42 protein-coding genes, 4 pseudogenes and 1 riboswitch (1 of these 47 only partly in view) are annotated in these 57,671 nt (G+C 60.6%); of the genes and pseudogenes, 22 read left to right on the forward strand and 24 right to left on the reverse strand.

The features are described from left to right. Positions 1-471, forward strand: the end of a protein-coding gene (locus NQ519_RS02685) for a glycoside hydrolase family 88/105 protein (RefSeq protein ID WP_026076303.1). 615 nt of this gene lie to the left of the window's left edge; only the last 471 of its 1,086 coding nucleotides appear in the window; its start codon lies beyond the left edge, outside the window; its stop codon occupies positions 469-471. A gap of 62 nt (positions 472-533) precedes the next feature. Here NQ519_RS02685 and NQ519_RS02690 read toward each other — a convergent pair. Both NQ519_RS02690 and NQ519_RS16220 read right to left on the reverse strand, forming a co-directional pair. Continuing rightward, positions 534-815: pseudogene (locus tag NQ519_RS02690) on the reverse strand (tyrosine-type recombinase/integrase); the annotation flags it as partial. A 14-nt stretch (positions 816-829) separates the two neighbouring features. Continuing rightward, positions 830-1,261 (reverse strand): annotated as a pseudogene (locus NQ519_RS16220) (relaxase/mobilization nuclease domain-containing protein); the annotation flags it as partial. Positions 1,262-1,714: 453 nt separating this feature from the next. Between NQ519_RS16220 and NQ519_RS02700 the strand changes: the two are divergent. Then, positions 1,715-2,212, forward strand: a complete 498-nt coding sequence (locus NQ519_RS02700; RefSeq protein ID WP_014774946.1) for a DUF3408 domain-containing protein — start codon at positions 1,715-1,717, stop codon at positions 2,210-2,212. A gap of 296 nt (positions 2,213-2,508) precedes the next feature. Here the strand turns inward: NQ519_RS02700 and NQ519_RS02705 are convergent. Then, positions 2,509-3,737 (reverse strand): annotated as a pseudogene (locus NQ519_RS02705) (tyrosine-type recombinase/integrase). 490 nt (positions 3,738-4,227) lie between these two features. Between NQ519_RS02705 and zupT the strand changes: the two are divergent. Continuing rightward, the gene (zupT, locus tag NQ519_RS02710) at positions 4,228-5,031 is read left to right on the forward strand and encodes a zinc transporter ZupT (protein WP_019149602.1); all 804 of its coding nucleotides are present in this window, start codon (positions 4,228-4,230) and stop codon (positions 5,029-5,031) included. A gap of 45 nt (positions 5,032-5,076) precedes the next feature. Then, positions 5,077-6,030 (forward strand): calcium/sodium antiporter, encoded by a 954-nt coding sequence (locus NQ519_RS02715; protein ID WP_019149601.1) that lies wholly within the window; start codon positions 5,077-5,079, stop codon positions 6,028-6,030. Here NQ519_RS02715 and mutY read toward each other — a convergent pair. Beyond that, the gene (mutY, locus tag NQ519_RS02720) at positions 6,006-7,055 is read right to left on the reverse strand and encodes an A/G-specific adenine glycosylase (RefSeq protein WP_019149600.1); all 1,050 of its coding nucleotides are present in this window, start codon (positions 7,053-7,055) and stop codon (positions 6,006-6,008) included. The two genes, NQ519_RS02715 and mutY, sit on opposite strands and share 25 nt — an antisense overlap. 56 nt (positions 7,056-7,111) lie before the next feature. Here mutY and NQ519_RS02725 point away from each other — a divergent pair, with 56 nt between their 5' ends. Then, the gene (locus NQ519_RS02725) at positions 7,112-7,417 is read left to right on the forward strand and encodes a GNAT family N-acetyltransferase (RefSeq protein WP_019149599.1); all 306 of its coding nucleotides are present in this window, start codon (positions 7,112-7,114) and stop codon (positions 7,415-7,417) included. A 56-nt stretch (positions 7,418-7,473) separates the two neighbouring features. Here NQ519_RS02725 and NQ519_RS02730 read toward each other — a convergent pair whose 3' ends face one another. Further along, complete coding sequence (locus tag NQ519_RS02730) at positions 7,474-8,895, reverse strand: sialate O-acetylesterase (RefSeq protein ID WP_019149598.1); 1,422 nt, start codon at positions 8,893-8,895, stop codon at positions 7,474-7,476. 24 nt (positions 8,896-8,919) lie between these two features. Then, positions 8,920-10,326 (reverse strand): sialate O-acetylesterase, encoded by a 1,407-nt coding sequence (locus NQ519_RS02735; RefSeq protein ID WP_019149597.1) that lies wholly within the window; start codon positions 10,324-10,326, stop codon positions 8,920-8,922. Between the two features lie 269 nt (positions 10,327-10,595). On the opposite strand from NQ519_RS02735, the gene NQ519_RS02740 reads away from it, so the two are divergent. The 3 genes from NQ519_RS02740 to NQ519_RS02750 are packed head-to-tail and all read left to right on the forward strand — an operon-like array spanning position 10,596 to position 11,721. Further along, entirely contained in the window at positions 10,596-10,829 is a 234-nt protein-coding gene (locus NQ519_RS02740) for a 2TM domain-containing protein (protein ID WP_019149596.1), read from the forward strand. Between the two features lie 12 nt (positions 10,830-10,841). Next, positions 10,842-11,432 carry a hypothetical protein gene (locus NQ519_RS02745; RefSeq protein WP_019149595.1) on the forward strand — a complete coding sequence of 197 codons (591 nt, stop codon included), beginning with the start codon at positions 10,842-10,844 and terminating at the stop codon, positions 11,430-11,432. 4 nt (positions 11,433-11,436) lie between these two features. Continuing rightward, positions 11,437-11,721, forward strand: a complete 285-nt coding sequence (locus NQ519_RS02750; RefSeq protein ID WP_019149594.1) for a winged helix-turn-helix domain-containing protein — start codon at positions 11,437-11,439, stop codon at positions 11,719-11,721. A 24-nt stretch (positions 11,722-11,745) separates the two neighbouring features. Here NQ519_RS02750 and NQ519_RS02755 read toward each other — a convergent pair whose 3' ends face one another. Genes NQ519_RS02755 through NQ519_RS02765 form a run of 3 tightly spaced genes read right to left on the reverse strand, consistent with a single transcriptional unit; the run spans position 11,746 to position 15,769 of the window. Beyond that, positions 11,746-12,663, reverse strand: a complete 918-nt coding sequence (locus tag NQ519_RS02755; protein WP_019149593.1) for a LysO family transporter — start codon at positions 12,661-12,663, stop codon at positions 11,746-11,748. A gap of 5 nt (positions 12,664-12,668) precedes the next feature. After that, positions 12,669-15,332 (reverse strand): AsmA family protein, encoded by a 2,664-nt coding sequence (locus tag NQ519_RS02760; protein ID WP_019149592.1) that lies wholly within the window; start codon positions 15,330-15,332, stop codon positions 12,669-12,671. After that, positions 15,329-15,769 carry a GNAT family N-acetyltransferase gene (locus tag NQ519_RS02765; RefSeq protein ID WP_019149591.1) on the reverse strand — a complete coding sequence of 147 codons (441 nt, stop codon included), beginning with the start codon at positions 15,767-15,769 and terminating at the stop codon, positions 15,329-15,331. The genes NQ519_RS02760 and NQ519_RS02765 overlap by 4 nt, the downstream gene beginning before the upstream one ends. 188 nt (positions 15,770-15,957) lie before the next feature. Here NQ519_RS02765 and NQ519_RS02770 point away from each other — a divergent pair, with 188 nt between their 5' ends. Both NQ519_RS02770 and NQ519_RS02775 read left to right on the forward strand, forming a co-directional pair. After that, entirely contained in the window at positions 15,958-16,677 is a 720-nt protein-coding gene (locus tag NQ519_RS02770; RefSeq protein WP_019149590.1) for a polyprenol monophosphomannose synthase, read from the forward strand. Between the two features lie 18 nt (positions 16,678-16,695). After that, entirely contained in the window at positions 16,696-17,940 is a 1,245-nt protein-coding gene (locus NQ519_RS02775) for a glycosyltransferase family 87 protein (protein WP_227901040.1), read from the forward strand. Here NQ519_RS02775 and NQ519_RS02780 read toward each other — a convergent pair. Genes NQ519_RS02780 through NQ519_RS02790 form a run of 3 tightly spaced genes read right to left on the reverse strand, consistent with a single transcriptional unit; the run spans position 17,861 to position 20,979 of the window. After that, on the reverse strand, positions 17,861-18,850 hold the full coding sequence (locus NQ519_RS02780) for an acyltransferase family protein (protein ID WP_147513133.1): 990 nt from the start codon (positions 18,848-18,850) through the stop codon (positions 17,861-17,863). The two genes, NQ519_RS02775 and NQ519_RS02780, sit on opposite strands and share 80 nt — an antisense overlap. Before the next feature lie 48 nt (positions 18,851-18,898). After that, complete coding sequence (locus tag NQ519_RS02785; protein WP_026076300.1) at positions 18,899-19,267, reverse strand: GtrA family protein; 369 nt, start codon at positions 19,265-19,267, stop codon at positions 18,899-18,901. Further along, entirely contained in the window at positions 19,264-20,979 is a 1,716-nt protein-coding gene (locus NQ519_RS02790; RefSeq protein ID WP_019149587.1) for an ArnT family glycosyltransferase, read from the reverse strand. The genes NQ519_RS02785 and NQ519_RS02790 overlap by 4 nt, the downstream gene beginning before the upstream one ends. 157 nt (positions 20,980-21,136) lie before the next feature. Between NQ519_RS02790 and NQ519_RS02795 the strand changes: the two genes are divergently transcribed. The 7 genes and pseudogenes from NQ519_RS02795 to NQ519_RS02830 all read left to right on the forward strand — a co-directional run bounded on the left by NQ519_RS02795 (position 21,137) and on the right by NQ519_RS02830 (position 28,620). Next, on the forward strand, positions 21,137-21,781 hold the full coding sequence (locus NQ519_RS02795; RefSeq protein WP_227901038.1) for a TetR/AcrR family transcriptional regulator: 645 nt from the start codon (positions 21,137-21,139) through the stop codon (positions 21,779-21,781). Positions 21,782-21,784: 3 nt separating this feature from the next. Further along, positions 21,785-23,065, forward strand: a complete 1,281-nt coding sequence (locus tag NQ519_RS02800) for a TolC family protein (protein WP_019149585.1) — start codon at positions 21,785-21,787, stop codon at positions 23,063-23,065. Between the two features lie 13 nt (positions 23,066-23,078). After that, entirely contained in the window at positions 23,079-23,972 is an 894-nt protein-coding gene (locus NQ519_RS02805) for an HlyD family secretion protein (RefSeq protein ID WP_019149584.1), read from the forward strand. Between the two features lie 14 nt (positions 23,973-23,986). Beyond that, a pseudogene (locus NQ519_RS16225) lies at positions 23,987-25,643 on the forward strand (ATP-binding cassette domain-containing protein). A 1-nt stretch (position 25,644) separates the two neighbouring features. Further along, positions 25,645-26,736, forward strand: coding sequence for an ABC transporter permease (locus NQ519_RS02820; RefSeq protein ID WP_019149581.1), 1,092 nt, complete (start codon positions 25,645-25,647; stop codon positions 26,734-26,736). A 180-nt stretch (positions 26,737-26,916) separates the two neighbouring features. Further along, on the forward strand, positions 26,917-28,020 hold the full coding sequence (locus NQ519_RS02825; RefSeq protein WP_026076298.1) for an ABC transporter permease: 1,104 nt from the start codon (positions 26,917-26,919) through the stop codon (positions 28,018-28,020). Positions 28,021-28,041: 21 nt separating this feature from the next. Further along, positions 28,042-28,620, forward strand: a complete 579-nt coding sequence (locus NQ519_RS02830) for a TetR/AcrR family transcriptional regulator (protein WP_019149579.1) — start codon at positions 28,042-28,044, stop codon at positions 28,618-28,620. 94 nt (positions 28,621-28,714) lie between these two features. On the opposite strand, the gene NQ519_RS02835 is transcribed toward NQ519_RS02830, so the two are convergent. The 12 genes from NQ519_RS02835 to NQ519_RS02890 form a co-directional block, all read right to left on the reverse strand. Further along, positions 28,715-30,736 carry a beta-L-arabinofuranosidase domain-containing protein gene (locus NQ519_RS02835; protein ID WP_026076297.1) on the reverse strand — a complete coding sequence of 674 codons (2,022 nt, stop codon included), beginning with the start codon at positions 30,734-30,736 and terminating at the stop codon, positions 28,715-28,717. Between the two features lie 19 nt (positions 30,737-30,755). Further along, on the reverse strand, positions 30,756-32,129 hold the full coding sequence (locus NQ519_RS02840) for an MFS transporter (protein ID WP_019149577.1): 1,374 nt from the start codon (positions 32,127-32,129) through the stop codon (positions 30,756-30,758). A 37-nt stretch (positions 32,130-32,166) separates the two neighbouring features. Continuing rightward, entirely contained in the window at positions 32,167-33,051 is an 885-nt protein-coding gene (locus NQ519_RS02845) for an endonuclease/exonuclease/phosphatase family protein (RefSeq protein WP_019149576.1), read from the reverse strand. 28 nt (positions 33,052-33,079) lie between these two features. Then, the gene (locus NQ519_RS02850) at positions 33,080-33,598 is read right to left on the reverse strand and encodes a sigma-70 family RNA polymerase sigma factor (protein WP_242493103.1); all 519 of its coding nucleotides are present in this window, start codon (positions 33,596-33,598) and stop codon (positions 33,080-33,082) included. Between the two features lie 100 nt (positions 33,599-33,698). Further along, on the reverse strand, positions 33,699-35,156 hold the full coding sequence (locus NQ519_RS02855; RefSeq protein WP_019149574.1) for a calcineurin-like phosphoesterase C-terminal domain-containing protein: 1,458 nt from the start codon (positions 35,154-35,156) through the stop codon (positions 33,699-33,701). Positions 35,157-35,168: 12 nt separating this feature from the next. Further along, positions 35,169-36,986 (reverse strand): hypothetical protein, encoded by a 1,818-nt coding sequence (locus tag NQ519_RS02860; protein ID WP_044118577.1) that lies wholly within the window; start codon positions 36,984-36,986, stop codon positions 35,169-35,171. A gap of 24 nt (positions 36,987-37,010) precedes the next feature. Beyond that, complete coding sequence (locus NQ519_RS02865) at positions 37,011-38,537, reverse strand: calcineurin-like phosphoesterase C-terminal domain-containing protein (RefSeq protein ID WP_083870904.1); 1,527 nt, start codon at positions 38,535-38,537, stop codon at positions 37,011-37,013. 71 nt (positions 38,538-38,608) lie between these two features. After that, the gene (locus tag NQ519_RS02870) at positions 38,609-41,698 is read right to left on the reverse strand and encodes a BACON domain-containing protein (RefSeq protein WP_019149571.1); all 3,090 of its coding nucleotides are present in this window, start codon (positions 41,696-41,698) and stop codon (positions 38,609-38,611) included. 15 nt (positions 41,699-41,713) lie between these two features. After that, positions 41,714-43,216 (reverse strand): SusD/RagB family nutrient-binding outer membrane lipoprotein, encoded by a 1,503-nt coding sequence (locus NQ519_RS02875; protein ID WP_019149570.1) that lies wholly within the window; start codon positions 43,214-43,216, stop codon positions 41,714-41,716. An 18-nt stretch (positions 43,217-43,234) separates the two neighbouring features. Beyond that, a complete protein-coding gene (locus NQ519_RS02880) occupies positions 43,235-46,858 on the reverse strand; it encodes a SusC/RagA family TonB-linked outer membrane protein (protein WP_019149569.1) in 3,624 nt (1,207 codons plus the stop codon). 35 nt (positions 46,859-46,893) lie between these two features. Next, complete coding sequence (locus NQ519_RS02885) at positions 46,894-47,904, reverse strand: FecR family protein (RefSeq protein WP_019149568.1); 1,011 nt, start codon at positions 47,902-47,904, stop codon at positions 46,894-46,896. Between the two features lie 196 nt (positions 47,905-48,100). Continuing rightward, the gene (locus NQ519_RS02890) at positions 48,101-49,660 is read right to left on the reverse strand and encodes a sulfatase family protein (RefSeq protein ID WP_019149567.1); all 1,560 of its coding nucleotides are present in this window, start codon (positions 49,658-49,660) and stop codon (positions 48,101-48,103) included. Between the two features lie 104 nt (positions 49,661-49,764). After that, positions 49,765-49,978: riboswitch (cobalamin riboswitch) on the forward strand. 126 nt (positions 49,979-50,104) lie between these two features. Between NQ519_RS02890 and NQ519_RS02895 the strand changes: the two genes are divergently transcribed. Genes NQ519_RS02895 through NQ519_RS02915 form a run of 5 tightly spaced genes read left to right on the forward strand, consistent with a single transcriptional unit; the run spans position 50,105 to position 57,491 of the window. Beyond that, entirely contained in the window at positions 50,105-52,174 is a 2,070-nt protein-coding gene (locus NQ519_RS02895) for a TonB-dependent receptor (RefSeq protein ID WP_019149566.1), read from the forward strand. A gap of 12 nt (positions 52,175-52,186) precedes the next feature. Then, complete coding sequence (locus NQ519_RS02900) at positions 52,187-53,344, forward strand: YncE family protein (protein ID WP_019149565.1); 1,158 nt, start codon at positions 52,187-52,189, stop codon at positions 53,342-53,344. Positions 53,345-53,346: 2 nt separating this feature from the next. Beyond that, positions 53,347-54,588 carry a hypothetical protein gene (locus NQ519_RS02905; RefSeq protein ID WP_026076296.1) on the forward strand — a complete coding sequence of 414 codons (1,242 nt, stop codon included), beginning with the start codon at positions 53,347-53,349 and terminating at the stop codon, positions 54,586-54,588. Positions 54,589-54,605: 17 nt separating this feature from the next. Next, the gene (locus NQ519_RS02910; protein ID WP_026076295.1) at positions 54,606-55,922 is read left to right on the forward strand and encodes a fibrobacter succinogenes major paralogous domain-containing protein; all 1,317 of its coding nucleotides are present in this window, start codon (positions 54,606-54,608) and stop codon (positions 55,920-55,922) included. Between the two features lie 12 nt (positions 55,923-55,934). Further along, positions 55,935-57,491, forward strand: a complete 1,557-nt coding sequence (locus tag NQ519_RS02915) for a PKD domain-containing protein (protein WP_019149562.1) — start codon at positions 55,935-55,937, stop codon at positions 57,489-57,491. The last annotated feature ends 180 nt before the right edge of the window (positions 57,492-57,671 follow it).

Genomic DNA, 57,671 nt, shown 5'->3' on the forward strand with positions numbered 1-57,671 from the left:
CGTGAGAAAAACGGTGAGAAGGTATTCTGGGGGCGCGGCAACGGCTGGGTTTATGCCGGACTTGCACTTCTATTGCAGTATGTGCCGGAGAACCATCCCAGTTATGCCTATTACCTCGACTTGTTCCGCCGCATGTCGCCCGCGATCCTGCGCTGTCAGGATGCGAAAGGTTCGTGGCATGCAGGTATGTATGATCCGCAGAGCTGGCCCCAACCGGAGAACAGCGCTTCGGGATTCTTCGTCTACGGATTTGCGTGGGGTGTGAATAATGGCGTCCTGACCGATCCGGCTTACCGCAAAGCGGCGGTGAAGGGATGGAAGGCGCTGAAAAGTCATGTTCAGAAAGACGGAAAACTGGGTTACGTGCAGCCTATCGGCCATGATCCGGCCCATGTGACGGCGGAGATGACCGCTCCTTACGGTGTCGGGGCTTTCCTGCTTGCAGCGGCGGAAATGATGCGTATGAAATAGCCCCCCCAATAAATAGAACCGAATCCGGATTTTGTAAATTTCGGATTCGGTTTTTATTAACCTCATGCCATTCTGGATTTCCCGTCGGGCCTCACCGTGAGGGCATCCATATCGCGTTCAATCTTGTCGTTGGTGATTTTGGCGTAAATTTGAATCGTAGTGATCCGTTTGTGCCCCAGCATCTTGCTGACTGTCTCCAGAGGTACGCCCTAAGCAAGCGAAGCCGTCGTCGCGAAGGTGTGCCTTGCCACATGCATGGTAGGATAGAACCTGAAGCCCGCATATCTTGCCACATGCTGCATCGTCATATTCATTGAATTACGATCTTTGGTCGGAAAATACCTAATCTGCTGCTTGGCATTCCATATTTTCGGTCTGATTCTCGCAATACGAACATGGAGAGATCGTATTCGTGCGAATCGCTGATTTTCCGCCCCTGCTCATCGACGCGCAACGATACGATGTGGAGATGCTCTCGCGAGATATCCCTATGTTTGAAGACAATGTAGGGCTGGTTGCCGTAACCCATACGCTCCATGTATTCCTATGCGATTTCCCGGAGTTGTTCGTCGTTCAGCCGGGCGACGAACTGCGTCTTCGACGGGTCGCGTTTGATGACTACGAACTCCTCGCCGAAGAGTCGTTTGACGATAAACCGGCTGCGGTTATGCTCAAGTCCGGCTTTGCAGAGCAGCTCGTTGAAGCGGATGTTTTGCGCCTCGTTAAGCCGGAAGGAGTATTTATAACTCGGAGTTCGAAATTGTTGTGTGTGTTTTCGGTCGGTATTCATAATATCGGTTAAAAAGGCGTTCGACTCGGGAGAACGCCCGGCCTCGCAGAGCGAGCACCTTTGTCGGACAAATGCCAATTTGTCGGACAAAGGTACAGCTCGCTACCCTCTGGCGAGGGTAAAAATCCGCAGCAGAGAATTTCTACCGATGGTTTCGGAAGTCCTCCGTTGCGGGGCTTTCGGCCGGGTCGTTTCACGATGCAATGTTATAACCGTTTCGGGGCAAAAAAAGCCATCGGTGCGGACTGGAGCGGACTGGAGCGGACATCGGAACCGAAGCATTCCAAGCTGCTGTATCTTGCAGCATGAAAGGTCGGTTTTCTTATTCCGTTCATTATCCCGATATAAACTGCATTAAACGGAAAACGGTATTTTGAATGGTTTAAGACATAAAACCAAACACACGAGCTTTATGACCTTATAGCGAATATTCAATCTCAAAAACATTGTACCATGGATTCATTAAAAGAAACTGACAAACCTGCAACAAACCTTCCGAAGCATCCCCGTATCGAAGTCGATGAGGAGTTGATGCGTCAGATGATCGCCGGACAAGCTCCTTTGGACTCGAAAGTCGTCCGTAGGATTCCCGAGCCGGAAGAGGAAAATACGGACGCTCCCGAGGGAAACACATCGGCACCAACTGCTGAAAAAACAAATGTCGACACCCAAACGACTACTGTAAAGGAGCCTGCTGGATTCCGACGGAAAAAGATCATACTGCCGGATTTCGAACGCACCTTCTTCGCTCCGGTAGATTGCCGTAACCGCTCGGCGATTTATGTCAGTGCGCAAACCAAGCGCAAAGTGTCGGAAATCCTCCACCTGTTGGGGAATGAAAGCACAAGGCTTACGGCTTTGGTCGACAATATGCTGCGCTTTGTCATGGACATTTATAGCGACGAGCTGAATTATCTCCATGAAAAGAAAAATAAAAGACGGCCGTTTTGAAAAAGCAGAGGAATTTCGACGGCAGATCACAGGACGGGATGAAATCCGCCGATCGCGGCTGAACATCAGAACCGGATCGTCAGGAGCCGCAGAATGTCGCCTTTTCCGACGGTAGCGACCAGCAAAACGCCGGGGATGGAAATATGCAAGGCTCGCCCCTCGGGCGATTCGCATGGCCTTGCATATTTCCATCTCTGACGATAAATTCCCTGCCGGCGGGAAAACTTACATCGAAAATTACCCTGCTATTGACGAAGTAAGATCGGGAATCGAATTAGCTGTAAGATAGGAGGCCATTACCGTGCGACCTTGAAGACGCTGCTGAGTTTCTCGCTTAATGCCGCCATATCCCGGCCGATCTTGTCGTTAGTGATGCGCGCATAGATTTGAGTCGTGGTGATCCGTTTGTGCCCCAGCATCTTGCTGACCGTTTCCAGAGGTACGCCTTGCGAGAGCGTGACCGTCGTGGCGAAGGTATGACGCGCCATATGGATCGTGGGGTTGAACGACAGACCGGCATGTCTGGCAACATGCCTCAGCGACATGTTCAGCGTCTTATGGGTACCTTTGAGCGGGAAGACCCGGTCGCCCGAGAGGTGCATATCCTTATAACGCTCGTAGAGCATTCCGGCAACGGGAAGAAGTTTGACACGGAACTGCGTACCTGTTTTCTGACGCCTGTCGATAATCCAGCGCTCCCCGTTATCGTCCGTATGGATGTCCGCGTGGGTGAGTTTCACCACGTCCGCATGGCTCAGGCCCGTGAAAGCACAGAAGACGAAGGCATCCCGGTTGATGCCCGTTCGGTAGTTGGGAAGTTCGACGTCCATGACGGCCTGCAGTTCCGAAGCGGACAAATAGCGCCGTTCGGCGTATTTAGGCCTGACATGGAACCCGGCGAAAGGATCGGCGGCAATCCAGCCGTTCTTATACGCCGTATAGGTCATCAACTTCAGCTTCTTGATGGTCGAATGGATCGTACCGGAACGCATCCCTTGTACCGAGGAGAGATAGACGACGAACTTTTCGATAAAATCCCGCTTCAACTCTTTGAAAGGAATGTCCTTGACGTGGTATTCGTATTTGAGGAAAGAGGCAAGGCGGTTACGGCGTGCGGTAATTGTCATAGCTCGAATAGGTGCGGTCTTTGCACACACGTTTGAGAAACCCTGCGAGGTATTCGTCGAAGGTCTGCAACAGCAGGCGGCAGTCGTCGCCCCATACCGAGGAAGGCGTTGCGGACTTTTTCGGCCGTAACGTATGAATCCCGGTCGCAGAGACGTTGGTATTGCTTGCCGATATTGGTCTTGATATTTTCCAGCTTCTCGTTGATACGCTGCGATTCGAGGCTTTTGTCGGAGGCCTTGTTGGCTTTGGCATCCCAAAGGGTGGAGCGAACGGTGAGTTTGCAGCTGAACTGCGACATCGTACCGTTGATCGTAATACGGCCCATAACGGGAACCTGACCCGATTTCTCGGACTGCCTTTTTACGAAGAAAAGGACTTTGAACGTGCTGCGTTGCATAATAACTTGAACTTTGAGGATTTGTTAAACGTTTAGTCAAGTTATTTGTTATGCGGAAATTCGATGCAACGAACTGAAAACGAATGTTTTGATGCAAATAAAAGCATTTCGGGCAGGTAACGGATAGTAACAAAACTCACCGTTAATCCTGCCCGAATGTGCAATTTTATTGCTCGGAGCATATGCAGAAAAGAGAATTAAATATCTGAAAACAAAATATTTACTCTTTTCTGCATATTCGTTTACCTACAAATACCGAACCTTTCGCAGGTTCGGTATTTCGTTTTATACACTATCTTTGCGGAAGACGAACCTCCGCTTAGAAAGCTGCGCCTCGGCATAGTCGAATAAATTCGCCTCTGCTCTCGGCTTGCACCGTCTTTGGTGTCGTAACGACACTTTTAGAGGTCGGAAGGTTTACCGGACTGCACGCAATCCGGTTTTGGCCCCATCCGGCTTTTTCGTACCTTTGTTAATAATATATGATCGTATGGAAGAACCCAATATCCTGATCCCCCTGCTGCTGACGCTCGGCGCAGGTCTTGCGACGGGCATCGGAAGCGCCATCGCATTCTTCGCCAAACGAACCAACAAACGGCTGCTGTCGTTCTCGCTGGGACTGTCGGGCGGCGTGATGATCTACGTCTCGTTCGTCGAACTGTTCCAGCAGGCCGACGCCACCCTCTCGGCGGAGTGGGGAGCGCATCTCGGCACGGTCGTCACCGTGGCGAGCTTCTTCGCCGGCATCCTGCTGATCGGCGTCATCGACCGGCTGGTGCCCTCGGTCGAAAACCCCCACGAAGCCCACAGCGTCGAAGAGATGGACCATCAGCCCCGCAATCCCAAGCTGATGCGCATGGGCGTGATGACGGCGCTGGCCATCGGCATCCACAACTTCCCCGAAGGAATCGCCACCTTCACCTCGGCCGTGGACAACATGGCTCTCGGTGTAGCCATCGCCGCGGCCATTGCCATCCACAACATTCCCGAGGGAATCGCCGTGTCGATTCCGGTCTACTACGCCACGGGCGACCGCAGGAAGGCTTTCCGGCTTTCGCTGCTGTCGGGCCTCGCCGAGCCGGTGGGCGCCCTGCTGGCCTATCTGGTGCTGATGCCCTTCATGTCGCCGACGCTGATGGGGTGCATCCTCGCGGGCGTGGCGGGCATCATGGTCTTCATTTCGATCGACGAACTGCTTCCCGCGGCCCGCGAATACGGCGAGGCGCATATCTCCATCTACGGCGTGGTGGCCGGCATGGCCCTGATGGCCGTAAGTCTGATCATGCTGGCATAATCAGACAATTAAAAATGAAAAATTAAGAATTAAAAATTTACGTTTTTGGATATTCTTCTGTTGATTGTCGGGCTGGGGCTGATCCTCGCCGGCGCGAATTTTCTCACGGACGGCTCCGCGGCGCTGGCGCAGCGCTTCCGGGTGCCGGAATTCATCATCGGACTGACGGTGGTGGCCGTCGGCACCTCGACGCCCGAACTGGTCGTATCGGTGCTCTCGGCCATCGGAGGCCAGAGCGACGTGGCGATCGGCAACGTCGTGGGATCGAACATCTTCAACGTCTTCGTCATCCTCGGCGTCTGCGCCCTGATACGCCCCGTGCCGCTGACGGCGGGAAACATCCGCCGCGACATTCCGTTCGGGGTGCTCGTGTCGCTGCTCCTGCTGGCGCTGGCCCAGGATTCGCTGCTCTGCAAAGGGGCGGCGGACCGCATCGGGCGTCTCGACGGCGCGGCGATGCTCGCGCTCTACATCCTGCTGATGTGGTACACGATCCGGAAGACGAAGCGTCCCGAAGCGACGGCCCCGACGGAAGGGTCCAAAGCGCCGATGGCCGCGTGGCTGACGGCGGTGATGATCGTCGGGGGCCTCGCGGGGCTGGTGTTCGGCGGCGAGATGTTCCTCCGCAGCGCCACGTCGATAGCCCGCAGTCTGGGGGTCAGCGAATCGGTGATCGCCATCACGCTCGTGGCCGGCGGCACGTCGCTGCCCGAACTGGCCTCGTCACTCGTGTCGCTGTTCAAAGGCAAGGCGGAGATGGCGTTGGGCAACGTGATCGGATCGAACATCGCCAACATCCTGCTGATCCTGGGCGTGAGCGCCACGATCCATCCGCTCTCGATGGGCGGCATCACGGTTTGGGACCTGCTGATGGTCCTGCTGAGTTCGGTCGTGGTGTTCCTCGCGGCCTTCACGTTCAAACGCAAGGCCATCGACCGCTGGGAGGGAGCGTTGTTCGTGGCGATCTACGCCGTCTATATCTGGTATTTGATCAGGTAGCGGTCGATCAGCCGCGGCACGGCATAGTCGCCCAGCGCAGCGGTCGGAACGGCCATCGCAGCAGCGGCAGGCGTCAGCGAGAGGGTTTCGATGCGGTGGACGACCGCATGCAAAGTCTGATGGGAGAGCTGGTGCTTCGGCAGCGGGATGCTGCGCACGAGATGCCACGGAGCGTCGCCCAACAGTTCGCGGAACTGCGGCAGGCGCACGAGCTCCGGCAGTTCGGCGGGCTCTTCAGTTTCGATGAGCGGAAATTCGTAGAGCCCCTGCCAGATGTCGCGCCCCTCGCGGCGGTGCAGCAGGGTCCGGTCGCCTGACGAAACGTGCAAGTAGTTGAACCAGCGGTCGCGGACGCGGGTCTTTCCCTGCTTCACGGGACGCGCGGCGACGGTTCCGGCGGCAAGGGCGAGGCATTGTCCGGCCAGCGGGCACGCCTCGCAGCGGGGCGACGAAGGGGTGCATCGAAGCGCCCCGAAATCCATGATCGCCTGATTGTAGCGTCCCGGATGCGCGGTGTCCAGCTGCGACTGCGCCAGTTCGGCGAAAGCGCGCTTTCCGGCCGTGGAGTCGATCGGCGCATCGAGGTCGAAGAGCCGCGCGAGAACCCGGTAGACATTGCCATCGACCACGGCGCACGGAGCGTCGTAGGCCGCCGAACAGATGGCCGCGGCGGTATAGTCGCCCACGCCGCGCAGGGAGCGAACCTCCTCCAACGCGACGGGGAACCGTCCGCCGAAGCGTTCGACGACCTGCCGGGCGGCGGCATGGAGATTGCGGGCACGGCTGTAATAGCCGAGTCCCTGCCAGAGTTTCAGCACCTCGTCCTCGGGAGCGGCGGCGAGCGACGCGACGTCGGGAAACCGCTCCGTAAAGCGGAGATAGTACTCCGTTCCCTGCGCCACGCGGGTCTGCTGGAGGATCACCTCCGAGAGCCAGATGCGGTAGGGATCGCGCGTGCGGCGCCACGGCAGGTCGCGCCCTTCGCGGGCGTACCAGTCGAGGAGTATGTCGGCGACGGAGTTCATAACCGGGGACAAAAGTACGATAAATCGCAATACGTTCAACCAAAAACACCGACGTTATGGAAAAGAAACACGCAGTGATCGACAACGCCGCCGAGAAACGCTACGAACTCGACCTCGGAAAGGGCGACATGGCGCTGATCGAATACGCGACGGGCGACGGATTCGTCGTCCTGACCCACACCGAGGTCCCGCCTGCATACGAGGGTCAGGGCATCGGCAAGGAATTGGTGCTGGCCGCCTTGGAGGACATCCGCAGCAAGGGGTTGCGGGTCGTGCCGCAGTGTTCGTTCGTCGAGGTCTACATCCGGCGCCATCCCGAATGGGCGGACCTGGTGCGGACCGCGGAATCGGCAAAGCGCTGACAAACGCACGAAGGGGCCCTGCACAGGGCCCCTTCAACTTTTCAGTATGCCGGGCCTCAGGGCCGGGGCTGGAAGTCGTCCGTACGGAACGGAATGACGGGCAGCCCCCAGCTGTTGGCGAGGTTACCGATCTGAAAATTGCGGAAGCAGTAGCGCACAGCCGAGGGTTCCGGAACCTCCTTCGACGAAACGACCAGCCTCAACTGTGCATCGACAGCTACATCGGCCGGACGGAACACCCCGTCGGAGCCGCAGATCTCGAAGCCCTCGATGCCCACCAGACGGTTGAACCCGTATTCGGCATTGTCCAGCGAAACGAGCGCCTTGCCGTCAGCGATCTCCATAGAACGGAAACGGGGACTGTCGCAATGGACGGCCTTCTTTCCGTAGGTCCGGTTCAGAGCCATGCAGGCCAGCCGATAACCGATGTCGTGCTTGTTCGCCGGATGGATGTTGCACCACTCGTAAGGCTCGACCAGATCGTTCGTCGAAACCATGCCGCTGTTCGGGATCACATCCTGAGCCCGGCACTGCGCTTCGCGCAGAAAGGCCGAAAGGTCGCTGCCCCAGTAGTTGAACGGAGCGATCTCGACGAAATAGAAAGGCAGTTCGCCCTGCCCCCACAGGCCGCGCCACAATTTCACCATGTTGGCCAGCCGTTCGGCATAGACCGCGTGGGCTCCGACATTGGATTCGCCCTGATACCAGAGGTATCCGCGAACGGTGTAGCCCGCCACGGGGTGCAGCATGCCGTTATACATCACCAACGGCCGCAGCCACTCGTCAACCGCCGCAATACCCTTTTCGGAAACATCGATGTCGGGATAGGTCTCCAAAATCTCCTGCGAGGTCCAGCTCTCGACGCGGCTGCCGCCCCACGAACAATCGATGACACCCACGGGAACACCGAGTACGTCGTTGAGCATCTCGGCGAAGAAATAGCCGACAGCCGTGCACAACGGCGCCGTCTCGGTCGAAAACTCGTTCCAGCGGCCGGCGACACGTTCTTCGGGGGTATAGGAAGCCGTTTTCGGAATCTTCACATAGCGGATTTTGCCGCGCCGGGCATCGGCCCGGGCAATAACCTCGTTGGAGCGGGCTACGGGACAGTTGTGGAATCCCTGCACACCCATCTCCATATTGCTCTGCCCGGCGGCGAACCACACTTCGCCGATCAGAATGTCGTTCAGTTCGACCCGGCCGTCCCCGGCAATCGTGATACGCTGCGGATCGTAGCCTCCCGCAGGAGTTTTCAGCATCACCTCCCAGCGGCCGTCGGCGCCGCTCCGGGCGGCAGCCTTAGCACCCCACGAAGCAGTGACTTTCACCGCTGTATGCGGCTCGGCCCAGCCCCAGAGTTTGGCCTCGGCATTTTGTTGCAGCACCATATTGTCGCCGATGATCTCCGGAAGGGTGATTTTCGCGGCGGCGGTCCATGCCGCGGCAAGCGCAACGGCTAACAGCAATATTCGTTTCATAGAATTCGGGTTGATGGTTTCAGGTTAAAAGTCGTCGGTGCGGAACGGTACGAGGGGAAGTTCGCGGGTGTTGACGACATTGCCCGGCTGGAAATCGCGGAATCCATAACGCACGGCCACCGGTTCGGGAATGTCGGGCAGAAAAACGATCAGCCGTTCGTTGCCTTCGAAATGCACCTGCGCGGGGCGGAACACCCGGTCGGCGCCGCAGATCTCAAAACCCCTCAGATCGAACGCCCGGCCGAAACCGCCGAAAGTGTTGTCGAACGAAAGGCAGGCTTTGCCGTCTTTGATTTCCATCGATCGGAACTGCATGTTTTCGCAGGCCACGTCCTTCCTGCCGTAAGTACGGTTCAGAGCCCAGAATGCCAGCCGACGGCCCACGCTGCGCTTGTCGCGGGGATGAATGTTACCCTCTTCGCAGGGAAGGACCAGATCGTTGGTCGAAACCATACCGCTGCCGGGGATCAGCTTCTGCGCCCGGCACTGCGCCTCGCGCAAATAGGGCGACAGCCCGTTGCCGTAACCGAAAGGCGCGATCTCGACGAAATAGAACGGCAGTTCGCCCTGCCCCCACTGCGCACGCCACCCGGCCACCATATCAGCCATCCGTGCAGCATACTCCGTGTGACGGCCAATGTTCGACTCGCCCTGATACCAAAGGAATCCGCGGACGGTATAGCGGGTCAGAGGGTACACCATGGCGTTGTACATCGCCATCGGACGCATGTAGTCGGGCAGTTCGGCAATGGCTTTCTCCGAAAGGTCGATGTCGGGATAGGTCTCCAGCTCCTCGCGCGGGGTCCAGCACTCGATGCGGCTGCCGCCCCACGAACTGTCGATGACCCCGACCGGGACATCCAGCGCCCGCGAGAGCATTTCGGCGAAGAAATAGGCCGTGGCGCTGCACCGCGCGGCGGTAGCCGTCGTGAATTCGTTCCAGGCGCCCGGAACACGCTCCTGCGGCGTATAGCCCTGCGAATAGGCCACCTTCAGGAAGCGGATGCGGCCGCGCTGCGCATCGGCGCAGGCGATGGCCTCGTTGCCACCCTCGACCAGACCGTTCCAATAGCCGCCGAGAGGCATGTCCATATTGCTCTGACCGCTGCAAAACCACACCTCGCCGATCAGCACGTTGTCCAACACCCGCTTGTCGCCACTCGCAACGGTGATCCGCTGCGGCTCGTAACTACCGGCGGGAGTTTTCAGCGTCACCTCCCAGCGGCCTTCCCCGTCGCTTTTCGCAGAGGCTTTCGCGCCCCACGAGGCCACGACTTTCACCGCCGCATGCGGATCGGCCCAGCCCCAGAGTTTCACATTCGTATTCTGCTGCAACACCATGTTGCTGCCGATGGCATCGGGAAGGGAAACCTTCGCCGCAACGCTCCACGCCGCCGCAAGGCCGAAGAGGAGCAAAAGCATTTTTTTCATAGTCGGTTTTCGTTCGGGTTTCTGCAAATTTAGCATTTTCTCACCGAAGTAGCACCTTACTTAAACGATAAAATAAGCCATCGAAAGCCAAGTCGATCAAAAAACGCAATCGCAGATCAAAATACGGCATTCAACCCGACCCACTCCTTCATAAATAAAATGTATCCAATTTTTCTGAAAAATTTCCGGCTCGGAATTTGGTTTATATTATAAACCACTTTATATTTGCAACGTATTTAAGAACCGGCCCGGCCGTAAAACCGAAAACGATGGAAATCACCTCTGCCAACACCAACAAACGCCGCCTTTTCGCGCGCCGGTTCAGCCGCCGCGTCACGACCTGTTTCGCGGTTTGCGGCTTCTTAGCTTTCGTCAACTGGTACACATCGCCCCACTACTGGTGGGTGGTCTGGGTTATCGCCGGGTGGGGACTGAGCATCCTGCTCTCGCTCATCCGCTACCTGTTCGACCAGGACGACGAGGACGATTGCCGAAACCGTTAAAAAATTACACCTATGGAAGACCGTAAACTGGAGGCCGCCGAAAGCCTGGAGCTCATCGGCCGCATGATCGAAAACACCCGTAGCCGCATCGTCCGCAACTCGGGACGCCCGCTACTGGCGTGGGGCTATGCCACCATCGTCACGACAATCATCGTATGGGCCGCCGTAGTCGGATTCCGGGACCCGCGCTGGAATTACCTGTGGCTGCTGCTGCCCGTGCTGGGATGGCTGTTGATGTGGCTCACACGCAGAAAACCCACCGAGGGCGAGGTCCGCACGTTCGTTGACCGCGTGATCGGAAATGTCTGGTTCGTCATGGGGTCCACAGCCCTCTTCGTCAGCCTGCTGACGCTCTTCACGCCCATGCGTCTGCCGATACTCTTCATCATCCTGCTCATCATGGGCATGGGGACCGCCGTCACGGGACTCATCATCCGCTTCACACCCACCATCGTCGGAGGTATCGCGGCCATCATCCTCGCCCCGTGCACGCTGCTTGCCGGCAATATGTGGCAGCCGTTGCTCTTCATCGCGGGATTCGTGGTTATGATGATCATCCCGGGCCACATCCTCAACCATACGTCGAACCGCCCGCAACGATAATGCGATGTTCAAAGAACTGAATCCTCTGTTGCACTCCGAACTGAGGCTGGCTGTCGTCTCGATCCTGATCGGAGTCGAGAGCGCCGATTTCGTCTTCATCCGGCAACAGACCGGAGCCACGGCGGGAAACCTCTCGGTGCAACTGGACAAACTCGCCAAAGCCGGTTATATCGAGGTCGAAAAGACCTTTCGGGGAAAGAAGCCCTGCACGGTATGCCGCATCACCGCGGCCGGGCGCGACGCCTTTGCCGAATACGTCGAAGCCCTGCAATCCTACATAAAAAAATAAGCGTCCCTCGGGGCGCTTATTCTTTCAGACGGTACAGAAGAACGTCACCAGGAACGGGACGCTGAAATCGAGCACGCAGCCGTGAAAGACCGACACCACGGCATAGGGACGGCCTGCGGCCTGCGTGATGATCGGAAGCGTCGTGTCGAAAGTCGTCGCACCGCCGATCGACACGGCGGCCAGCGGCCCGCACCAGCGTGCGACGAGCGGCGCGGCCAACAAGGTGAAAATCTCGCGCATGACGTTGCACAACAAAGCGATAGTGGCCAACTCGGGCCCCCGGAAATCGGCGATGAAGATGCTCGACAACGAATAATAACCGAAACCCGCGCCCACGGCCAGCGAATCGGTCAGCGACCATTCGGCGAGCAGCGGAGCCGCCAAAGCGGCCCCGGCCAACGTCCCGACGGCTGTGGCGACGGGCAGCAACGTCAGCCGCGGATCGAGCCTCCGGACCCGTCCGGCCAGCGTGCGGTCGTTGCCCAACGTGATCCCCACGCAGAACATCAGCGCATAGAGCACGTAGGCGCTGACCCGCGATCCGGCGGTATCGAACGGCGCGAAAAGTCCCACGACACATCCCGCCACGAAGAAGGCGACGATCACGAGACTGCCGCAAAGGGCCGACCATGCGGAGACCGGGACATCTGCGGCGGCCTCCCCGTCGTCGGCAGGCACGGCGCGTCCGCGAATCCGCCGCCACAACAGCCACGCGGCGAAGATGCTCCCCGCGACGGAGAGGGCGAAGATCGCCAGCGCCGCCCCTCCGAGCGTCGCCAGCGAGCCCACGACCGCAGGGTCGGAGCCCACCTCGACCCCCAGCAGGAACAACAGGGCCCAGATGATGACGGTGATGAGGCGCGGTACGAAAGCGAGGCGCCGGCCGATAAGCCGGCGCCCCGTTGCAATGCCTCCGATGATGACGGCAAAGATTACGAGCATTCCGGTCACTCCTTTTTCGCCGTGAGTTTTTCGATCTGCCGCTCGGCCTCGGCTTCGAGGTTCGCGGCCTGCTTCTCGGCCTCGGAGACCAGTTTGTCCCCGGCCTTTTCGGCGGCGAGCTTGGCCAGAGCGCCCTTCTTCGAAGCCTCCTCGACGAGTTTCGCCCGCTGGCTCTCGGCCGCCTCGACGAGCTTCTCCCCGGTCCGCTTCGCCTCCGCACGCAGGTTCTCGGCCTGTTTCTGAATCTCCTCGGAAAGCGACTCGCTGCCGGTGAGCTTCTGAATCTGCTCATCGACGATATTCTTCACAGCCTCTTCGGCAGCCTCTTTCACACCGAGCGTGATCTTGGGCGACGAGAAGGTGCCGCCGATGCCCACGCCGATAGATTGCAGCGTCTTGCCGCCCGGAATGGCCACCTTGGCCGTATAGTCGATGGTCTGATCGAGCCCCGTGGAGCCCGAAAGGTTGATGCCGACGCTGCCCAGTTTCAGGTCGAAAGGCTGCGTGGTGATGCGGCCGTCCCGGATGGCGAAACGGATCGTGACATCCTTGGCTTCGATCTTCCGCAGGTCGTCGTTGTTCAGCGCCTTGGCCAGCGCGTCGAACGCCTCGATATTCTGCACATGGATATTGGCCGACCTGATCTCGCCCGTGGCGGTGAGGGTTTGCAGGTCGGGCGACATCTGAGAGTCGAGCGACGTGCGCATGTCGAGCGCCAGCGAATAATCGCCGCCGGTCTTGGCGAAGATCGGCACGAGTTTCTGCACCATCTCCAGCTCCTCGAAAGTCTTCTGGAACGAGGCGCCCGCAATGTCGGCATTGAGTTTCAGCGCGGGTTTCGCCGGATCGGCCGCCGTCGAGTAGCTGCCCGAAGCGGTGGCCTTGCCGCCGAAGACGCCCAGCCCCAGCCGGTCGAGCGACAGCACGCCGCCGGCAACGCTCATCTCGCCCGAAATGTCGCTGACCGTCATTTTCCCGAAGAGCACTTTGCGCAGATCGGTGTTGAGCGAGAGATTCAGGTTGCGCGGCACCTCGACGGCCTGCATCGGCTCGGCGGCAACCGCCTCACCTTCAGCCGGCTCGGACGACGCGGGCATGGCTTCCATGATCTCGTTCAGGTCGAGCAGTTCGGACTTCACGTACAGACGGCCCGAAAGCATGTCGCCCCGCAGCAGATAGCCGATGTAACCCGTCAGCTGGCCGTTGGCCGCGAGGTCGCTCTTGCCGACCGTCACCCCGAATTCGCCGAGGGTCATCGCGGCGGGCGTGATGGTAGCCGCGGCGCGGCGGATGTACACCGCCGGCAGGCTCGGAAGCGTCAGCCCCAGCTCCTCGACGGTGAAGGTGCCCTGCGCACCGAGTTTTTCGTAGCGGTTTTTCTCAATGTCGGACATGCGGCCCGAGACTTTGAGATCCGCGGTGATCTGGCCGCCCAGCTCGACGCCCTTCTCCAACGGGTAGACCTCCTTCACGGCCCCCAGATCGACACGCCCGGCAGCCGTGGCGCGGAATACGGGATCGCTGACGAGATTCGTGGCGTAGAAGGTCGCCGAAACGGAGTTCCCGGCCATCTTAAGGCCGAATTTCGAAAGATCGACGACCGTTTTGTCCATCACGCCCCCGGGATTCGCCACCTTGGCGGCGATGTTGATGCCGGTCACGGCCTTCGGAAGCGAGGAGTACTGGAAGCTGCCGTCGCGGACCTCGGTTTTCAGTTCGAAGGCCGGAAGCGCCGAACCGCGCATCTCGCCCTTGGCCCAAAGCGCCATCGAGAGCTCGCCGCCCGCCGTGAGGTTTTTGAACTCCCGGGTGTAGAACGCCGGAATGAGCGACAGCACGTCTTTGAACTGCACCTTGTCGCAGCCGGCCGTGAGGTCCATGACCACGGCATCGTCGTCCAGCTCGACCCAGCCGTCGAGCCCCACCGAAATGGCGTTCAGCCGCAGCGTGTTGCGCGAGAAGGTGAAGCGGTTGTTCGCCAGATCGGCGTCGATCACCGCGACGAGTTCCGCCTCGGCGCCGCTCAGCAGCGGAATGCCGCCCGAGACGAAGCGCATCTCCTGCGCCGTGAGCCGCAGATCGAGGTCGGTGCGGTCGGCCGACATGTTGCCCCGGAGCCGCAGCGAAAGGGGCGCGGTCGAGAAACGCATGTTCGTCGAATCGTCCTCGTAGCGGATCGCAGCGTCCGAAATCCGGAAATCGCGCACCGACATCCGGAACGACGAGGGTTCGGACGACTCTTCGGCGGGAGTCTCCTCCGCGGCTTCGTCCGAAGGCTTCATCACGTCCCAGTTGACGGCCCCGTCGGCCAGCTTGTGCGCATGCACGGCCGGCGACGAGAGGATCACCTTGGTCACCTCGAACCCGCTGTCGCCGAACAGCGACATCAGGTTGACGACCACCGAAATCCGCTGCGCGGCGACGATCGTGTCGCCCTCGAAGCGGTCCACGCCCACCAGCGTGAGCCCTTTCAAATCCAGCGAAGCGTTCGGGAAATGGCGCAGCAGGCTGATGTCGAGCTTCTCGAAATCGAGCTTCGCCGCGAGCATTTCATTGGCTTCGCGCTTCACGATGTCGGCGATCTTGCCCCGCAGCGCAAACGGCACGATCAGGGCGACCGCCAGAATAACGGCCACCACGATGGCCGCGATCTTCACGAACTTTTTCATTCCGCATCTGTTTTAATAGCAAAGACCGTCGTTGCGGCCTCTTCGAATCCCATTTTACGATAGAGCGCCCGCGCGGCCTCCCGCGCAGGGTTCGAGGTCAGCAGGACTTCGCCCGCCCCGACACCCGCCGCATGTTCCAGTGCGGCGGCCACGAGGGCCCGCCCCGCCCCCGTTCCGCGGACTTCGGCATCGACCACGACATCCTCGATCCACGCCTTGCGGCCCGACGGCACGTCGTACCACACGAGGGTGAGCAATCCCCGGACGCATCCTCCGGCCTCCGCGGCGAAGAGCGCCGCCGAAGGGGACGCCGCGATCTCCCGCAGCCGTGCGGCCGAGGGGGCGGCGAGCCGCGGCGAAAGCTGCGGCATGAGCCGCGCAAACGCATCGAGCAGCGGACCGGTGACTTCCCGCACCTGTTTCACACGAAGTTCCATATCCGCAAAGATAACCTTTTTTATGCGAAACGTTAGGGCGATCCGTGAAAAAAGCGTACTTTTGCCCGTCGCCGCCGCCGGGAACCGGCGTTCCGCGCCCGAACGGACGATGAGCCGCCGCGCAAAACAACGGTTTTGCATCCGGCCGTTTTTTTGTTACCTTTGTTTTTTGTAAAAACATTCACACCATGCGCAAACTCGTAATCATTCCGACCTACAACGAAAAGGAAAACATATCGGCGATGATCGACAAGGTCTTCTCGCTGCCCGAACCGTTCGAAATGCTCGTCATCGACGACGGATCGCCCGACGGCACCGCCGCGATCGTCCGGGAACGCCAGAAGGAATTCCCCGCGACGCTTCACCTGCTGGAACGCTCGGGCAAGCAGGGGCTCGGAACGGCCTACCTCACGGGATTCCGCTGGGGGCTGGAGCAGGGGTTCGACTACATCTGCGAGATGGACTGCGACTTTTCGCACAACCCCGACGATCTGGTGCGGCTGTACGAAGCGGCCGCCGAGGGCAACGACGTGGTGGTGGGTTCGCGCTACGTGCAGGGCGTCAACGTCGTCAACTGGCCGATGTCGCGTCTGCTGATGTCCTATTTCGCCTCGATGTACGTGCGCATCGTCACGCGCCTGCCGCTGCGCGACGCCACAGCGGGATTCGTCTGCTACTCGCGGCGGGCGCTGGAGACCATCGACCTCGACGCCATCCGGATGAAGGGCTACGGCTTCCAGATCGAGATGAAATACACGGCCTGGCGGCTCGGAATGAAGCTCAAAGAGGTGTCGATCATCTTCGTCGAACGCCGCGAGGGAGTGTCGAAAATGAGCGGCGGCATCTTCCGCGAAGCCTTCTTCGGCGTGCTGGGCCTCCCGTTCCGCAAAATCCGCAAACGCCGGTAAACGAACATGGAGCAGGGAATGCTGAACACACGGCCGGGGACGGAGGGTTCCGTCTGGCGGCGCATCGGGGCGTTTTTCCTCAACCCCCGCAACCTCTACGTCATCGGACTGCTGCTGGTGCTGGCGCTCTCGGTTTCGGAGGTCACGCGCGGCAGGCACAAAAACTTCATGATCTTCGCCGAATCGACGAAGCTCTTCTGGCAGCAGATCGCCCCCTACGGCGCCAACTGGCCGCCCGCGGGATTCCCCGTCCGGCTCGACTATTTCCTCTACGGGCCGCTTTTCAACATACTCTTCGCACCGTTCGCCTACCTGCCCGCATGGCTGGGGCCGATCGTGTGGAATGTCTTCAACTTCACGCTGTGGTTCGCGGCGATCTTCACCCTGCCCGGAAAGTTCACCCGCGAGGAGAAGTGCAAATCGTTCCTTTTCACCTTCCTGATCCTGGCCTGCACGCAGCTGTCGTTCCAGTACAACGTCGCCGTGGGTTACATGTTCCTGTTCGCCTATTCGCTGCTGGAACGCGACAAGGGTTTCTGGGCCGTGCTGCTGATCATGATTTCGGGATTCACGAAGATATACGGCATCTTCCAGCTGGCGATGCTGCTGTTCTATCCGCATTTCTGGCGCAACGTCGGTTATGCCGTGCTGATCGGCGCCGCTTTCCTGCTGGCTCCGGCGGTCAACATGCCGCTTGCGGAACTGCCCGACTATTACGGCCAATGGATCGGCGCCCTGACGGAACACCCCGACACTCGGACGTGGATGAACGTCTTCTACCTGCGCCCGCTCGGACTGCTGCCCTACCGGACGTACGTGCAGATCGGCGTACTGGCACTACTGGCCGTCGGCGTGCTGGCGAACTGGCGCAGTTGGCGGCTGCCCTTCTTCCGGATCGCCTGCCTGGCCATCCTGATGGGCTACGTCATTCTGTTCAGCAATTCGAGCGAAGGACACACCTACGTGATCATGCTGATCGGCTACCAGATGTGGTACTGGACGATGCGCCGGGGGGGGGAAATCCGTCTTGCCGACAAGATCGCCTACTGGGCGACCTTCGTGATCGTGGTCGTGATGCCGGTGGACGTGCTGTGCCCGCCGAAAGTCATGCAGCTTTTCTACGGATGGCAGCTTAACCTGTGGCTGCTGCTGGCCTTGTGGCTGCGGATGTGCTGGACGGCATTCATCCGCATTCCGGAGCCGATGAAGAAGTCTTATTCTGAATTCGCTCCAATCCGATCAGTTCAGGTACAAAACGATTGATGAAATAGATTACAGGAACACATAATATAACGACTGCAACAGGGAGCAACAGTAACATTGCAAAGGTCATATATGTTCCAGCCAAATACAATATTAGTTGTATGATCGGCATGTGGAATATCAATATTACAAGACTGTTCCGACCTATAAAATTCACAAATCCGATTTTGTCGATCATCCGACAGATTATGACACAAAAGATAATCGCAGCAAATGCCGCCGGATAAAACAAGGCAAAATTACCGACTACATTGCTTGCTGTATCGACCCTCGTATTAAATAGCGTACAAGGGACATAGATACACAAACATATTATCATTGCGGCCCATCTGCCCCAAGTGTGCAGCTGAACAGACTGAATAATCCGAAAATACTTGGTTCCAGCCCACAGAAACGGATAAAGCGTAAATGCAGTATTGAGCTTGTAAGGAAGCCGCAGTTCCCAAAAGCCGCATATCAAACCCAATGCGGCAATGAACACAACACCTGCATATTCGACCCATTTGCGTTCCGATAATTTAGCCACAATGAAATAAATCATCGACGCCGAAAACAAAAAAGGCAAAAACCACAACGCGACATTGGCATAACCTTTTACGGCGTTCTGGCCACTTCCTATCGCAATATAAACTATTTGTTTCAACTGGGCTCCCAGCAACCGGGGCTCACAAAAATATATGACCAAATCATACAACACCCAAAAAAACAGCGACCAAGCAAAAAAAGGAACCAGCAGGCGAGTCATTTTTTTAACCGCAAATTGTCGGAACGGCTGAGGTCTCAAAAAAAGTCCTCCGATAAATGCGAACAACGGCATATGAAAAGCATAAATCCAACGATGCAGATTCAATTCATCCGGACAATGCCCCATTACAACCAGGAAAATACCGATTCCTTTCAGTAAATCCACACTACTTAGCCTTTTAGCCGAAAGAAGGGGGGGGGAAGCGCGCATATATCAGAACGTGAAGAAATAGTTCATAAAGAAGTTCCAGAACGTCACCATGCCCGTGGCGAAGAGTTTCGCCAGGTAGAAATTCAGCCGGAACCGGTTGTGCAGAAGGTAGATCGTGGCGTTGTTGATGACCAGCCCGATCGCCGCGATGCCCAGGAAACGCAAGTACTGGCCCGCGATGTCGGGATTTTCGTTGTGGAACGTCCAGACACGGTTCAGTATATAATTCGTGGTCGATGCGCAGAGGAATCCCAGCGAGTTGGCCACGTATTTGTTCAGCCGCAGGAACTCCTTGCAGAGATAGGTGACACCGAAATCGACGAAGACGCCCGAACCGCCGACCACGCAGAATTTTATAAATTGTTCTATCATAAGTTTCCGACCACTCTCGTCGGGACAGCTTTTCCGTTAAACCAATTCGTATATCCTTCGCGGCGCAGGGCGAACCCCACGTCGAATCGCTCCCCGGCCAGCTGCGGCGGCACGGTGAAGGTCACCTCCCGGGTCAGCTCGTCGTCCGCCGGGATCTTGAAATGCGCTTCGATCGGGAACTCCTCGACCCGGAAACGCCCGTGTTTCCACAGCATCGTCAGCTGCAAGCCCTTTTCACCGACCGCAATGACGTAGGGATAGGGATTCGTGATCATCAGTTCCAGATGCAGTTCCTCGCCCGCGGCCACCTCCTCAGGCAACCCCGCGACGGCGATGTCCACCAGCCGCACCGGATGGAAACTCCGGTCTACGAACCACGTGAACCGCCGGCCGTTGGCCATCGTGAGACTCCGGACCTCCCGGGTCGTGTCGGCCATATCGGCCGGACACTCGACGAGCACCTCGCGCCCCGTGAAGCGGGAGTCGTCGTCCCGGAACTGCCACTGATGCGTGCGGTAGCGGATATTGGGCTGGCAATAAGCCTCGCCGCCGGTATAGAAAGCATATTTGGCCGCCACGGCATAGCCCTGCCGGAAGATCACCGGACGGCCGTCGGCCGCTTCGGCGATGGCGCCGTAGCTCGCGCGGTTGTCGAACACCTCGAAGCGGACGCCCAGCGGATTGAAGATCATCTCGATACGCACCAGCGCGACCAGCGCAATGGTCACGCCGCCCGCCCGCATCACGTAACGCCGCGTGCGGGGATGGCGCCGCGCATAGTCGAACAGCACGTAAACGAGTCCGAAACAGGAGACGATCACCCATTGGGGCTGCACGTATCCCCGCAGGGACGAGAGCAGGAAGAAGCCGATGAAGGCCACGGGCAGCAGTTTCAGAGCCCGTCCGACCGTCGTCTGCGGCTTCACCTTCCGCCACGCCTGCACGTACAGCGGCACGAAGAAGGGGTTGAAGACGACCAGCATGTTGCCCAGAAACTCGACGACGTAGCCGGGTTTGAAGACCGAGTTGCGGCCTGAGAGGTGGTAGGCGAACGACGCCCAGTCGTGGTCGTACTGCCACACGAGGTGCGGCACGAGCAGCAGCAGGGCCACGGCCCCGCTCAGGTATAGCGACGGACGCAGTAATTGGCGGGGGGGGGCTGCCGCCAGCGCGAAAAGGACCACCAGCGCCCCGTGGTACTTGCTGTAAGCCATCAGCGCCATAGCGACGCCCATCCACAGCCACGCCATGCGGCGGCCTTCGGTGAATCGCTTGAACGTCAGCAGGAACAGCGCCGCGGTGAGCATCAGCGGACCGTCGGGCACGGCGATGAAGCCGTAGAGCTGGAGCATCAGCGTCGAAGCCGAAACGACCGTGAACAGCGCGGCGTCCCTGCGGTCGGCGTCCGCGGGACGGACGAGGCGCCACAGTATCCAAAGGTAGAGGGGCTGGAGCACGGTGAAAAAGAACCGCACGCCCAGTTCGCCGCCGAAGAGGCGTTCCCCGGCCCAGACCAGCAGGGCCGTCACGGGCGGATGGTCGAAATAGCCCCATGCGAGCCGTTCGGCGAACATGTGGTAATAGGCTTCGTCGTTGGCGAGTTCCGTCAGGCCGGCCTGCAAGAGGTTGCACGCCCACCACACGGCAAGCCACAGGAGCACCAGCCGGTCGGCATCCAGCGAAGCGTATGTCTTTTTGAAAGATGCTTTCATTCCAGCGGACAAAGGTATAAAAAAACCGGGCAGGAGCAAAACCGAATCGCAGCCGGCCGGCAAAACTTTCCGCCCCGCCGACAGAAAAAATTCCCGGAATCGTTGCAAATCGGAAAAACGATCGTATATTTACGACTGACAAAATTGTTAAATCAAATTGTTAACACAGCGCGACGCCATGACCAAACCGGCCAAAAACAAGGAGCAGACGATTCTGGAAGCCGCCGAACGGGAATTCCTCAACAAGGGGTTCGCAGGAGCGCGGACGACCTCGATCGCCGAGGCGGCGGGTGTGACGCACGCCATGCTGCACTACTATTTCCGGACCAAGGAACAACTTTTCGAACGCATCCTCGACGAGAAGATGCGCCTGATGAGCCAATCGGTGCTGACCGCCTTCGGACAACCGGGGCTCCCGCTGGCGGAACGCCTGCGAAACGGGGTCGAACGCCATTTCGACTTCATCGCGGCCAACCCCGACCTGCCGCGCTTCATCGTCAACGAGGTCTTCTCGCGGCCCGAGCGCTACGAGACGATGCGCACGCGCATCCGGGAGATCGCAGAGGTCCTGATGCACGACATCCAGCAGGAGCTGGACGCATCGGCGGACCGCGGCGAGACGGACCGGATCGACGTGCGGATGCTGATGCTCGACATCATCTCGCTCAACGTCTTTCCGTTCATCGCCTTTCCGGTCGTCGAGCCCATCCTCGGAGACCTCTCCGGCGACCGGAGCCGCTTCTTCGAACTGCGCAGGAGCGAAAACGTGGAAATCGTCCTGCGCCGACTCAAAAAATCGTAGCCCATGAAACGAATCGCCCTTCTGTGCGGATGCCTGCTGGCCGGACTTTCGGCCGGCGCACAAGTGACGCTCGACGAGTGCCGCCGGCTGGCCCGCGAGCACTACCCCGAAATCCGGCAATACGACCTCGTGCGCCGGACCGAGGAATACACCCTGTCGAACGCCCGCCGGGCATGGCTGCCGCAGCTCTCGTTCGCGGCGCAGGCCACCTGGCAGACCGAAGTCCCCTCGTTCCCGAACGCCCTCGCGGGCATGCTCGCCCAGCAGGGAATCGACATGCCGGGGATGAACAAAGACCAATACAAAGCAGCCCTGGAACTGAACCAGACCCTCTGGGACGGCGGCAAGTCGGAGGCCGACAAACGCATCGCCCGGGCCGAGGCCGCCGAACAGGCGCGCTCGACGGACGTGGACCTCTATGCGCTGCAAGGACGTGTGGACAACCTCTTCTTCGGCATCCTGCTCCTCGACGAGCGGATCGCGCAGACCCGGCTGACGCTCGACCTGCTGCGCAGCAACCTCGAAAAGGTCCGGGCCCTGCAACGGAACGGCGTGGCGATGCAGAGCGACGCCGACGCCGTGGAAGCCGAACTGCTGACCGTGAACCAGCAGCTGACGCAGGTCACGGCCTCGCGCGACAGCTACCGCCGGATGCTGGAGATCTTCACCGGCCGTCCGCTGGACGGCGAACGGCTGGAGCGTCCCGACGCCTCGGAGCCCCGCTCGATGGAGTCGTCACGTCCCGAACTGGCGCTGTTCGACGCCACGGCCGACAAGCTCACGGCGCAGGAACGGCTGGTCAAAGCGGCGACCCGCCCGCGCTTCGGACTCTTCGCGCAGGGGTATTACGGCTATCCGGGGATGGACTATTTCCAAAGCATGATGTCGCCGGACTGGTCGTGGAACGCGATGGCGGGCGTGAAGATGTCGTGGAATTTCGGGGCCTATTACACCCGGAAAAATTCGCTCGCCAAACTGCGCACGGCCAAAGAACAGGTCGAAATGCAGCGGGAGATATTCCTTTTCAACACGCGGTTGCAGACGGCCGAGGAGAGCGGCGACATCGCCCGTCTGCGCAAAGCCCTCGCCGACGACGACCGCATCGTGGCCCTGCGCCGCTCGGTGCGCGAAGCCGCCGAGTCGAAGCTCCGCAACGGCGTGATCGACACCGACGATCTGTTGCGGAAGATCACCGACGAGGCGGCGGCCGCCACGGCGCGCTCGGCCCGCGAGATCGAACTTCTGAAAACCATCTATGAACTCAAACACACGATAAACCGATAAAAACAGAGCTCTTATGAAACGGATATTCATCTACTGCGCCCTGCCGCTCCTGACAGCCGCCTGCGGCCGCAGCGGGGATTTCGACGCCACGGGAACGTTCGAGGCCACGGAGGTGGTCGTGTCGGCCGAAGCCGCGGGGCGCATCCTCCGGTTCGACGCCGAGGAGGGCGACGTGCTGGAAGCCGGCCGGCAGGTCGGCGCGATCGACACCGTGCAGCTCTACCTGCAAAAACTGCAACTGGAGCGCCAGCGGGCCTCGGTCGTCAGCAACCGCCCCGACATCGCCAAGCAGGCGGCATCGTTGCGCGAGCAGATCGCCAAGCAGCAGACCGAACGCCGCCGCGTCGAAAACCTCCTCCGGGACGGCGCCGCCACGACCAAGCAGCTGGACGACATCGACGCCCAGATCAAGGTGCTGAACGGACAGTTGGAGGCCCAGCTCTCGACGCTCCGCAACAACGCTGCGTCGATCGACGAAAACTCCTCGTCCATCGACCTGCAAATCGCCCGGATCGAGGACCAGCTGGCGAAGTGCCGCATCGCGTCGCCCGTCGCGGGGACGGTGCTGGCCAAATACAGCGAAGCCGGGGAACTGGCGTCGGTGGGGCGTCCGCTGATGAAGGTCGCCGACCTCGACCGCATCTACCTGCGGGCCTACTTCACCTCGGACCAGCTGGCCGGGCTGAAACTCGGGCAGGAGGTGACCGTCACGGCCGATTTCGGCGGCGACAGCCGCATCGACTACCCGGGGCGCATCGTGTGGATCGCCTCGGAGAGCGAATTCACCCCCAAGACGATCCAGACGCGCGATTCGCGGGCCAACCTGGTCTATGCCGCGAAGATCGCCGTCGAGAACGACGGACGGCTGAAAATCGGCCTTTACGGCGAAGTCAGGCTCCGCAATTAAAAATGAAAAATCAAATGGCGGCTGCACGAAACGCAATAGAAACGAACGGTCTGACCAAGCATTACGGCGCGCTGACGGCGCTCGACAGCGTGACATTCGAAGTCGCGCGGGGCGAACTGTTCGGGCTGATCGGTCCCGACGGCGCGGGCAAAACCACGCTGTTCCGCCTGCTCACGACGCTGATAAACCCCGACGGAGGCACGGCGTCGGTCGATGGCTGCGACATCGTGCGGGAGTACCGCGAAATCCGCAGGCGGGTGGGTTACATGCCCGGGAGGTTCTCGCTCTACCCCGACCTCTCGGTCGAGGAGAATCTCGACTTCTTCGCCGCGCTGTTCGGCGTCGATGCCGCGGCCAACCGCGACCTGATCGCCCCGATCTACCGCCAGATCGAACCCTTCCGCACGCGCCGCGCCGGGAAACTCTCGGGCGGCATGAAACAGAAGCTGGCGCTGTGCTGCGCGCTGATCCACCGCCCCTCGGTGCTGCTGCTCGACGAACCCACGACGGGAGTCGATGCCGTATCGCGCAGCGAATTCTGGGACATACTCTCCGAGCTGAAGTCGAAAGGCATCTCGATGCTCGTCTCGACGCCCTACATGGACGAGGCGCGCCGCTGCGACCGCATCGCGCTTTGCAACGAAGGGAAAATCCTCGGCATCGACACTCCGCAGGGGATCGTCGGACGGTTCGACGGACCGCTCTACGCCCTCTCGGGCCGGGACATGTACGGCCTGCTGCTGGCGGCCCGCCGTTCGGCAGGGGTCCGCGAATGCTACCCTTTCGGCGAGGCGCACCACCTGATCCCCGCCGACGGGTTCGATGCCGCGGCGTTCGCCCGCGAGCTGGCCGGGCAGGGCTTCCCCGACGCCGTGATCCGCCCCGCCGAAGCGGGAATAGAAGACGTATTCATCAAACTGATGCACCATGAACCATGACCCGATCATATCCGTCCGGGAGCTGAGCAAGCGGTTCGGCGACTTCGTGGCCGTCGATCGCATCACCTTCGACGTGGCCCGCGGGGAGATCTTCGGATTCCTCGGGGCCAACGGCGCCGGGAAGACCACGGCGATGCGGATGCTCTGCGGGCTGAGCTACCCCACGTCGGGGAGCGGCACCGTCGCCGGATTCGACGTGATGCGCCAGGGCGAGCAGATCAAACGCCGCATCGGCTACATGAGCCAGCGGTTTTCGCTCTACGACGATCTGACCGTGCTCGAAAACATCCGCCTCTATGCGGGAATCTACGGACTGAGACGCCGCGAAATGCTGCGGCGCGCCGTGACGCTGCTCGACCGGTTGCAGTTCCGCCGCGAAGCCGGCACGTTGGTAGGCTCCCTGCCGTTGGGATGGAAGCAGAAGCTGGCCTTTTCGGTGGCGACGCTCCACCGGCCCGAAGTGGTGTTCCTCGACGAGCCGACGGGAGGCGTCGATCCCGTGACGCGCCGCCAGTTCTGGGAGCTGATCTACGAAGCCGCCGCCGGAGGCACCACCGTCTTCGTCACGACACACTACATGGACGAGGCCGAATACTGCTCGCGCGTGTCGATCATGGTCGATGGACAGGTGCGGGCGCTGGGCGCCCCGGCCGAACTGAAAAGACAATTCGCCGCAGGGTCGATGGACGAGGTGTTCCGCACGCTGGCCCGCGGCGCCAAACGGACCGAATAATATGGGTGGTTTCCTGTCATTCGTCAAAAAAGAGGCGCTCCACATCGTGCGCGACCCGCGGACGATGCTGATCGTGCTGCTGATGCCCGTGGTGCAGGTACTGCTGTTCGGCTTCGCCATGAACACCGAGGTCACCGACATCGAAGTGGCCGTGGTGGCCCCGCATCCGACCGAGGCCGTCCGCCGGGCCGTCGAGCGGATCGCGGCCAACCCCTATTTCACGTTCCGGGGCTGCATTGCGGCAACGGAGATCGACCGGACGCTGCGCCGGGGCGACGCCGACGCCGTGGTGGTCTTCGCCGAAGACTACGACCGGCGGACGGAGGCGCTGAAACAGGGCCTCGCGGCGGAACCGGCCGTGCAGCTGGTCTTCGACGCCTCGAACACCAACACGGCGTCGGCCGGAGCGGGCTATCTGACCAGCGTCCTGCTGTCCGGCGCACCGGGCGTGTCAGCCGTTGGAACCCGCCTGCTGTTCAACCCGCAGATGAAGAGTTCGTACAACTTCGTGCCGGGCATCATGGGCATGATCTTCATCCTGATCTGCGCCATGATGACCTCGGTGTCGATCGTCCGCGAAAAGGAGACCGGAACGATGGAGGTGCTGCTCGTGTCGCCCGTGCGGCCGCTGAAGGTCGTACTGGCCAAGATGATCCCCTACTTCGCGCTCTCGTGCTTCAACCTCGCGTCGATCCTGCTGCTGGCGCGGTTCGTTCTCGACGTGCCTCTGTCGGGCAACCTCGGGGCGATCATCGGAGTGTCGATGCTCTACCTCGCCCTCTCGCTCGCCTTCGGGCTGCTGATCTCCACCTTCGCCGACCGGCAGGCCACGGCCCTGATCATCTCGGGCATGCTGATCCTGCTCCCGATCATCATGTTCTCGGGGCTGGCGTTCCCGATCGAGAACATGCCGAAGGTGTTGCAGCCGATCTCCTGCATCATCCCGACCCGCTGGTACATCGACGCCGTGCGGAAGCTGATGATCGAGGGACTGCCGTTCGGAGGCGTGCTGCGGGAGTTCTCGATCCTCGCGGCGATAACCGCCCTGCTGATCGCCGCGGCGCTCCGGAAGTTCAACGACAAACTCGAATAACGACCGACCGCGCGAAACGCATGCCATCACCCTCCCGAGAGCCGTTCAAGAAACGGCTTTTAGAAACAGAAGCGCAAAATCGGGACCAAGCCCCGATGGCTCTTAGCCGGGTGACGCCGCAGGCGGCAAAGACAGCGGCCGAAAGCGGCAGACACAGTAAACAGCTATAATTACCTGACAATGCGTACCCTTTTTTACCTGTTGGACAAGGAATGGCGGCAGTTCCTCCGCAACCCGTTTCTGCCGAAGATGGCCGTGATGTTCCCGCTGATGGTGATGCTCGTCATCCCGTGGGTGACGACGATGGACGTGCGCCACGTCAACGTCGCGGTGATCGACGGCGACCGCTCACCCGCATCGCGGAGGCTGATCCAGAAGATCGGCGCCTCGGACTACTTCACCCTCCGGAGTATCCCGGAACGCTACGACGATGCGCTCGAAGCCCTCGAAGCGGGCGATGCGGATGTCATCGTCGGGATTCCCGCCGATTTCGAACGCTCGCTGGCCTCCGGGAAGCCCGAACGGATCGACATCGCGGCCAACGGCGTGAACGCCGTGAAGGGCAGCCTCGGAATGCAGTATCTCGTGCAAACCGTCACGCAGACCCTCGCGGAACTGCGCAGCGAGCAGGGACAGCCGCCGGCCGCCGATCCCGTCGTCGTCGAGAACCGCTACAACCCGACGCTCGACTACCGCCACTACATGATCCCGGCGCTGATGATCATGCTGCTGGTGATGCTCTGCGGCTTCCTGCCGGCGCTGAACCTCGTAAGCGAGAAGGAGACCGGAACCATCGAGCAGATCAACGTCACGCCCGTCAGCCGGCTGACTTTCACGCTGGCCAAGCTGATCCCCTACTGGGTGATCGGAACGGCCGTGCTGGGTGCGGCCATGCTGCTGGCATGGATCGTCTACGGGCTGGCTCCGGCCGGAAGCATCGGGGCCATCTTCCTGGCCGCGGGGCTCTTCGTCCTCACCATGTCGGGGCTCGGCGTGGCGATCGCCAACCGTTCGGAAACCATGCAGCAGACGATGTTCGTGATGTTCTTCTTCGTGATGATCTTCATCCTGATGAGCGGCCTGATCACCCCCGTCGAGTCGATGCCCGCATGGGCGCAGTGGATCACCCGCCTGCTGCCGCCCCGCTACTTCGTCGAGATCATGCGCGCCGTCTACCTCAAAGGCTCGCTGATCGGCGACCTGTGGTCCGACTACGTCCTGCTGGCCGTCTTCGCCGCCGCCTTCAACACGCTCGCCGCCGCGACCTACCGCAAACGGACATAACACTTAAAAAAACATACGACCATGAACCGAGAAGAGATGCTGAAAGCCGCCTGCGGGCTTTTCCTGCACGAAGGTATCCGAAACCTGAGCCTCAACAAAATCGCCGACAGACTCGGCGTCACCCGGCATGACCTGCACGCCTGTTTCGGCGACAAGCGCGAACTGGCGGAGCTGAGTGTCGAATACGGACTGCGACAACTCGACGAGACGCTGCAAGCCGCCGAGGCATCGTCGGCAAGCCCCGTCGAGGCGCTGATCCGCACGTCGGTCGCGGTCTGCGACGCCTTCGGGCAGATGAGCTGGATGTTCTCCGAGGACGCCCCCTCCTATCCCGCCGTGATCGACGCCATCGGCCAGAGCCGCCGGAAACTGCAAGAGCGGCAGCAGAGGCTATTCCTGCAAGGTGTCGGACAGGGCTACCTGCTCGGCGAGGTCTATTACGAAGTGTTCGAACAGCTCTTCTGGCAGAACGCCATGACCGAAAGCCGGTACCGCGAATCCACCCTGCGGGTGCTCTTCACCGTGGTGCGCGGCTCCGCCACCGAGCGGGGCCGGCAGGAGGCGGAACGGGTCCGCGAAGCGATGGGCCTGACGGACTGACGCGCTGTCCGACGAACGGCCCGGGCGATGTCCGCCCGTCCCGAAAAACGCCGCCCGATCGGTCGGGCGGCGTTTCGTATACGGCGGCGTTCGTCTATCGCACCGGAAACTCCGTAACACGCAGGGTCGTACAGCCGTAAGGAATCAGTTCGATCCACTCCGCTTCGGGCGTCATATACATCTGCTGCGAGGAGACGAAGGCGATCGGCCCCGCCGACCCGCCGTGCAGCGTCCAGTCGCCGATGCGGTGGGCCTGGGTACGGATTTTCACCGGAGAGCCGTCGGGCGTCCAGGGATAAGGCGCCATTTCTCCCGCATCCTCCACCACGAAGCTCTCCGCGACCTTCTCGGGCCGGACATTCGCTTTCGGAAGGCAGTAATTCCACGGGGAATCCGAGGTCACCTCGTAATAATACGGACCGTAGAGGGTCTGTTTCTCCGGTTCCATCGCGTGACGCTCCCACTTCTCGTTCATGCGCAGGGCGTAGACCAGCGGTCCGCGCTCGACGACGGCCGCCTCGTTGTACCAGCGGCTCACGGCGACCTGCGCCGGGAAGGTGAGGTTCAGACAGTCGCCCGAACGCCACTCGCGCTCCACGACGACGATCCCTTCGCCCGCGCTGCGGAAGGCCACCTTCTCGCCATTGAGCGTGATCTCGGGCTCGGCACACCAGCCGGGAATGCGCAGGTGGAGCGGAAAAGCCGCCGTGGCCCGTTTCCCGGCCCCGGGCAGCGTCACGCAGAAAGCGATCCGCTCGCGGAAAGGATAATCGGTGCGCTCCTCGATCACGACGCTCCGGCCGCCGACCGTGGTCTCGACCTTAGAAGGGGCGTAAACCAAAGCGGCCAGACCGCCGTCGCGGGTCGCATACCAGAGGTTCTGCACCAGTTTGGGCCACCCCTGATGGAGATTCGACGTACAGCACGGATAACCCGTGTAGAGGCCGAAAACGATGTCGGTATCCTCATGGGGCGTCGAGAAGGGCCGCACCTTGCGCGTGACTTCCACCTGATTGACCTGCTGGTAATACTGCCGGGCATCCTGCGCGTCGGTCGTCTGGGTCGGCAGGGCATTGTAGGCCACACGTTCGAGATAATCGCCCCACTCGCGGCCTCCCGTGATCTGGAGGATCTGTTCCAGCGAGAACATCATCTCGACCGCCGTGCACAGTTCGGAACCGAGCGTCGGATCGCCGAAACGGAGCTTCTCGTCGCCCGCCCAAAGCCCGGTCGGAAGCCCGATGGTATGGCGCATCTTCTCCACGGCACGGCCCACGGCCTCGATGTGGCGCGAATCGCCGCTCTGCTGCCAGTAGACCACCGGTTCCTTGAAACCCTGGCCGAGATCGACGCAATGGAGGCTGTACGGACGGCTCAGGTGGTCGCCGTGCAGGAAAGTCCCCGTCCAGTCGAACGTCTGCTTATGGATCAGCTCGCCCAGTTCGAGCAGGAATTTCTCCCCCGTGAGGTTGTAGAGCCAATAGACCACCGCGAGGTTGTCGCCGCCGCGGACGCGCCCCCATTTGGTCCAGTTGTCGAGGGGCGTCCGGGGAAGCTGCGCCAGCTGGTAGCGGAAATAGCGGCCCATGAAATCCAAGACGCGCGGATCGCCCGTCGCCGAATGGTATTGCTGCAACACTTTGAGGACCACCATGCGGGGCCACCAGTCACGAGCCTTGTCGCGCTGCAACCCCGGTTCGGCCGGACGGTCGGTCACGGGTCCGAAATTGCCGTCGGCCGTCTGCGACGCCAGCGCCCATTCGATCCACGGCTGCACCTTGGCGATCAGCCGCCGGTCTTCGAGAATGTAGGCCAGCGGCAGCAGGCCGTCGATCCAGTAGGGACCGCGCTCCCACACGTCGCCGTCGCCTCCGAGCCAGCCGTTGCGCGGGCCCATGACCTGCGGGTAGAGCGAATCGAGGTGTCCGGTCATGCCGTCGCGCATCCGCACGAGCTGTTCGTTGAGCCAGCCCGCAGGCTTCACGGCGCCGATCGGCAGTTCGGCATAGGGCCGCGGCTGAAGCGGCGCCCGGTTGAATCGCGTGTCGGGCTGAGCGGATACCGCCGCCGCAACCGCGAGACTGCACAAAGCAAAGATAAGTCGAATCGGTTTCATATTGGTTTTGAATCGGATTTTACACATGCGATTTCTTCGAAACGAACAGCGCGAGGATGAACGACAGCGCCGAAGCCGCGATCCAGAAGATGATGGCCGTATCGAAATCGTAGGTCGTGACACCGTCAGTGACCGTCTTGCCCGAATTGATCAGCCAGCCGCTGACGATGTCCTGCAACCCGGCGCCGACATAGCTGGCCATTCCGACGATCCCGAGGGCCGCGCCCGTGGCTTCGCGCGGCACGATGTCGATCGCCATCAGCCCGCCCAGGAAGCAGATCAGCACCCCGATGGCCATGCCGAATAACACCATGCTCAGCAGGTTGACGAACATGCTGTCGCCCGAGTAGAGGAACAGACACAGGGCGACGGTGTTCAGCACGCCGAAGCCGAAAGCCAGCACGTTGCGGCGTCCGTGGAACAGCGTGTCGGACAGCCATCCCGAAAAGACCGTTCCGACGATCCCCAACAGGGCGTTGACCGAGATGACCTGCGTGGCCGTGGCCAGCGAATATCCCTTGACCTCCTGCAGAAACAGCACGCCCCAGCCGTTGATGGCATAGCGCGAGACATACATGAAGGCGCTCGACAACGCCAGCACCCAGACGAAGGGGTTGCGGATGACCGAACGCTGGAGTTCGGAGGTGGACCCGTGGTCGTGGCTTTGCTCGGGAGACTCCTCGCCGGTCAGCACCTCGATCGGAGGCAGGCCCTTCGATTCGGGGGTGTCGTGCAACAGGAAAACGATCACCAGCACGCCCAACACCCCGGCCACCGACGACCCGACGAAGCCCCACTGCCAGCCGAAGATGCCGACGACGGCCCCGACGAAGAGGAACGAAAGGAACTCGCCGAGGTTGTGGCTGGCGCTGAAAAATCCGTAGTAGGTGCCGCGCTTGCTCAGAGGGTACCAGCGCGAGAGGGCGATGATCGCCGGGGGCGCGCCCATCGACTGCGACCACCCGTTGACGCCCCACATCACGGCGAAGGCGACGAAGAGCGTCATGTTGCCGACCATGCCCCCGCCATTGGCGAAGCCCAGCGCCCCGACCAGCAGGTTGGCGACGGCCGAGACGCACAGTCCCGCGGCCATGAAACGCTTGATGTTGCTGTGGTCGGAGAGGAATCCGTTGACGAACTTGCCGATGGCGTAGGCGAACAGCAGCGCCGAGCCGATGATGCCCAGCTGCGTGGCGTCGAGAGCCCCGCTTTCGAGGATCGGCTTCTTGACCACATTGAGGCTCGTGCGGCAGACGTAATAGAGGCTGTAACCGACCGTGCCGGCGATGAAGCTCTGGAAACGCAGCTTCTTGTAGAGTTTCATGCGCGCCGCGTCGTCGCCCGTGAACGGTGCCGAAGGCGCGCTTTTGCGAAAGAAAGAGAGTATGCTCATTCGTTTGTTCGGGAATAGTTTCAGGTTACGGTGAATTTCACTCGGCGAAAGCCAGCTCGACCAACACCGGGAAGTGGTCCGAAGGCGTGCGGGCACGGAAAGGTTTCGCGCTGCCCCCGGGCTCCTCCGAACGGTAGGTGTCGGTCAGAATGCCGTAGCGCAGGACCCGAAAGCCGGGCGTCACGAAGACGTAGTCGATATGGCGGAAGGTCTTGCGGTCGGGATCGAAGCCGTTTTCCGTCCCGGTCCAAGCGTATTTGATCTCGGCCAGATCGTAGGTGTCGGAGAGCAGTCTCGAGTCGCGCAGCACGGCATAGCTCTCGCTCGTCTCGCCGACGTTGAAATCGCCCGTGAGCACGGCGCGTTCGCCGCGGCACATCGTCCGGATCTTGTCCAGCACCAGCCGGCAGCTTTCGACCTGGGCCCGTTCGCCCTTGTGGTCGGTGTGCAGGGTGAAGAACCAGAACCGCTCCCGGGTCTCGCGGTCGAGGAAACGCCCCCAGCAGCAGATGCGGACATATTTGGCGTCCCAGCCCTTGTTCGGGCGCGAAGGGTTCTCGGCGAGCCAGAAATGGCCCGAGTCGAGCAGTTCGAAACGGTCGCGCTTGTAGAACACGACCGAGTATTCGCCCGCCTCGGCGCCGTCGTCGCGCCCGACGCCGGTGTATCCGTAGCCGGGCAGCGCTCCTAAAAGGTCCTCCAACTGGCTGTGGAACACCTCCTGAGCCCCGAAAATGTCGAAATCGTGGAAGCGGACGAGCGATGCGATCACCGGCAGGCGTCGTTGCCAGCCGTTGCCTTTCGTGTCGTCCCCGGCGTTGAGCTGCCGCACGTTGTAGGTTCCCGTCGAGAAGGTCTGCGCAGCGGCGGGGAAGGCCGTTGCGGACGCAGCGGCGCAAAAAAGGATGAACAGTTTCTTCATATCAGTTTTTTTCGTTTTGTCAGTCGTTTCATTCCGAATCCGGCCAGCGGTCCTTGAACTGCGGCGAGCGGCGGAACCAGCGGATCGAAAGGGAAATATGCTTTTCGACCGTGCGCTGCGCGATGTGCAGCCGTTCGGCGATCTCCCGGTTGGTCAGACCGTCGATGCGGCTCATCCGGAAAATCCGCGCGGTCCGGGGCGGCAGGCGGTCGCACAGCGCCAGCACCTCTTCGATCAGCAGCGTCGCCAGCGGAGAGTCGTTGGGCGCGTCGAGAAAATCGCACAGGGCGAGCGTCTCCCACGCCCGGGACTCCTGCAACTTGTTCAGATCGACGCTGTTGTAAAGTATCTTGTTCCGCCGCAGCCAGTTCAGGCACTCGTTGTGGGCCATCGAGAAGAGGTAGGAGGGCACCTTGGCGCGGTCCAGGCAGGGACGGCGCCGGAGGAACTTGTAGAAAATCTCCTGAATGATGTCGTCGCCGAGGTCCCCGCGGCCGGTCACGCCGTCGATATAGGCGCACAACCGCGGATAAAGAGCCGTAAACACCTCTTTTACCTCCTGTTCGGTATATCCGAAATATGGAACTCCGGTATGAAACATCTTCTCTCTGGCAAGCTGACTGCTGAACGGTATCCAAAACCGTACCTTACCAGCTCACGTGCTCCGTATAAGTCGTCCCGAAGCGGTCTGTCACCCGGACCTCGCCCGCCTTCACGCCCGGCGAGGGCTTGATGCGGAACATGTGGAACGACTTCGCGGGCTGACAGTATTTGCGGGTGGTCTTATTGGTCACCGTGGCGTACAGGTCCACATAATCGGGGTCGAACTCCTCGCAGGGCTCCATCTCGCCCATCTTCACGCCGTTCTCCCACCACTCGACGGGTCCCCAGGCGTCGTCCCACGTCCAGACGTTGGCCAGCACGTAGTCGCTTCCGGTCCGCACGGGCGAATAAAGGCGCATCTGATGGCTGCGGTCCTTGCCGCAGGAGTGGTAATACCACGACACGTCGTCGCCATCGACATCGACGATCATATAGCCCTGCGGCGTGCCGTCGTTGTTGAGATGCTTGTTCAGGCGCAGCGAACCCGTCGAACGGGTGACGGTGACGGCCGTCAGGTTCTCGATGGGCATCTGTTCCGAACGGTTGTAATTGTAGATATACGTGTGGTGGTTGTGCCCGGCCCACGAATAGACGTTCCTGAACTTGAGCAGCTCGTCGCGGTAGACCGCATAGTTCCTGTTGCGGGTCGAAAAGCTGCTGTACTTCTTGAACATCTGCGAATGGGCGCAGATCATGATCGTCTTGTCCTTGGGCACGTAGCTCAGGTCCTGCCGGAGCCAGTGGGCGATCTCGTCGCTCAGCCCCAGTTCGTAGGATTTCGAGGCGTCCTCGCGCCCGTAGAGGATGTTGTCCACGAAGACGTAGTGCATGTTGCCGATATTGGCCGAATAGCAGGTCGGACCGAGGTACATCTCGAAATAGACCGTGCCCAGCGAATCGCTCAGGATGGTCGTCTGGTCGTGGTCGTGGTTGCCGATGACGTTGAAGGTCGTCGTGTTCACCCGCTCCGTGTTGTCGATATAGGCGTTGTAGACGTTCATGTCGTTGTAGACCAGGTCGCCGAGGTTGATGCCGTAGCACGGGGTCCCGATCGTGCTGCGCATGCGGATCATGTCGGGAATGACCACCGAGCGGTAAGCCTCGGCCGAACCATCGACGCCGTAGTTCTTGATCTGGGGATCGCCCTGCACGAGCAGCGTATGGTGCTCGGCGGGCGTCAGGCGCGGTTCGAGCACGAAATCGGCCTTCACCTCCTTCTGGAAGCGGTCGATGCGTTTGAAGAACTGCGGGCATCCGTGACGCGCCGGGATTTCGTATTCGGCCGGCACCGAAATGAAGACGAAGCGGCGCTGCGAAAGGTCGCTCGTCAGCGCATAGCGCCCCTCGGCGTCGGTCTGCGTGCAGTTGAGCCCGTCGCTCACCACGACGCCCTCGACGGGCAGTCCGCCGCTCGACACGACGCGGCCCGTGACATTCGGAGTCTGGGCATAGGCGGCGCAGCAGAGGAGCGCCGCCCAGATATAGATGATCAAACGTTTCATAGCTTGCGTTTTTTAATTGTTCCCGTCCCAGTAATAACAGCTTGCGAGGTCCACGACCGCCTTGTTCTTCACGACGTTGCGCCCGGTGACGAACTGTTCGAAATTCCCGGGCGAAGCCTTCGCCGCGGCATCGCGGCTCTGCGCCGACGTTCCCACGCCGCCGCCTACGCCGCACGCTTCGATGCGGTCGGTGGCGGTGCGGCCCTCGCCGAGGATCGACCCGGCCAGTCCGAACATCCCCTTCACCACGCCGCCGTTGCGGCACGCCTCGATGCGGGAGTTCCCGCCGTTCCACGTCGTCGCGGCGATACCGCCCGCCTGACCTTTCGCCCCGGCGAGCACGTCGCCGCGGTTCGTACATCCTCTGACGGAGCCGTTTTCGAACGCCGCGACGATGCCGCCCAACAAGGCACCGCCTCCTTCGACGGTCCCGAGGTTTTCGTTGCCGTCGAAATCGCAGTAGCTGGCGAAGCCGCAGATACCGGCCGCACGTCCCGATTCGGAACGCACCCGCCCCGTATTCACGCAGTCGCGCACGTCGGCGCTCACGGCCTCATTGCCGTTGACGAAGCCCACGATGCCGGCCGCCTGGATGCCGCGCGCGCTGTTGCGCGTGTTCTCGCCCAGCCCGCAGGAGACATCGCCTTCGTTGCGGCAGTCGCGGACCGAAGCGGCGTAGACGGCGTCTTTCTTGGCATAGATGTCGCCCACGATACCCCCGGCGGTCGAACGGCGGTCCACGCTCACGCCGTCGAACCGCACGGCCCCCTTGTTGCGGCAGTGCGAAACGACGACGGGACGCCCCGACAGTCCGACGATGCCGCCGACGGAAGCCTGATAGGAACTCGTCGAGGTGACGGGTGCGAAATTGTCGCAGTCGCCGACGGTCAGCGACTCGTGGGCCGAACCGCAGATGCCGGCCGTGAGGCTGTACGCATAGCCGCGCGTGGTGACGGCCCCGAAATTGTCGCAGCACATCACGTCGCCCTTGGCCATGCCGCAGATGCCGCCCGCCATCTCCTGACAGTAGCGGTCGCTGCCCTCCTCGACGCCGCGCGCCGCGGAGACGATCTCGCCGCGGTTGATGCAGAACTTGGTCTTTACGCGCATGTTGTAACCCACGATGCCGCCGATGTGCGAGACGATGAACGCGCCCGAATAGCTGACGCGCCCGGTGTTCTCGCAATAAGCCACGAAGGCCCCCGGCAGCGAACGCCCGAGGCTTCCGCCCAGCACGCCGCCCAGGTACATCCGCGGTTCGGCGTTCGGGGCCAGCGACGGACAGTTGCCCGTCGAGGTGATTTCGCCGCCGTTCTTGCAACGGATGACGACGTATTTGTTCATGCCGCAGACGCCGCCCACGTAATTGTCGTGCTGCGACCGGGGCGAACGGTGCGCAATGGAGCCGTAGTTCTCGCAGCGTTCCAGCGTGCCGTGGTTCACGTCGGCCACGAAACCCGCATAAAGCGCATCCTCGCCGTCGTCCGACACCTTCATCGAACAGCTCTCCGCGATCACGAGGTTGCGCACGGTGCTGCCCTCGGCGACGAGCCGGAACAGCCCGCCGTCGGTTTTCCAGTTGAGGATCGCGTGGCCCTCGCCGTCGAAGACGCCCTCGAAGGTCCCGATCCGCGCGAAACGTTTTACCTTGCCCATGTCGATATCGGCTTTCAAGTGCACCTCGCCGCGTTCGTCCTGCCATGCGGCGATGTCGCCGCCCGCATTGACGGCCTCGGCGAAAGCCGCGAGGTCCGCAGCGGAGGAGATGCCGCCCGCGGCAGCAGCCAAAGTTACCGCCACGGCAAGAAGAGTCAATGACAATTTCTTCATAATTCGGTTAAATTTTCAGGTTTGTTACCACTCCAACGTAGTCGTATAGTGTTCGCCGAAACGGTCCGTCGTCTCGATGGTCGCCTGCGTCGCTCCGGCCGTGGGCAGGATGCGGAACATGTGCGAGGTCCGGAAAGGCTCGAACGTGGCCGTGCTCTGCGCCGAATTGTAGTAGTCGGCCATCCGGACGAAGGCCCCGTCATAGGCGGTGACCCGCTTCATTTCGGCTTTGTCCTTGCCGCTGTCCGTATAGCGGACCTCGCCCCACCGGGCGTCGTGGTTCCAGACGTTGGCATAGACGTATCCGTCGTCGTACCAGACGCCCGGAGCATAGGCCCGGATCTGACGGTCGCGCCCCAGCCCCAAGGGTTTGTAATACCAGCTGATCTGCTCCCCATCGACATCCACGACCAGATAACCCCGCGGCGTTCCGTCGGTCGAGATCCGCTCGTTGAGCCACAGCGCCCCGGTCGAACGGGCCAGAATGTGCGACTCGACATTGGGGAATTTCGCCGCCGGCTCCTCGGCCGCATAGGCGTAGTTGAAATTGATGTGCGAATGGCCCGCCCAGGAGTGCACGAAACGGTACTGCGCCAGACGCGAGGCGTAGTCGGGGCCGTGCTTGTCGCGCTCGGCGGGCTCGGAGTCGGGTTTGCGGAACATCGAACTGTGGGCGCAGAGCATGACGATCTTGTTCTTATCGACGTATTTCAGGTCGTTGCACAGCCAGCTGTACACCTCGTCCGAAAGCCCGTCGTTATACGCCCCCGTAGTGTTCGGGTCGAGCGTGTTGTTCTTCATGATGATATTGTCGAGGAAGATGAAATGCAGCTCGCCCAGCTCGACCGAATAGCAGGTCGGGCCGAGGTACTCCTCGAACTTCTTCACCGCCTCGCGGTCGGTCGCCACGTTCTGCACATGATCGTGGTTGCCGATCACGTTGAAGACCGGGAAATCGAAATCCGCGATCCCGGCGCAATAGGTCGGATAGAGCGACATATCGTTGTGGACCAGGTCGCCCAGCGAAATGCTGTAAACCGGGCGGTCGGTGATCGACGCGGCCGTCTCCTGCAAATCGCGGCACATCTCCTCGTACACGTCGATCGAATGGAACGCGAAGTTGTCGTAACGCGCATTGCGTGAACGGATCTGCGGATCGGCCGTCATCAGGATCGTATAGCGCGAGGCCGCCTTGCGGCGGGCCGTGAGCGTGAAATCGGCCCGGACCTTCGCAGAACCCTCGGGAATACGCTGCCAGAACTGCGGGATGCCGTCCTTCACGGGAATCTCATACGCCGCGGGGATGGTCACCTGCACGAACCTCCGCTTCGAAAGGTCGCTGTCGAGCGTATAGTTTCCGAACTCGTCGGTCAGGGTCGTGAGCAGTCCGTCGCTCACGACCACCCCTTCGACGGGCAGCCCCCGCTGGTCGAGGACCGTTCCGCTGACGGCCGCGTCCGGGCCCGGCCCGATCCCTCCGGGCGCGTCGTTGCCTCCGCAGGCGGCCAGCAGCCACCCGGCCAAGAGGACGAATATCAGTTGTCGTAGCATGCGTCGCATCGTTGTTCTAAAAAACGGGGACGGAACGGAGGCTTCCGCCCCGTCCCCGACCCACTAACCGTTTATTTTCCGTCCCAAAGGGTGTTTCCCGAGCCGGTGAAATTCTTGTCGCCGCAGACGTTATCGGACATCAGGGCCACGGGATCGCCGCTCGACCCCTTGAACTGACCGCCGAAACGGCAGTCGTCGATCGTAGTGCCGGCAACCGAAGTGCCGGCAATGCCGCCGCCGACGAACTTGGCCTGTCCGTAGGTCTGGGAATAGAGTATCCCGTAATGATCGCTGCTCCGCACGGCGGAACCTTCGGACAAATCGCCGACGACACCGCCGAGCTTGACGGTCGTCGCATCGCCCGTTCCATCCGCCGTAACGGTCGCACGGTTCAGACACCCCTCGATCTGCGTGTTCATTGCCTGGGCAGCGATACCTCCCGACCGGCCGTTCCGGTTGGCGGTGGGGAAATCGCCGGTATTCGTACAATCCCGGATCTGTGCGACCGAAGCATATCCGACCACACCGCCCGCCATACCGCGGTAAACGGTCATCATACCCGAATTGACGCAGGAGGAAACGACATTGGGATCGCCCGTGGAAACGAGCGCCCCGACGATACCGCCCGCACAATTAGCGCGCTTGCCGCTCGCATTCCCGTCGTATTCGATGTTGTTGTTGTAATAATCATTGTTCACCTCTCCGCTGTTGGTGCAGTCCGAAATCGTACAGTTCGGCTCGAAGACATATCCGGCGATGCCTCCCATATAAACGGGCATGGCATTGGCGCGGGTCGATGCCATTCGGTCGTGAATCAGCCCCGCCGCATTCTTCGAACCGGCAATGGAGGCACCCGAATAGTCATAATCCAGATCGCCCACGATTCCGGCAATACCGCCCAGGCAACGTGCTTTCCAGTTCGCCGTGCCCGATGCCGGAGCGGCTACGACCGAGACGGCGCCCTCGTTGAGCGTGGCGGAGATTTTACCGAGATGCTGCCCCACGATTCCTCCGGCGCAAGCCTGCGCACCCGAATTGTGCTCCATCAGGTCGATCGAAACGGCGCCCGAATTGGTCGTGTCGCCGTTGCCGGTGATCGAACCGCCGTCCATCAGCTGACCTGCGATACCGCCGACATAGGCGTATCGGGGACCGATATACCCCTCTTTCAGCGGGCCGGCAGTTCCGCCGGGATTGCCGGGAAGCGACACCGCCGCCGCATTGACGACATTCGACACGGCGCCATCGGCCGAACCGACGATACCGCCGATAATGACGAACTTGCAGATCGCAGCCGCCGAAACGCCGCCGCGGTTCTTGCTGTCGGAAAGCGCTCCGGTCGTTTTTCCGGCAATGCCGCCGGCATAAGCGTAGCGGCAGGCATCGCCGTCACGGTTGACCGAAAGCGAAATCGGCTGTTTGTTGGTACAGCCCGTAACGGCACCGTCGGCCCAGCCGGCAATGCCGCCCGTATAACTCATAAACGCCGCCGTGACTGCGAGCATGATCGACTTGGTGCTCTCGGTCGTGCAGTTCTCGACCGTGCCGCCGGCATAGCCGACCACGCCGCCCGTGTAGAGGCTGTATTTCTTGTTGTCCTTTTCCGTGGCGCCGTTGGAAACGACCGACCCGTCGTTGACGCACCCCGTCATCACGGCTCCGGGTTCCGTCCGGGCCACGACGCCGCCGATCGAAAGATCGTTGCAAACCACCTGGCTGCCCAGCGTGACGAGCCCGCTGTTCGAACAGTTCTCGACACGTCCGGTCGCCCCGACCAGACCGGCCAGACCGCCTACGCCGCACGCTCCGTCCACCGTGGCGGCGGCATCGAGCGTCACGGCGGCCATGTTGCTGCAATTCCGCAGCGCACCGTTGCAGACCCCGACAAACGCCGCGGCATATTCGCCCGCAGCGATGCTTCGGGCGGTCACTCTCGATGTGGCGTCGATCGTCAGCTCGCGGATCTCCGAACCCTCGGCCGTATAGCCGAAAAGCGGCTGCGCCGTGTTCCAGTTCAGGAGCAGGTGCCCGTTGCCGGCCATGACGCCGTCGAACGGACGCTCCGCCGTACCGATCGAGGTCCACTCGACATCCTTCATATCGACATCGCCCAGCACCTCGACGGTCTTGCCGTCTTCGCCCGACATCCAGTCGGAGGTGTCTTCCCCGGCATTGAACGCCTCGGCGAACATCTTCAGACCCGCGCCCGAAACGATGCCGCCCGCAGGATAGAACGCCTGCCTGATGGTGGGCAGAGCGGTCTGCGCCTCGATGTCCTTGATCGAGAAGCCGATCACGCCCTCGCGCTCGGTCTTCGTATCGCTGGGATTCTCCGCAACGGAGAAAGTGTAGGTCGCCTGCTCCCCGTCCGGTTCGGACACGTAGGTAACCCACGTCGGGCAGGTCACGCCTACGACCGCCTCGGCAGGAGCCACCACATCGAATTTCACCTCGCCTTTGGCCGCGAGATCGAGCTTGCCGTCGGTGTCGAACGGCATATCCGTTCCGAATTGATAAACGGCGTATTCGGTGCTGTACCCCACCCCGTCGGTCGGTTCGATGGTCAGCGTGCCGTAGCGCCCCGCAGCGCCCGTGTTAGCGTCGCAGCGGATGCGGAGCGTCGAGGTGGTCATGCCGCTTTCGGCATCCGGCTCGGAGGTCTCGACGACCTCGCCGTGAATCCATTCCGAATCCACCGGCTGCCATTCCGAAAGGGTCTTGACCACGACCTCGATGGCCTCGGAATCGTTCGGGGCCACCACGGAATAGACCTTGTCGAGGATGAAGATGTTGCCCGACTGATCGACGGTCATCCGGTAGGTGAAAGCGCCCGCCGAAAGGGTGACGACCGCGTCGCGCGACTTGAAATCCTCGTTGGCCGTCACCTCGACCGTGAATTCGCCGCTGCCCACGTGGTTCTCCTCCTCATCGACGATGCACCAGTCGCTGTCGGACGCCACCGTCCAGTGCACGCTCTCCACATTGAGCGTCACGGCCACGGTCCGGGTTTGGCTCGAACTGGTCATGCCCCGGGTGGCGTCCCACGCCGGGGTCATCACGACTTCCAGTTTATCGGGATACGCCGACGTTCCTTCGTCGGACGAACAGGCTGCGAAAACGGCCGTCGCCGCTGCAAATATCAGAAAAATATATTTTTTCATATCGTTGATCTCCTTTTATTTGCGTTTGTTGGTATGATCGGCCCACCAAACGTTCGTGGTCATGTTGTTCGTGCCTCCGAGCCAGCCGTTCACCGCCTCGAAATAGTGGTCGCGGTTGCGGAACTCCTCGTCGGCGGGATAACGCAGGCGCGTGGGCAGGATGCCGTCGTTGGCGGCCAGCGGCTTGACGGGCATCTCGGGATACCCCGTGCGGCGGTAGTCGCACCACGACTCGATGCCGACCAGGAAATTCGAAATCCACTTCTGAGTCATGATCCGTTCGAGCACCTCCTCGCCGTCGAGCGCGTCGATCGACACCTTCGGATTGGAAAGGAACGATGTCAGGTCCGCATCCGGATCGTCGGTCCACTCGAAAACGGCTTCCGAAACGGCCTTCACGTAATACTCTTTCGGCGTGCCCGAAATCCAGCCGCGGTAGGCCGCCTCGGCCCGGATGAACCACAGTTCCGAGTAGTTCATCAGCGGGAAATGGTCGCGGTCCTGAATCACGCTGCGACGGTAGTGGGCCGCCACGTCGAAATATTCCATCAGTTCGTTGTAGGTGATCTGCGTCGGCACGCCCACGAGCTTGTCGAAATAGAGCGACACGCGCGGGTCCTTCAGCCCGGCCGACGTATCGTACATCTCGTTCATCAGCCGCTCGCAGATCATGTTGTTGTTCCAAAGGCCCGCGCGGGTGTTGTGGAACGGCGTGTACTGCGCGTTGACGTTCTTGTCGAACTTCACGTTGGCGGCGTCCGCACGGCTCTCGAAAACGGGATAGACCGACGGATAGGAGAAGATCTCGTTGAGCTTCGACACGGCGTCGAGACGCTCGCCGGCCGGCTCGCTCTCGTCCTTCAGCGCGACGCGCATCAGCAGGCGGACGTACAGCGAGTTGCCGAACTTGCGCCACTGGGCGACCTTGCCGTCGTACATGTAATCCTCCTGCATATCGAAATCCGCGCCCTCTTCAGCCAGCAGGGTGTTGGCCTGTTCGAGTTTTTCGAACATGTCGCGGTAAATCTCCTTCTGGCTGTCGTAAGCCGGGTAGAACTTGCCCTCGGTGTAGCCCTTGCCGGCCTCGAAATAGGGCGCGTCGCCGAACACGTCGGTGATGTGCGAGAGCGTCAGCACTTTGAGGATATAGGCGATGGCCAGCCCCGTCTTGTCATTGTCCTTCTCGGCCTGCACGCGCATGGTCTCGGCATTGCCGGCCCAGCGGTAGATGTTCTGCCAGAAGTAGTTGATGATCGAGTTGTTGAAACGGTAGTTGTAGATGCGCTCGGCCGAGGTCTGCCCCTGCACGGTGTACTGCATGAGCTGCGAATTGACGTCGAACGAACGCTCCAGCAGCGCATATTCGAGACCGAACGTGATCGGCTGCACGTAACTCGTGGCATTGGTGGTCTGCAACGCATTCTTGTTTACGTTCATCTCGTCGAAATTGTCGCAGCCCGACAGGGCGAGCGCGCCGAACGAGAGGGTTGCAGTCAGTCTTATAATCGTATTTTTCATTTTTCGGTTCCTCCTGCGTTAAAAAGTGATCTTGATACTGCCGCCGATGGCGCGGGTTCCGGGCATCTGGGCGATCTCGAAGCCGGGAACGACCGACGAGCCGCGCATGAAGGCGCCCTCGGGGTCCCAGCCCGGGAAATCGGACCAGCAGAACAGGTCGCGGCCGTAGACCGAGAGCACGAGCCCCTTGATGATGCGGGTCTTCGAGAGCCATTTCTTCGGGAACTCGTAATCGAGGCGCAGCTCACGCAGTTTGAGGAACTGCGTGCTGACGAAGTTCTGCTCGGCGTTCTGGAACGCATAGGCCAGACCGTAGTACTCGGTGATGTCGGCCGTCTTGTGGGTGTTCTTCACGTAGTTGCCGTCGGGCAGCTGGTTGACGCCGTCGAGCACCAGTCCGTCGTAACGGCCCGGAAGCGAGACCGTACCCTTACCGCGCGACCCCAGCAGGGCGTTGGAGTAGGAGTAGACATGTCCGCCGAACTGACCGTCGAAAGCCACCGAAAGGGTCAGTCCGTTCCACTTGACGCTCGTGCCGAAGCCGCCCTTCCAGTCGGGCATGCACTCGCCGATGCGCTGCAAATCGTCGGAATACTGCGGGTAACCGTTCTCGTCGATCACCAGCTGGCCGCTGACATCGGTCAGCGAACCGTCCTTGCCCACGATGAACGATCCCTCGGGGGCGCGCTTGTAGCCCAGGCCGTACATCGTCGAGAGCGACTGTCCCTCGTAAGCCGTCATGTAGGCGTGCGACGAATAGGAGGCCACGATCCACGAATCGACGCCGTCGCCCAGTTCGAGCACCCGGTTGCGGTTGAGCGCCCAGTTCACATAGGCTTTCCACTGCACCTTCTTGTTCTTGACGATCGTTCCGTTGACCGAAACCTCCCAGCCCCAGTTGCGGATGCGGCCCGTGTTGCTGTAACGGCTGCCGACGCCCGACGCCTGACTGACGGGCATGCTCACGATCTGGTTCTTCGACTCGCTGTCGTAGTAGGCGATGTCGAGGTTCAGGCGGCTCTGGAACAGGCGGATGTCGGCGCCGACCTCCCACGAGCTGACGATTTCGGGTTTGAGGTTCAGATCGGCCGCCGTGCGGGGAATCTGGAAATTGCCCGCGAAATCCGACGAGGTGAGGTAGTTCGACGTGCGGTAAGGCTTCGTGTCGTTGCCCACCTGCGCGAAGCTGCCGCGCAGTTTCACCAGATTGACGACGTTGCGCGCCGAGCCGAAGTCGATCAGCTCGTTGAGCAGCACGCTGGCCGAAACCGACGGATAGAAATAGGAGTTGTTGCTGACGGGCAGCGTCGAAGACCAGTCGTTGCGGCCCGTGATGTCGAGATAGACGGCGTCGCGCCACGAGAGCGAGATGAGGCCGTAGATGCTGTTGGTCTGACGCTCGTAGGAGTAGTTGTCCGTCTTGATGCGGTTGACCGAGTTGGCCAGCGAATAGACGCCCGGCTGTTTGAGCTGCTCGGCGGTCTTCGAGGTCTGCACGAACGAACGGTTGATGATGCTGCCGCCCAGGTTGGCCGTGATGTTGAATCCGGCGCCCAGCTTGCGGTCGTATTTCAGCAGGAAATCGGTCGAGAGCTGCAACGAAGTGAGTTCCTGCTCGCTGTACATGCCGTATTTGTAGGAGTAGGAACTTTTCGGATGGCGGGTCGAACGCAGATCGCGCGAGAAGTCGATACCTCCGCGGAGCATCAGGTCGAGGCCCTTGTAGAGATGCAGGTTCAGCGCCGTATTGCCGTACATGCGGTCGCGGTCGAGCGTGTTGAGCTGCTCATAAGCCGTGAAATAGGGGTTGTTCTTGCCGCCCGAAAGACCGGCGTCCTGCTGGACGTGCTCCTGGCCGGGCAGCCAGTACTGTTTGGCCCAGTTCATGTCGATATTGGGCGACATGCACCACAGCGAATACATGATCGAACTCGAACCGTAGCCCATCACCGGAAGGTTGTCGTCGTCCTTGCGGTAATAGGTCAGCGACGTGTCCACCGACAGCCATCTGTTGATCTTGTTGTTGCTCTTGAGCGACAGCGACTGTTTGCTCCAGGGCGAATTGGGAACGATCGACTCGCTGCGGTAATCGGTCACCGAAAAACGGATCGCATTGTTCTTGTTGATCTTGCCCGACACCGACAGCGTGTTGGTCGCCGTCCATCCCGTCTGGAAGAAATTCTTGAACCAGTTGCCGTAGCTCACGAACGGCGTCTTGATACGTACGCCGTTCTCATCGACGCCGATGCCGCGGCTCGCGTCGTAATACTGATAGTAGAGCGTCCCGTCCATCTTGGGGCCCCACGACGACACGTCGGTCGTATTGCTGCCCTCGCCATCAACCGGATCGCCGTAATGGAATCCATCGTTGCCCTTCGCCGAACCCTGACCGTAGACATACTGGAAATCGGGCGAGGAGTTGATCTGATCGACCACGAAATTCGACGTGAAGGTCACCGAAACGGAGCCGTCCTGCCCCTCGCCTGATTTCGTCGTGATGATGATGGCGCCGTTGGCGGCCTCCGAACCGTAGAGGGCGGTCGCCGCAGGACCCTTCAGCACCGTGATATTCTCGATGTCCTCGGGGTTAACGTCGCCCGTGCCGTTGCCGTAGTCGATGGCATAGGCGCCCCCTTCGTTGGCTCCGGCCGCCGAAGTGTTGAACATCGGCACGCCGTCGATGACGAACAGCGCCCCGTTGTTGTTGAGGTCGATCGACGACTCGCCGCGCAGCGTCACGCGCATCGAACCGCCGCCGCCCGTATTGGCTTTGGCGACCGTAAGACCCGCCACCTGGCCCGCGAGGCCCGACATCCAGTTGGACGACGAGGCCGACGACGAAAAGGCGTCGCTCTTGACCTTCGTGGCGGCATAGCCCAGCGACTTCTCCTCGCGCTTCATGCCCAGCGCCGTGACGACCACGTCGTCGATGGCCTGCGCCGTGCTGACGAGCCTCACGTCGATCGTCGTCTTGCTGCCGACGTAGATGCCCTGCGTCTTGTAGCCCAGGAAGCTGAACGACAGCTGGTCGCTGGGGCGCGCCTTGATGCGGTACGAGCCGTCGCTTTCGGTGACGGCGCCCACGAGCGAGCCTTTCACGATTACGCTGACGCCCGCAACGGGCTGTCCGGTATCGTCCCTAACGACGCCCTGCACCAGCGCAGGGGCTGCCGAGGCGGTATTTTTCTGCTGGGGGGGGGTGACCTGCCGGTCCACGCCGGCGGTCTGTCCGCCGACGGTTCCGGCAGTTTCGGACTCCTGCGCCTGCGTGGCCGGCTTGTCCGATTTCTTGCGTTTGATCAGGATCTTGTCCTCCCGGAATTCATACGTGAGGTCGCTTCCGGCGAAAATCTTCGCCAGCACGTCGGGAACCGGAGCCTGCTTCACGGAGAGCGTCACCGGAGCGGCCTTGCCCACCAGTTCGTTGTTGAAGAAGAACGTGTAGTAGGTCTGCGCCTCGATCTTTTTCAGGACCGTGGCCAGCGGCGCCCGTTCGACGGTAAGCGTTACGGTCGCGGGCTTCTCCCCGGCTTCGGAGGCATGGGCGATGCCTGCGACTGCCAGGAACATCGCTGCCAGTCCGCACGCCAGCCGGCGTTGCAGGGTCATGCAGCGACCTTCGGATTTGTTAAAATTGCTCATTCATTTAATGTTTAGGTAGTTAAAAAATTCATTCTCTATTTTCGCTTCGCCCTCGAAAGGAAATATTCCCCGTCGATATTGGTGATGGAGAGCCTTACAGGGGAGGTTTCGGAGATCATCCGAAGGGCCTCCGGCAGCGTTTCCCGGTCCACCATGCCCGTATATTGCAGGTTGGCGATCTCTTCGTGGATGTTGATCCGCACCTGGTAATAGCGCGAAAGTTTGTTGGCCACGTCTTTCAGCGGATGCCCCGAGAAGATCAGCCGCCCTTCGATCCAGCCGATCGAATCGTCGATGCGCACCGCCCGCTTGGTGATCGTGTTGGCCGTCGCGTCGATCTGCAACTCCTCGTTGGGGTCGAGGATGATGACATCCTTCTTGACCTGCGCCTGCAAGCAGCCCGTATGGAGCGTCACCACGGCGAACTTCTCCCGGGCGTAGGATTGCAGGTTGAACGAGGTCCCGAGCACCGTATAATTGTTGTTGGCGCTGTGGATGATGAACGGACAACTCTTGTCGGGCGCGATGGTGAAGAACGCCTCGCCGTCGAACTCGATCTCGCGCGTGGCCTTTCCGAATTTCAGGTCCACGGTCAGCGTCGCTTCGGAATTCATGCAGACCTTCGAACCGTCGGGCAGCACGATGTCGAGCTTCTCGCCGCGCGCCGTGCGGTATTCCAGCGGCTGTGCGGCGCCGATCTCCGTGCCGTTTCCGGCATCGGGGACCGCGGGAACGCCCTGCCAGAACCAGACGGCGCAAATGCCCGCCGCCAAGACCGCGGCCGCCGCGACGTAACGCCTGAACAATCTCCGGCGCGTATTCACCCCCTCGGGAACGGCGAACAGGATTTTGTTGCGGGCCGCGAACCGCGCCCACTCCCGCTCCGCCTTGGCCGATGCGGGCTGCTCCCGGCCGGCGAGACACTCCCTGAACTGGGCCCGGTGTTCGTCGGACTCCTCCAGCCATCCCGCCAGCATACCGGCCTCCTCCCTGCTCAGGGCATTGTTCCGGTAGGAATTGATCAGTCTGTCTATCTCCTTCTGCATAACTTACACAAAACAGATTTTTTTCTTTGCTTTCACTAAGTAGACACGCCATTTCCGAATACCGACCCCCGAAAATCGAAATTCGCACGATTTTTTTTCGGACCGCCCTCTCCGGCCCCCGCACCACACAATGAAAAAGCCCTCCGGAAGCTGGAAAACCAGCTTCCGGAGGGCGATGCAATGCCGCGGAGGTGCTCTATTCGGTACGTTTCGGTTCGACGGGCGGCAGCGGGCCGAACTCACCCCGTGCCGACGCCTTGATGCTGTAACCCTTATACATCCAGCGGTCACGATACCAGGAACACGGCTTGAAATCGTCGCCGAGCTGCTTCATCTTGCGCTCCATGCGTTTGCGCAACTCTTTCTTGACCGAAGCGTAGGCCGGATCGCCGGCATAGTTGGTCAGCTGCGTCGGATCGGCCTCCCGGTCGAGCAGCACTTCGCTCCCGTCACGCAGATAACGGGCATAGGTATAGCGTTTCGACCGCACGGCCCGCCATTCGTAGCCGTCCTTCCACTGGTAGGTGTGTCCCATGCTCTGCATGAAAGCGTATTCGGGTTCCCGGCCTTTCTCCCCGCGGACGATGAAACTCAGGTCCTCGCCCTCCATCTCGTCGGGAATCTCCCCGTGCAGCCCAGCGAGGCCCAGCAGCATGGGTCCGATGTCGGGCGTATTGAGGCAAGCGTCGCTTTCACGGCCCCCGGTGGCGTATCTGGGATCGCGGATCAGGAACGGAATACGGGCCGACTCGTCGTAGAACGTCAGTTTGTACATGCGGCCCTGCGACCCGAACTGCTCGCCATGATCCGAGGTGAAAACGACGATGGTATTATCGGCTATGCCCAGCTCTTCGAGCAAATCCATCACGCGCCCGAACTGTTCATCGAGCGAATTGACCATCGCATAATAGCAGCGCAGCATCTCGCTATACCGGTCGGTGTCGATAAACGATCCCCGCCACTTCTCCTCGCCGTCGAAGAACTGCTGCGGATAACGGTCCATATAGGGATCGGGCGTCCGCTTGAAATTCTCCGGCAGGTCGAAATGCACGTTCCGGAAGCGTTCGTAACAGCGCGGATCGACATTGCTGCGGACCCACGGGTCGTGGGGCGGGTTCCAGGAGAGCATCATGGCGAAGGGCTCTCCGGCCGCGGCTTTCTTACGGATGTAGTCCAGGGCCAGCGAGGTAAACACCTCGGGGCCGTACCGGCCTTTCAGCTCGACGAACCGATGGACGCCGCCGTCGTCCTCAGTATGGTAAAAGGCATTGTAACTCTTATGGTTGAACGAATAGGCCGCCCAGTAGTCGTCGAATCCCATGCGCTCGGGCCCCGGCTCGCGGTCGCGGCGGTGCAGATCGGTCCAATGATGCTTGCCCACGTAACCCAGTTTGTAGCCGGCATCGCCGAGCACGTGCGCCCACGTCCGATGGTTGGGATTGAGGTTGATCTCGTTGATGACCATGCCCGTCGAACTCTGGTATTTGCCCGTGATAAGACAGGCCCGGTGGGCGGCGCTCACGGGAGTGGACGAAACCGCCTCGGTGAAGTCGAGGGCCTGCGCGGCAAACCGGTCGATGTTGGGCGTAACGGCCTTGGCATTGCCGGTGTAGCCCAGGGCGTCCCAACGCAGCTGGTCGGCGATGATATAGACGATGTTGGGTTTCTGCGGCGTTTCCGGCATCCGGGCCTGCGCCGAGGTCGCTGCGCCGGAAAGCAACAGTCCGGCACTTACGGTTTTCGGAACGATATACATGATTCGCAATGTTGGGTTCGATGCCGCGAAGATAAGAAATAATCGGCTGCGGACCGATAAGATGAAATAAAAAACGTTTTTTATCACCGATTACTGACAAAATTTATATCTTTGCCGCGCAAAGGTTCCGAAAGAGGCCCCGCAGCCTCCGACCGATTAAAAGGGAATGCCGTGAAAGTCGGCAACAGTTCCCGCTGCTGTAAGTTCCTGTCCGGAAACGGGCACACGAGGAATCGACAATCTCAGCCACTGGTGGATAACCGGGAAGGCGTCGAAACCGGAACGAGTCAGAAGACCTGCCTTGCATGACAGATTGATTTCGCAGCCTGCGGAGAACGGGCCCGGATCGACAACGCATGTAAAGCACTCTTTCATTCTGTTTCGTTGCACTGCGGCTGTGGAATCAATGGTTTTACCCGACAAACCATTGACACAGAACGCATAATGAAGCAACTTCGCCTTTCGTTCCTATGCCTCGCATTCATTGCGGGGGGGGGTAATCACGCGGCGGCCGACACCTCCGACTCCACCGCGAACCGGCGCTACGTCGGAAAACTGGACAGCATCCAGAAAATCAGCGAGGTCGTCATCGTCGGCGCTCCCGTCATCCCCAAATACCGCGAGGTCATCCCGGCGCAGGTCCTCAAAGACATCGACCTGCAACGGCTGAACAGTTTTTCGGTGGCCGACGCCATCCGCTATTTCGCGGGCGTGCAGCTCAAAGACTACGGCGGCGTGGGCGGTCTGAAAACCGTCAACATCCGCTCGATGGGCACCAACCACATGGCCGTGTTCTACGACGGCATCCAGCTGGGCAACGCCCAGAACGGACAGGTCGATCTGGGGCGCTTCTCGCTGGACGACGTGGAGGAAATATCGCTCTACAACGGTCAGAAAAGCGACATTTTCCAGTCGGCCAAGGATTTCGGAGCCTCCGGAACGATCTACATAACCACGCGGCGCCCCCGCTTCGAGGAGGGCAAGCGGGCCAATTTCAAGGCCACGATGAAGACCGGCTCGTTCGGGCTCATCAACCCCTCGATGCGCTACGAGTACAAGATCTCCGACGCCGTCAGTTCGTCGTTCAGCGGCGAGTGGACCAACGCCACCGGCCGGTACAAATTCCGCTACCGCCGCCGCAACACGCTGGGCGAGATCGCCTACGACACGACGGCCTACCGGCAGAACGGCGACATAAACGCCACCCGCATGGAGGCCGGGCTCCACGGAAAGATGGCCGACGGACAATGGACCGTGCGGGCCTACACCTACAACTCCGAGCGCGGCATCCCGGGGGCCATCGTCAACAACGTCTTCCGCCACGGCGAACGGCTGTGGGACACCAACTCGTTCATCCAGGGCACGCTGACCAACCGCTGGTCGAAGAGGTTCCGCACGCTGTTCAACGCCAAGTACGCCGCCGACTACACCCACTACGAAAATCAGGACGCCAAGCTGATCCAGACCAAGAACACCTACAAGCAGAAGGAGTTCTACTTCTCGTGCGCCAATCTCTGCAACATCCTGGAGCACTGGGAGGTGTCGCTGGCCTACGACTTCCAGTGGAACACGCTCGACGCCACGTTCTACATGCCCACCGAGAGCGACGGCACCTTCCCCTACCCGACGCGCTACACCCACATGGCGGCATTGGCCACGGCTTTCGAATGGGGGCGGCTGAAGATGCAGGCCAGCCTGTTGGGTTATTTCGTCCACGAAAAGGTCGAGCGCTTCGAAGCCCGGCCCGACAAGGCCGTGGCCACCCCGGCGTTCTTCGGATCGTTCAAAGTGCTGAAAAACCACGACCTTTCGGTGCGCGCCTTCTACAAGCGGATGTTCCGCATGCCGACCTTCAACGACCTCTACTACACCGACATGGGCAACGCCTTCCTCAAGCCCGAATATGCCGAACAGTTCAACGTCGGGCTGAAATACGCGCGCGATTTCGAACGATCGCCCTTCATGCGGATGCTCGACGTTTCGGTCGATGCCTACTACAACAAAATCACGGACAAGATCATCGCCTACCCCAAGGGACAGCAGTTCCGCTGGACGATGCTCAATCTGGGCGAAGTGGAGATCAAGGGCGTGGACGCCGTGCTGAACGCTCTGTTCACGCTCGGCAAACTGGAGGTGACGACCAAGTTCCAGTACACCTATCAGGAGGCCATCGACATCACCGACCCGGCCGACACCTACTACCGCGACCAGATTCCCTACATCCCCTGGCACAGCGGCTCGGCCATCCTCGCGCTGTTCTACAAGGGGTGGGGGCTCAATTACAGCTTCATCTACACGGGCCAGCGCTACAACCAGCAGGAGAACATCCCGCGCAACCACACCCAGCCGTGGTACACGAGCGACCTCTCGCTGCAAAAGACCTTCCGAATCCGCACCCGGACACTCAAGGCCACGGCCGAGATCAACAACCTCTTCGGACAGGATTACGACGTGGTGCTCAACTACCCGATGCCGAAGACCAACTTCCGGTTCGTCGTCAGCGTCGATCTCTAACCCCCGCGAGCCATGAAAAGGTATCTCTTCATCGTTTTGGCCGGCTGCTGCCTCGCCGCCGGCTGCCGGAAGATCGAACTGGTGAACCCCACCGAATACGAGGTGCTGCCGTTCGGGGAGAACCCCGATGCCGACCCGATCGGCATGTATCTCCTGAACGAAGGCAACATGGGCAGCAACAAGGCGGACATCGACTACCTCGACTACCGCACGGCGGTCTACGCCCGCGGCATCTATGCGGAGAAGAACCCCAACGTCGTGAAGGAGCTGGGCGACGTGGGCAACGACATCCAGGTTTACGACGGACGGCTGTTCGCCGTCATCAACTGTTCGCACAAGGTCGAGGTGATGGACGCCTACACGGCCCGCCGCATCACGCAGATCGACATCCCCAACTGCCGCTACATCCGCTTCAAAGGCAAATACGCCTATGTCAGCGCCTACGTCGGCCCCGTGGCGATGGACCCCGACGCCCAGAAAGGCGCCGTCTTCAAGGTGGATCTCGACACCTACCGGATCGTCGGCCAGGTGACCGTAGGCTACCAGCCCGACGAACTGGCCATCGTCGGCGACCGCGCCTATGTCGCCAATTCGGGCGGCTACCGCGCCCCGAACTACGACTCGACGGTCTCGGTCATCGAACTGGAAACCATGCGCCAAATGTACAAGATCGACGTGGCGATCAACCTCAGCCGCATCAAGGCCGACGCCTACGGCAACCTGTGGGTCTCCTCGCGGGGCAACTACGACGACGTTCCGTCGAACCTCTACCGGCTGGAACCCAACGGCGGACGCTACCAGGTGGCCGAGGCGATGAACATTCCGGCCTCGAACATGACCGTCTCCGGGGATTCGCTCTACGTGTACAGCGTCGAGTACAGCAACCAGACCTCGAAGAACACGGTGACCTACGCCATCATCGACGTTAAAAAGAAACGCGTCGTGTCGCGCAAGTTCATCACCGACGGCACGGAGCTCGACATCGTGATCCCCTACGGCATCGCCATCCACCCCCGGAACGGCGACATCTACGTCACCGACGCCAAGAACTACGTTTCGAGCGGCGTGCTGCACTGCTACTCGCGCGAGGGCGTCCGCAAATGGAGCGTCCGCACGGGCGACATCCCCGCGCACATGGTATTTCTCGAACGAAAACAGCCACAGCGATGAAGATGAAAAAGATACTCGCCGCCCTGCTGCCGGCCCTCGCACTCGGCGGCTGCGACAACGACGGCATCCCCTACGTGAGCCTCGGGCTGGACGACCTTTACAAGGTCGCCCGCATGCAGACCGTCGATCTCAGACCCGCCTTCACGGGAGAGAGCTACCGCTGGACGGTCAAGACCGCCTCGGGGGCCGATTCGCTGCTCTCGGAAGAGAAGGACTACATCTTCCTGATGCAGTATCCGGGCACCTACGACGTGACGTTCCGAATCTTCGACCCCGTCAATCCGATCGTGCACCGGATGACCTTCTACGTGGTCGAGGAGGAGGTGGAGTACAGCCCCTACATCGCCACGGTCTACGAATACTGCCCGGCACCGGGACAGTTCGTGAACGCGATGCCCGAATACCGGGAGGGCGACACGGCGGAGACCATGCGGCAGAAGGCCGAGGAGGCCATCGCCGGAAAGATGCAGAGCGGCGTGTCGCTGGGAGCCTACGGCGGCTACATCACGTTCGGATTCGACCACACGGTCGTCAACGTTCCGGGCGAACACGACATCCGCATCGACGGCAACTCGTTCAACAGCGCCGCCCACCCGGGCGTGGACGGAGGCAGCTCGGAGCCGGGCATCATTCTGGTGATGTTCGACGAGAACCAGAACGGCAAGCCCGACGACAAATGGTACGAGATCGACAAGAATCCGTGGTACACGGACGAAGCGGCCGTATACGGATACGAGATCACCTACCGCCGACCCGCCCCCGGGCATGTCCCGACGCCCGGCGAGGGGAACGACAGCGCCATGACCGACATGACCTACATCGGGTGGGAGGACAACCGCGGGCAGAGCGGCTACGTCTACAAAAACAAGTTCCACGACCAGGACTACTACCCGCGGTGGATCGACGCCGACGAAATGACGTTCCGGGGCACGCTGCTGCCCAAGAACGCCGTGGATGTCTCGGGCAACGGCTCCTATTACCTGCAATACATGTTCAAATACGGCGCCTATGCCGACAACTATCCCAACGAAGCCAAGGACGAAGAGGGCAACTACTACAACGGCTTCGACATCGGGTGGGCCGTGGACCCCGAGACCCGCGAACCGGTACACCTGCCGGGGGTCGATTTCATCCGGGTCTACACCGCCCTGAACCAATACTGCGGCTGGATCGGCGAGACCTCCACCGAAATTTTCATGGCCCGCGACATGCATATCTACGTGCGGCCCGACCAACACCAATAAAACAGAGATTCCACGCTATGAAAACGAAAAGACTACTGTTGCTGCCCGCGCTGCTGCTGGCGCTGAGCGTCGGGAATGTCGCCTGCTCCTACCACAACGACGACAACCCCAACGAATACCCCGATCTCGAACCGGAGCCGGAACCCGAACCGGAGCCCGGGCCCGACATCGACCGGAAATACCTCGAAGCGGCGTACACCCCCAACTGTTTCATGGTCAAACCCGGCCAGTCGATCGACATCCCGATCCTGAAAGCCTATGCCATGTGGGACCTCTACGCCGAATGGCTGGGCGGGGAGGATTTCACGGGGCTGACCCCCGAACCCGTTCTGCTCTGGCAGGACCTGCCGGGCCTGATCACGAACGTCGGACTGATTCCGGGACAGCAGGCCGAAGAGGGTTCCATCGCCGTATCGACGGCCGACAAGGTGGGCAACGCCGTGATCGGCATCCGCATCGGCGGCGCCGTCCGTTGGAGCTGGCACATCTGGGTGACGCGCTACGATCCGGATGCGGAACTGGTCGCCTACGGCAAAATCTACACCTGGGACAACGACGGCGACGGAATCAAGGATTACACCTTCATGGACCGCAACCTCGGGGCGACGATCGACAAGGCGGTCATCGAGAAAACCGCCGCCGACTCGCTGGCCGCGTGCGGACTGATGTACCAATGGGGCCGCAAGGACCCTTTCCCGGGCGACCGGATTCTCCGCGGCACGAACACGACGGATTCCCGCCATTTCGACAGCAAACCGATCTACGACATGGCGGGCGTGCAGCTGACCGAAGGTTCGCAGGCGGAAGGCACGGGCATCCGTTCCATCAAAACCGACGCCGATCCGACCCGTACGGGGCTGGCCAAGTCGATCGTCGAACCGATGGTCTATCTGCGCGGAACGGAGGGATATTCCGACTGGTTCTGTTGCAGCGAACCGACGGAGATGAAGCGCTGCGACACGTTATGGTGCGAACCCGTGCGGGGCAAATCGCCGTTCGACCCGTGTCCCGAAGGGTGGCGCGTGCCTGCGGACAAGAACGGCGAATTCATCTGGAACGGTCTCGAAAACGCCACGACCGACTACTCGGCGCTGGGCGTGTTCCCCTATGCCGGATTCCGGTACTGCGCCGGCGGCGGATGTCTGAAAAACTCGGGATTCGGAGCCAGCATCTGGTCCGGAACGCCGCCCGCGGGGATCGGAAACGCCTACGAACTGACAATCTACATAGCCTCCTACAACCAGCGTCCCAACATCCGCCGCGACATCTCGTCCCGCAGCGACGGGCAGTCGGTGCGCTGCGCCGAAGACGAACGACACAACGAAACCCTTTAATTTTATAAAACGATGAAGAAATTCACTTTCCGAACCCTGCTGGCCGTCGCAGCCGCAAGCGTGCTCCTCACGGCATGCAAAGACGAGAACGACGACGGCAACACGTCGAAGACGACCTACGAATTCTCGGTGAAAGCCGAGGACAACCCGATCGACGCCCCGGCCGACGGCAAGACCTACACCATTCTGGTCACCTCGACCAAGACGGCGCAGGCCGGCACGAGCGCCGTGGCTTACGAGGTAGTTTCATCGCCCGAATGGGCTCCCGCCGAACTCGAACAGACGGCGCTGGTCATCACGGTCGCCAAGAACAGCTCGACCGAAGCCCGCGAGCCGGGCAAAGTGGTCCTCAAACAGGACGAAAGCGACAAGACGCTCGAAATCACGGTCAACCAGGCCGGATTTTCCAATTCGATGTCGCTCGAAGCCGCCTATTCGACCGACCGCTGCAAGGTGCTCCTGATCGAGCCGGCGATCACGGGCTTCGACCAGAATCCGGTCTACGAATGGACGGTGAAAGGCCCCGGCGACGCGGAGGCCGCCGAAGCCGGAACCGACAAGACGCTGTCGTTCATCCAACTGGAAACGGGCGACTACACGATTTCGCTGACCGTCACCGACGACAGCGGCATCACCGAGACCAAGAGCGCCACCGTCACCGTAACGACCGAGGCCACGGCCTATTCGCCCTATATCTCGGAGGTGTTGGAATACAAACCAGCCCCGACAACTTCACGAGCCGCATCCATCCCGTTCGGCCCCAACGACATCTATCCGACGACCGTTCTCAAAACGGCGACTGAAAAAATCAACGGAGATTTCCAGAGCACGAACAACGGCCTCAGTCTCGGCACATTGGGCGGATATATCGTCTTCAAGTTCGACCATACGGTGATGAACGTTACCGGACTGCGCGATTTCCGCATCGGCTCGTTCTCCGGCAGCAGTTCCTACCCCGCTCCAGGCATTGTCTATGTCGCTTTCGACCAAAACGGAGACGGTCAGCCCAACGATGACGAATGGTACGAACTGGCCGGCAGCGAATACGGAAAAACGGGGAACCGGACCGGAATCAAAATCGTTTACGACCGCCCCGATAATTTCAACCCGAGCGTGAACTACGGGACAGGCGTCGATAACTATATCACTTATACAATCAACGACAACGAACCAGGATCACTGAGCAGCGGATGGATGGCGAACGTCATTCCGCAATGGCCCTACTGGTTGCGTACCAGCGACGAAGACAAAACACTGACATTCACCAACGTTACGATGATCCCCAGCAACACCCCAATGTCAGGAAGCTATCCGGGTACCACCCAATGGTATGAATACGGTTACGTTTGCAACTCCAATCCGACAGATGAAACCAACTCTTCTTTCGACATCGGCTGGGCCGTGGACAAGAAAGGCAATCCCGTAAAACTTCCGGGAGTTGATTTCATCAAAGTCCAGACTGCCACACTCCAATATTTGGGCGACTTTTATGGGCCAGCCTGTACGCAATTGAACTGCGCCATCGACCTGCACCTGAAAGGGACAGAGATCGAAACGATCGCACAATAAGACCTTGACACGGCGGCGGGACCCTTTCAATCACGACGAACCATTGCAAACCTTTCTTCGCATGAAATCCCGCCGCCGTCTTTAACCGCACAGACTGCGGGCTGCCGGATATTTGGAGATTAGTTCACCGTTGTCTGCCATACAACGATTTACCTCCGGCGCCCGCAGTCTTTTCATCTG

Origin of the sequence: Alistipes senegalensis JC50 (assembly GCF_025145645.1) — a bacterium.
Classification (GTDB): domain Bacteria; phylum Bacteroidota; class Bacteroidia; order Bacteroidales; family Rikenellaceae; genus Alistipes; species Alistipes senegalensis.

Excerpts from the sequence above, each read along its gene's own strand:
- NQ519_RS02895 (WP_019149566.1), top strand. The coding sequence starts at position 50,105 with ATGAAGCAACTTCGCCTTTCGTTCCTATGCCTCGCATTCATTGCGGGG.
- NQ519_RS02775 (WP_227901040.1), top strand. The coding sequence starts at position 16,696 with ATGCTGAACACACGGCCGGGGACGGAGGGTTCCGTCTGGCGGCGCATC.
- NQ519_RS02755 (WP_019149593.1), bottom strand. The coding sequence starts at position 12,663 with ATGCTCGTAATCTTTGCCGTCATCATCGGAGGCATTGCAACGGGGCGC.
- NQ519_RS02750 (WP_019149594.1), top strand. The coding sequence starts at position 11,437 with ATGTTCAAAGAACTGAATCCTCTGTTGCACTCCGAACTGAGGCTGGCT.
- NQ519_RS02740 (WP_019149596.1), top strand. The coding sequence starts at position 10,596 with ATGGAAATCACCTCTGCCAACACCAACAAACGCCGCCTTTTCGCGCGC.
- NQ519_RS02725 (WP_019149599.1), top strand. The coding sequence starts at position 7,112 with ATGGAAAAGAAACACGCAGTGATCGACAACGCCGCCGAGAAACGCTAC.
- NQ519_RS02860 (WP_044118577.1), bottom strand. The coding sequence starts at position 36,986 with ATGAAGAAATTGTCATTGACTCTTCTTGCCGTGGCGGTAACTTTGGCT.
- NQ519_RS02880 (WP_019149569.1), bottom strand. The coding sequence starts at position 46,858 with ATGAGCAATTTTAACAAATCCGAAGGTCGCTGCATGACCCTGCAACGC.
- NQ519_RS02870 (WP_019149571.1), bottom strand. The coding sequence starts at position 41,698 with ATGAAAAAATATATTTTTCTGATATTTGCAGCGGCGACGGCCGTTTTC.
- NQ519_RS02805 (WP_019149584.1), top strand. The coding sequence starts at position 23,079 with ATGAAACGGATATTCATCTACTGCGCCCTGCCGCTCCTGACAGCCGCC.
- NQ519_RS02875 (WP_019149570.1), bottom strand. The coding sequence starts at position 43,216 with ATGAAAAATACGATTATAAGACTGACTGCAACCCTCTCGTTCGGCGCG.
- NQ519_RS02770 (WP_019149590.1), top strand. The coding sequence starts at position 15,958 with ATGCGCAAACTCGTAATCATTCCGACCTACAACGAAAAGGAAAACATA.
- NQ519_RS02835 (WP_026076297.1), bottom strand. The coding sequence starts at position 30,736 with ATGAAACCGATTCGACTTATCTTTGCTTTGTGCAGTCTCGCGGTTGCG.
- NQ519_RS02830 (WP_019149579.1), top strand. The coding sequence starts at position 28,042 with ATGAACCGAGAAGAGATGCTGAAAGCCGCCTGCGGGCTTTTCCTGCAC.
- NQ519_RS02800 (WP_019149585.1), top strand. The coding sequence starts at position 21,785 with ATGAAACGAATCGCCCTTCTGTGCGGATGCCTGCTGGCCGGACTTTCG.
- NQ519_RS02905 (WP_026076296.1), top strand. The coding sequence starts at position 53,347 with ATGAAAAAGATACTCGCCGCCCTGCTGCCGGCCCTCGCACTCGGCGGC.
- NQ519_RS02785 (WP_026076300.1), bottom strand. The coding sequence starts at position 19,267 with ATGATAGAACAATTTATAAAATTCTGCGTGGTCGGCGGTTCGGGCGTC.
- NQ519_RS02765 (WP_019149591.1), bottom strand. The coding sequence starts at position 15,769 with ATGGAACTTCGTGTGAAACAGGTGCGGGAAGTCACCGGTCCGCTGCTC.
- NQ519_RS02900 (WP_019149565.1), top strand. The coding sequence starts at position 52,187 with ATGAAAAGGTATCTCTTCATCGTTTTGGCCGGCTGCTGCCTCGCCGCC.
- NQ519_RS02915 (WP_019149562.1), top strand. The coding sequence starts at position 55,935 with ATGAAGAAATTCACTTTCCGAACCCTGCTGGCCGTCGCAGCCGCAAGC.
- NQ519_RS02760 (WP_019149592.1), bottom strand. The coding sequence starts at position 15,332 with ATGAAAAAGTTCGTGAAGATCGCGGCCATCGTGGTGGCCGTTATTCTG.
- zupT (WP_019149602.1), top strand. The coding sequence starts at position 4,228 with ATGGAAGAACCCAATATCCTGATCCCCCTGCTGCTGACGCTCGGCGCA.
- NQ519_RS02790 (WP_019149587.1), bottom strand. The coding sequence starts at position 20,979 with ATGAAAGCATCTTTCAAAAAGACATACGCTTCGCTGGATGCCGACCGG.
- NQ519_RS02735 (WP_019149597.1), bottom strand. The coding sequence starts at position 10,326 with ATGAAAAAAATGCTTTTGCTCCTCTTCGGCCTTGCGGCGGCGTGGAGC.
- NQ519_RS02745 (WP_019149595.1), top strand. The coding sequence starts at position 10,842 with ATGGAAGACCGTAAACTGGAGGCCGCCGAAAGCCTGGAGCTCATCGGC.
- NQ519_RS02910 (WP_026076295.1), top strand. The coding sequence starts at position 54,606 with ATGAAAACGAAAAGACTACTGTTGCTGCCCGCGCTGCTGCTGGCGCTG.
- NQ519_RS02855 (WP_019149574.1), bottom strand. The coding sequence starts at position 35,156 with ATGAAACGTTTGATCATCTATATCTGGGCGGCGCTCCTCTGCTGCGCC.
- NQ519_RS02865 (WP_083870904.1), bottom strand. The coding sequence starts at position 38,537 with ATGCTACGACAACTGATATTCGTCCTCTTGGCCGGGTGGCTGCTGGCC.
- NQ519_RS02890 (WP_019149567.1), bottom strand. The coding sequence starts at position 49,660 with ATGTATATCGTTCCGAAAACCGTAAGTGCCGGACTGTTGCTTTCCGGC.
- NQ519_RS02845 (WP_019149576.1), bottom strand. The coding sequence starts at position 33,051 with ATGAAGAAACTGTTCATCCTTTTTTGCGCCGCTGCGTCCGCAACGGCC.
- NQ519_RS02825 (WP_026076298.1), top strand. The coding sequence starts at position 26,917 with ATGCGTACCCTTTTTTACCTGTTGGACAAGGAATGGCGGCAGTTCCTC.
- NQ519_RS02820 (WP_019149581.1), top strand. The coding sequence starts at position 25,645 with ATGGGTGGTTTCCTGTCATTCGTCAAAAAAGAGGCGCTCCACATCGTG.
- NQ519_RS02840 (WP_019149577.1), bottom strand. The coding sequence starts at position 32,129 with ATGAGCATACTCTCTTTCTTTCGCAAAAGCGCGCCTTCGGCACCGTTC.
- mutY (WP_019149600.1), bottom strand. The coding sequence starts at position 7,055 with ATGAACTCCGTCGCCGACATACTCCTCGACTGGTACGCCCGCGAAGGG.
- NQ519_RS02885 (WP_019149568.1), bottom strand. The coding sequence starts at position 47,904 with ATGCAGAAGGAGATAGACAGACTGATCAATTCCTACCGGAACAATGCC.
- NQ519_RS02700 (WP_014774946.1), top strand. The coding sequence starts at position 1,715 with ATGGATTCATTAAAAGAAACTGACAAACCTGCAACAAACCTTCCGAAG.
- NQ519_RS02730 (WP_019149598.1), bottom strand. The coding sequence starts at position 8,895 with ATGAAACGAATATTGCTGTTAGCCGTTGCGCTTGCCGCGGCATGGACC.